Origin of the sequence: Mucilaginibacter sp. L196 (genome assembly GCF_009765905.1) — a bacterium.
In the GTDB taxonomy this organism is placed as follows: Bacteria; Bacteroidota; Bacteroidia; order Sphingobacteriales; family Sphingobacteriaceae; genus Mucilaginibacter.
Genome location: NZ_LMUO01000019.1, coordinates 1 through 53,917, shown reverse-complemented (window position 1 = coordinate 53,917; position 53,917 = coordinate 1). Strand labels below are relative to the sequence as shown.

The 53,917-nt window shown below is 39.4% G+C and carries 63 protein-coding genes and 1 tRNA gene; 10 read left to right on the top strand and 54 right to left on the bottom strand.

The window, feature by feature from the left end; translation table 11 throughout:
• Positions 1-530: 530 nt before the first annotated feature.
• Complete coding sequence (gene dnaK, locus GSQ74_RS16655) at positions 531-2,441, top strand: molecular chaperone DnaK (protein WP_158995362.1); 1,911 nt, start codon at positions 531-533, stop codon at positions 2,439-2,441.
• A gap of 177 nt (positions 2,442-2,618) precedes the next feature.
• Here the strand turns inward: dnaK and GSQ74_RS16650 are convergent, their stop codons facing one another.
• The 16 genes from GSQ74_RS16650 to murB form a co-directional block, all read right to left on the bottom strand.
• On the bottom strand, positions 2,619-5,009 hold the full coding sequence (locus GSQ74_RS16650) for a glycoside hydrolase family 31 protein (RefSeq protein ID WP_158995361.1): 2,391 nt from the start codon (positions 5,007-5,009) through the stop codon (positions 2,619-2,621).
• Between the two features lie 148 nt (positions 5,010-5,157).
• Entirely contained in the window at positions 5,158-6,060 is a 903-nt protein-coding gene (locus GSQ74_RS16645) for a sugar phosphate nucleotidyltransferase (RefSeq protein WP_158995360.1), read from the bottom strand.
• Positions 6,061-6,158: 98 nt separating this feature from the next.
• The gene (locus GSQ74_RS16640) at positions 6,159-7,274 is read right to left on the bottom strand and encodes a M42 family metallopeptidase (RefSeq protein WP_158995359.1); all 1,116 of its coding nucleotides are present in this window, start codon (positions 7,272-7,274) and stop codon (positions 6,159-6,161) included.
• A gap of 201 nt (positions 7,275-7,475) precedes the next feature.
• The gene (locus GSQ74_RS16635) at positions 7,476-7,892 is read right to left on the bottom strand and encodes a GNAT family N-acetyltransferase (protein ID WP_158995358.1); all 417 of its coding nucleotides are present in this window, start codon (positions 7,890-7,892) and stop codon (positions 7,476-7,478) included.
• Positions 7,893-7,959: 67 nt separating this feature from the next.
• Complete coding sequence (locus GSQ74_RS16630) at positions 7,960-9,945, bottom strand: M1 family metallopeptidase (protein WP_158995357.1); 1,986 nt, start codon at positions 9,943-9,945, stop codon at positions 7,960-7,962.
• A gap of 116 nt (positions 9,946-10,061) precedes the next feature.
• Positions 10,062-10,409 (bottom strand): Spx/MgsR family RNA polymerase-binding regulatory protein, encoded by a 348-nt coding sequence (locus GSQ74_RS16625; RefSeq protein ID WP_158995356.1) that lies wholly within the window; start codon positions 10,407-10,409, stop codon positions 10,062-10,064.
• 7 nt (positions 10,410-10,416) lie between these two features.
• Positions 10,417-11,883 carry an outer membrane beta-barrel family protein gene (locus GSQ74_RS16620; RefSeq protein WP_371724539.1) on the bottom strand — a complete coding sequence of 489 codons (1,467 nt, stop codon included), beginning with the start codon at positions 11,881-11,883 and terminating at the stop codon, positions 10,417-10,419.
• Between the two features lie 213 nt (positions 11,884-12,096).
• Entirely contained in the window at positions 12,097-12,843 is a 747-nt protein-coding gene (locus tag GSQ74_RS16615) for a carboxypeptidase-like regulatory domain-containing protein (protein ID WP_158995355.1), read from the bottom strand.
• A 137-nt stretch (positions 12,844-12,980) separates the two neighbouring features.
• Positions 12,981-13,541, bottom strand: a complete 561-nt coding sequence (pth, locus tag GSQ74_RS16610; RefSeq protein ID WP_158995354.1) for an aminoacyl-tRNA hydrolase — start codon at positions 13,539-13,541, stop codon at positions 12,981-12,983.
• A gap of 109 nt (positions 13,542-13,650) precedes the next feature.
• Positions 13,651-14,232: a 50S ribosomal protein L25/general stress protein Ctc gene (locus tag GSQ74_RS16605; RefSeq protein ID WP_158995353.1), complete on the bottom strand. Its 582-nt coding sequence runs from the start codon at positions 14,230-14,232 to the stop codon at positions 13,651-13,653.
• A 154-nt stretch (positions 14,233-14,386) separates the two neighbouring features.
• On the bottom strand, positions 14,387-15,331 hold the full coding sequence (locus tag GSQ74_RS16600; protein WP_158995352.1) for a ribose-phosphate pyrophosphokinase: 945 nt from the start codon (positions 15,329-15,331) through the stop codon (positions 14,387-14,389).
• Between the two features lie 148 nt (positions 15,332-15,479).
• Positions 15,480-15,550: transfer RNA gene (locus GSQ74_RS16595), tRNA-Gln, on the bottom strand.
• Between the two features lie 95 nt (positions 15,551-15,645).
• The gene (locus tag GSQ74_RS16590) at positions 15,646-16,602 is read right to left on the bottom strand and encodes an acetyl-CoA carboxylase carboxyltransferase subunit alpha (RefSeq protein WP_158995351.1); all 957 of its coding nucleotides are present in this window, start codon (positions 16,600-16,602) and stop codon (positions 15,646-15,648) included.
• A gap of 49 nt (positions 16,603-16,651) precedes the next feature.
• Positions 16,652-17,149 (bottom strand): hypothetical protein, encoded by a 498-nt coding sequence (locus GSQ74_RS16585; RefSeq protein WP_158995350.1) that lies wholly within the window; start codon positions 17,147-17,149, stop codon positions 16,652-16,654.
• A 121-nt stretch (positions 17,150-17,270) separates the two neighbouring features.
• Positions 17,271-17,810 carry an RNA polymerase sigma factor gene (locus tag GSQ74_RS16580; protein WP_158995349.1) on the bottom strand — a complete coding sequence of 180 codons (540 nt, stop codon included), beginning with the start codon at positions 17,808-17,810 and terminating at the stop codon, positions 17,271-17,273.
• 254 nt (positions 17,811-18,064) lie between these two features.
• Positions 18,065-19,084, bottom strand: coding sequence for a UDP-N-acetylmuramate dehydrogenase (murB, locus tag GSQ74_RS16575; protein ID WP_158995348.1), 1,020 nt, complete (start codon positions 19,082-19,084; stop codon positions 18,065-18,067).
• Positions 19,085-19,253: 169 nt separating this feature from the next.
• Between murB and GSQ74_RS16570 the strand changes: the two genes are divergently transcribed.
• Positions 19,254-20,549: a sugar MFS transporter gene (locus tag GSQ74_RS16570; protein WP_158995347.1), complete on the top strand. Its 1,296-nt coding sequence runs from the start codon at positions 19,254-19,256 to the stop codon at positions 20,547-20,549.
• A gap of 99 nt (positions 20,550-20,648) precedes the next feature.
• Here GSQ74_RS16570 and GSQ74_RS16565 read toward each other — a convergent pair whose 3' ends face one another.
• From GSQ74_RS16565 to GSQ74_RS16555, 3 genes are all read right to left on the bottom strand, one after another.
• Positions 20,649-21,080 (bottom strand): sterol desaturase family protein, encoded by a 432-nt coding sequence (locus GSQ74_RS16565; RefSeq protein ID WP_158995346.1) that lies wholly within the window; start codon positions 21,078-21,080, stop codon positions 20,649-20,651.
• A gap of 79 nt (positions 21,081-21,159) precedes the next feature.
• Positions 21,160-22,563 (bottom strand): dihydrolipoyl dehydrogenase, encoded by a 1,404-nt coding sequence (gene lpdA / locus GSQ74_RS16560; protein ID WP_158995345.1) that lies wholly within the window; start codon positions 22,561-22,563, stop codon positions 21,160-21,162.
• 95 nt (positions 22,564-22,658) lie between these two features.
• Entirely contained in the window at positions 22,659-23,480 is an 822-nt protein-coding gene (locus GSQ74_RS16555) for a hypothetical protein (protein WP_158995344.1), read from the bottom strand.
• A 121-nt stretch (positions 23,481-23,601) separates the two neighbouring features.
• On the opposite strand from GSQ74_RS16555, the gene GSQ74_RS16550 reads away from it, so the two are divergent.
• Together GSQ74_RS16550 and GSQ74_RS16545 are read left to right on the top strand one after the other, a co-directional pair.
• Positions 23,602-25,272, top strand: a complete 1,671-nt coding sequence (locus GSQ74_RS16550) for a M1 family metallopeptidase (protein ID WP_158995343.1) — start codon at positions 23,602-23,604, stop codon at positions 25,270-25,272.
• 73 nt (positions 25,273-25,345) lie between these two features.
• Positions 25,346-26,086, top strand: a complete 741-nt coding sequence (locus GSQ74_RS16545) for a head GIN domain-containing protein (protein ID WP_158995342.1) — start codon at positions 25,346-25,348, stop codon at positions 26,084-26,086.
• A gap of 233 nt (positions 26,087-26,319) precedes the next feature.
• Here the strand turns inward: GSQ74_RS16545 and rplQ are convergent, their stop codons facing one another.
• From rplQ to rplC, 29 genes are all read right to left on the bottom strand, one after another.
• On the bottom strand, positions 26,320-26,898 hold the full coding sequence (gene rplQ / locus GSQ74_RS16540; RefSeq protein ID WP_158995341.1) for a 50S ribosomal protein L17: 579 nt from the start codon (positions 26,896-26,898) through the stop codon (positions 26,320-26,322).
• A gap of 87 nt (positions 26,899-26,985) precedes the next feature.
• Complete coding sequence (locus tag GSQ74_RS16535; RefSeq protein WP_158995340.1) at positions 26,986-27,978, bottom strand: DNA-directed RNA polymerase subunit alpha; 993 nt, start codon at positions 27,976-27,978, stop codon at positions 26,986-26,988.
• A gap of 94 nt (positions 27,979-28,072) precedes the next feature.
• Positions 28,073-28,681, bottom strand: a complete 609-nt coding sequence (gene rpsD, locus GSQ74_RS16530) for a 30S ribosomal protein S4 (RefSeq protein WP_158995338.1) — start codon at positions 28,679-28,681, stop codon at positions 28,073-28,075.
• 68 nt (positions 28,682-28,749) lie between these two features.
• Positions 28,750-29,139, bottom strand: a complete 390-nt coding sequence (gene rpsK, locus GSQ74_RS16525) for a 30S ribosomal protein S11 (protein WP_158995336.1) — start codon at positions 29,137-29,139, stop codon at positions 28,750-28,752.
• Between the two features lie 130 nt (positions 29,140-29,269).
• The gene (rpsM, locus tag GSQ74_RS16520; protein WP_158995334.1) at positions 29,270-29,647 is read right to left on the bottom strand and encodes a 30S ribosomal protein S13; all 378 of its coding nucleotides are present in this window, start codon (positions 29,645-29,647) and stop codon (positions 29,270-29,272) included.
• A 72-nt stretch (positions 29,648-29,719) separates the two neighbouring features.
• Positions 29,720-29,836: a 50S ribosomal protein L36 gene (rpmJ, locus tag GSQ74_RS16515; protein WP_073405774.1), complete on the bottom strand. Its 117-nt coding sequence runs from the start codon at positions 29,834-29,836 to the stop codon at positions 29,720-29,722.
• Between the two features lie 8 nt (positions 29,837-29,844).
• Entirely contained in the window at positions 29,845-30,063 is a 219-nt protein-coding gene (infA, locus tag GSQ74_RS16510; protein WP_022833270.1) for a translation initiation factor IF-1, read from the bottom strand.
• 63 nt (positions 30,064-30,126) lie between these two features.
• Positions 30,127-30,918 (bottom strand): type I methionyl aminopeptidase, encoded by a 792-nt coding sequence (gene map, locus GSQ74_RS16505; protein ID WP_158995332.1) that lies wholly within the window; start codon positions 30,916-30,918, stop codon positions 30,127-30,129.
• A gap of 11 nt (positions 30,919-30,929) precedes the next feature.
• A complete protein-coding gene (gene secY / locus GSQ74_RS16500) occupies positions 30,930-32,267 on the bottom strand; it encodes a preprotein translocase subunit SecY (RefSeq protein ID WP_158995330.1) in 1,338 nt (445 codons plus the stop codon).
• Positions 32,268-32,274: 7 nt separating this feature from the next.
• Complete coding sequence (gene rplO / locus GSQ74_RS16495) at positions 32,275-32,724, bottom strand: 50S ribosomal protein L15 (RefSeq protein WP_158995328.1); 450 nt, start codon at positions 32,722-32,724, stop codon at positions 32,275-32,277.
• Positions 32,725-32,728: 4 nt separating this feature from the next.
• Positions 32,729-32,908: a 50S ribosomal protein L30 gene (gene rpmD / locus GSQ74_RS16490; protein WP_158995326.1), complete on the bottom strand. Its 180-nt coding sequence runs from the start codon at positions 32,906-32,908 to the stop codon at positions 32,729-32,731.
• Positions 32,909-32,914: 6 nt separating this feature from the next.
• Complete coding sequence (gene rpsE, locus GSQ74_RS16485; protein WP_158995324.1) at positions 32,915-33,433, bottom strand: 30S ribosomal protein S5; 519 nt, start codon at positions 33,431-33,433, stop codon at positions 32,915-32,917.
• A 12-nt stretch (positions 33,434-33,445) separates the two neighbouring features.
• A complete protein-coding gene (gene rplR / locus GSQ74_RS16480) occupies positions 33,446-33,808 on the bottom strand; it encodes a 50S ribosomal protein L18 (protein WP_371724821.1) in 363 nt (120 codons plus the stop codon).
• On the bottom strand, positions 33,805-34,362 hold the full coding sequence (gene rplF / locus GSQ74_RS16475; protein WP_158995320.1) for a 50S ribosomal protein L6: 558 nt from the start codon (positions 34,360-34,362) through the stop codon (positions 33,805-33,807). The genes rplR and rplF overlap by 4 nt, the downstream gene beginning before the upstream one ends.
• Positions 34,363-34,378: 16 nt before the next feature.
• Positions 34,379-34,777, bottom strand: coding sequence for a 30S ribosomal protein S8 (rpsH, locus tag GSQ74_RS16470; protein WP_158995318.1), 399 nt, complete (start codon positions 34,775-34,777; stop codon positions 34,379-34,381).
• A 152-nt stretch (positions 34,778-34,929) separates the two neighbouring features.
• Entirely contained in the window at positions 34,930-35,199 is a 270-nt protein-coding gene (gene rpsN, locus GSQ74_RS16465) for a 30S ribosomal protein S14 (protein ID WP_158995316.1), read from the bottom strand.
• Positions 35,192-35,755, bottom strand: coding sequence for a 50S ribosomal protein L5 (gene rplE / locus GSQ74_RS16460; protein ID WP_158995314.1), 564 nt, complete (start codon positions 35,753-35,755; stop codon positions 35,192-35,194). Before rplE ends, rpsN begins: the two co-directional genes overlap by 8 nt.
• Entirely contained in the window at positions 35,755-36,099 is a 345-nt protein-coding gene (gene rplX, locus GSQ74_RS16455; RefSeq protein WP_158995312.1) for a 50S ribosomal protein L24, read from the bottom strand. The genes rplE and rplX overlap by 1 nt, the downstream gene beginning before the upstream one ends.
• A 2-nt stretch (positions 36,100-36,101) precedes the next feature.
• Positions 36,102-36,470, bottom strand: coding sequence for a 50S ribosomal protein L14 (gene rplN, locus GSQ74_RS16450; protein ID WP_067059744.1), 369 nt, complete (start codon positions 36,468-36,470; stop codon positions 36,102-36,104).
• Position 36,471: 1 nt separating this feature from the next.
• Complete coding sequence (gene rpsQ / locus GSQ74_RS16445; protein ID WP_008506277.1) at positions 36,472-36,726, bottom strand: 30S ribosomal protein S17; 255 nt, start codon at positions 36,724-36,726, stop codon at positions 36,472-36,474.
• A gap of 10 nt (positions 36,727-36,736) precedes the next feature.
• Entirely contained in the window at positions 36,737-36,946 is a 210-nt protein-coding gene (gene rpmC / locus GSQ74_RS16440) for a 50S ribosomal protein L29 (RefSeq protein ID WP_158995310.1), read from the bottom strand.
• Between the two features lie 86 nt (positions 36,947-37,032).
• A complete protein-coding gene (gene rplP, locus GSQ74_RS16435; RefSeq protein ID WP_073405789.1) occupies positions 37,033-37,455 on the bottom strand; it encodes a 50S ribosomal protein L16 in 423 nt (140 codons plus the stop codon).
• A gap of 47 nt (positions 37,456-37,502) precedes the next feature.
• Entirely contained in the window at positions 37,503-38,381 is an 879-nt protein-coding gene (gene rpsC, locus GSQ74_RS16430; protein WP_158995308.1) for a 30S ribosomal protein S3, read from the bottom strand.
• A gap of 2 nt (positions 38,382-38,383) precedes the next feature.
• Positions 38,384-38,812, bottom strand: coding sequence for a 50S ribosomal protein L22 (rplV, locus tag GSQ74_RS16425; RefSeq protein WP_158995306.1), 429 nt, complete (start codon positions 38,810-38,812; stop codon positions 38,384-38,386).
• 3 nt (positions 38,813-38,815) lie between these two features.
• Entirely contained in the window at positions 38,816-39,082 is a 267-nt protein-coding gene (gene rpsS, locus GSQ74_RS16420) for a 30S ribosomal protein S19 (RefSeq protein WP_158995304.1), read from the bottom strand.
• Positions 39,082-39,909: a 50S ribosomal protein L2 gene (gene rplB, locus GSQ74_RS16415; protein ID WP_158995302.1), complete on the bottom strand. Its 828-nt coding sequence runs from the start codon at positions 39,907-39,909 to the stop codon at positions 39,082-39,084. Before rplB ends, rpsS begins: the two co-directional genes overlap by 1 nt.
• 5 nt (positions 39,910-39,914) lie before the next feature.
• Positions 39,915-40,205 carry a 50S ribosomal protein L23 gene (gene rplW / locus GSQ74_RS16410; protein ID WP_158995299.1) on the bottom strand — a complete coding sequence of 97 codons (291 nt, stop codon included), beginning with the start codon at positions 40,203-40,205 and terminating at the stop codon, positions 39,915-39,917.
• A gap of 2 nt (positions 40,206-40,207) precedes the next feature.
• Positions 40,208-40,837, bottom strand: coding sequence for a 50S ribosomal protein L4 (gene rplD, locus GSQ74_RS16405; protein ID WP_158995297.1), 630 nt, complete (start codon positions 40,835-40,837; stop codon positions 40,208-40,210).
• Position 40,838: 1 nt separating this feature from the next.
• On the bottom strand, positions 40,839-41,456 hold the full coding sequence (gene rplC / locus GSQ74_RS16400) for a 50S ribosomal protein L3 (RefSeq protein ID WP_158995295.1): 618 nt from the start codon (positions 41,454-41,456) through the stop codon (positions 40,839-40,841).
• Between the two features lie 269 nt (positions 41,457-41,725).
• Between rplC and GSQ74_RS16395 the strand changes: the two genes are divergently transcribed.
• The gene (locus GSQ74_RS16395; protein WP_158995293.1) at positions 41,726-43,180 is read left to right on the top strand and encodes a C45 family peptidase; all 1,455 of its coding nucleotides are present in this window, start codon (positions 41,726-41,728) and stop codon (positions 43,178-43,180) included.
• 13 nt (positions 43,181-43,193) lie between these two features.
• Here the strand turns inward: GSQ74_RS16395 and GSQ74_RS16390 are convergent, their stop codons facing one another.
• Positions 43,194-44,279 (bottom strand): hypothetical protein, encoded by a 1,086-nt coding sequence (locus GSQ74_RS16390; protein WP_158995291.1) that lies wholly within the window; start codon positions 44,277-44,279, stop codon positions 43,194-43,196.
• A 210-nt stretch (positions 44,280-44,489) separates the two neighbouring features.
• On the opposite strand from GSQ74_RS16390, the gene GSQ74_RS16385 reads away from it, so the two are divergent.
• A complete protein-coding gene (locus GSQ74_RS16385; protein ID WP_158995289.1) occupies positions 44,490-44,885 on the top strand; it encodes an acyl-CoA thioesterase in 396 nt (131 codons plus the stop codon).
• Here GSQ74_RS16385 and GSQ74_RS16380 read toward each other — a convergent pair whose 3' ends face one another.
• Positions 44,886-46,145 carry a prephenate dehydrogenase gene (locus GSQ74_RS16380; RefSeq protein ID WP_158995287.1) on the bottom strand — a complete coding sequence of 420 codons (1,260 nt, stop codon included), beginning with the start codon at positions 46,143-46,145 and terminating at the stop codon, positions 44,886-44,888.
• Between the two features lie 131 nt (positions 46,146-46,276).
• Here GSQ74_RS16380 and GSQ74_RS16375 point away from each other — a divergent pair, with 131 nt between their 5' ends.
• The 4 genes from GSQ74_RS16375 to GSQ74_RS16360 all read left to right on the top strand — a co-directional run bounded on the left by GSQ74_RS16375 (position 46,277) and on the right by GSQ74_RS16360 (position 49,290).
• Positions 46,277-47,002, top strand: a complete 726-nt coding sequence (locus GSQ74_RS16375) for a hypothetical protein (RefSeq protein WP_158995285.1) — start codon at positions 46,277-46,279, stop codon at positions 47,000-47,002.
• A gap of 6 nt (positions 47,003-47,008) precedes the next feature.
• Positions 47,009-47,440, top strand: a complete 432-nt coding sequence (locus tag GSQ74_RS16370) for a hypothetical protein (RefSeq protein WP_158995283.1) — start codon at positions 47,009-47,011, stop codon at positions 47,438-47,440.
• Between the two features lie 344 nt (positions 47,441-47,784).
• Positions 47,785-49,071: a retroviral-like aspartic protease family protein gene (locus GSQ74_RS16365; RefSeq protein ID WP_158995281.1), complete on the top strand. Its 1,287-nt coding sequence runs from the start codon at positions 47,785-47,787 to the stop codon at positions 49,069-49,071.
• A 63-nt stretch (positions 49,072-49,134) separates the two neighbouring features.
• Positions 49,135-49,290, top strand: a complete 156-nt coding sequence (locus GSQ74_RS16360) for a hypothetical protein (RefSeq protein WP_158995279.1) — start codon at positions 49,135-49,137, stop codon at positions 49,288-49,290.
• Between the two features lie 645 nt (positions 49,291-49,935).
• Here the strand turns inward: GSQ74_RS16360 and rpsJ are convergent.
• The 4 genes from rpsJ to rpsL all read right to left on the bottom strand — a co-directional run bounded on the left by rpsJ (position 49,936) and on the right by rpsL (position 53,488).
• Positions 49,936-50,241 carry a 30S ribosomal protein S10 gene (gene rpsJ, locus GSQ74_RS16355; protein ID WP_022830652.1) on the bottom strand — a complete coding sequence of 102 codons (306 nt, stop codon included), beginning with the start codon at positions 50,239-50,241 and terminating at the stop codon, positions 49,936-49,938.
• 122 nt (positions 50,242-50,363) lie between these two features.
• The gene (gene fusA, locus GSQ74_RS16350; RefSeq protein ID WP_158995277.1) at positions 50,364-52,475 is read right to left on the bottom strand and encodes an elongation factor G; all 2,112 of its coding nucleotides are present in this window, start codon (positions 52,473-52,475) and stop codon (positions 50,364-50,366) included.
• A 112-nt stretch (positions 52,476-52,587) separates the two neighbouring features.
• Positions 52,588-53,055, bottom strand: coding sequence for a 30S ribosomal protein S7 (rpsG, locus tag GSQ74_RS16345; protein WP_158995275.1), 468 nt, complete (start codon positions 53,053-53,055; stop codon positions 52,588-52,590).
• Between the two features lie 19 nt (positions 53,056-53,074).
• Entirely contained in the window at positions 53,075-53,488 is a 414-nt protein-coding gene (gene rpsL / locus GSQ74_RS16340; protein WP_073405808.1) for a 30S ribosomal protein S12, read from the bottom strand.
• Positions 53,489-53,917 lie beyond the last annotated feature (429 nt).

Below are 53,917 nucleotides of genomic sequence, written 5' to 3'. Positions count from 1 at the left end.
GCCGCTTAACCTGCCCTCTCTTCCGTAAACGGGAAAGAGGGCAAAAGACTATCGTCCTTACCTCTTTCCGCCGCAGGCGAAGAGAGGTCGACTAGCGCAGCGTAGTCGGGTGAGTCAACGAAGCGCGCAAGATCATTTGGGCATTCCCGCTATCCAGCGGTCGAGCTTTTCACTCACACGCCTATAGGCCTTAAGCGCAAAGGCCGGTATCCGTTTCACTCCCTAACGCAGGCTCGCAAATGCCGCCATCACGCACGTCATTGCGAGGAACGAAGCAATCTCTATACTATACAGAGAAAACAAACAAATCCGCTCTGCTTATGTAGAGATTGCTTCGTTCCTCGCAATGACGCTTGAAGATAAACCCTGTCCAATTTTCTGCCATCCTGTCACCGTTATTTTGACTTTTTCTGACGGGATAAAGTTTCATTCTCATTCATTTCACGAATATTAGCTGCCAAACGAATATTGGCACAAGCATTGATAAATAGCTATAGTATATAAAATATCAATCAAGAAAAAACAATATAATGGCTAAAATTATTGGAATCGACTTAGGGACAACAAATTCATGCGTAGCTGTAATGGAGGGTAACGAACCTGTAGTTATACCTAACAGTGAGGGTAAGCGTACTACACCATCAGTAGTTGCATTTGTTGACAACGGCGAACGTAAAGTGGGTGACCCGGCGAAGCGCCAGGCTATAACCAATCCTACAAAAACTATTTACTCTATAAAACGCTTTATGGGTAACAACTTTAACGAAGTTACTAAAGAAGCATCTCGTGTACCATACAAAGTGGTTAAAGGCGACAACAACACCCCACGTGTTGAAATTGGCGACCGTAACTATACTCCACAAGAAATTTCAGCAATGATCCTTCAGAAAATGAAGAAAACTGCTGAAGACTTTTTAGGTACCGAAGTTACTGAAGCGGTTATTACCGTTCCGGCTTATTTTAACGATGCACAGCGTCAGGCTACTAAAGAAGCCGGTGAAATTGCTGGTTTAAAAGTACGCCGTATTATAAACGAACCTACTGCTGCTGCCTTAGCTTATGGCTTAGACAAAGCACACAAGGATATGAAAATTGCTGTATTTGATTGCGGTGGTGGTACACATGATGTGTCTATCCTGGAATTAGGTGATGGCGTTTTCGAAGTAAAATCAACCGATGGTGATACTCACTTAGGTGGTGATGACTTTGACCAGGTTATTATCGACTGGATGGCTGACGATTTTAAAAACGACGAAGGTATTGATCTGCGTAAAGATCCAATGGCTTTACAACGTTTAAAAGAATCAGCTGAGAAAGCTAAAATTGAATTATCAAGCACTGCTCAAACAGAAATTAACTTACCATATATCACTGCTGTTGATGGTATGCCTAAACACTTGGTTAAAACTTTAACCCGTGCTAAATTTGAACAATTAGCTGATAGCTTAATCAAACGTACTATTGATCCTTGCCGTTCAGCATTGAAAAATGCAGGCTTAAAAACTTCTGATATTGATGAAGTGATCTTAGTAGGTGGTTCAACCCGTATCCCTGCTATACAGGAAGCGGTTGAAAAATTCTTCGGTAAAGCGCCTTCAAAAGGTGTAAACCCTGATGAAGTTGTAGCAATTGGTGCTGCTATTCAAGGTGGTGTATTAACCGGCGAAGTTAAGGATGTGTTATTGTTAGATGTTACCCCGCTTTCATTAGGTATTGAAACTATGGGTGGTGTAATGACCAAATTAATCGAGGCTAACACAACTATCCCCACTAAAAAATCTGAAACATTCTCAACCGCGTCTGATAGCCAGCCGTCAGTAGAGATCCACATATTACAGGGTGAGCGCCCAATGGCTGCGGGTAACCGTACTATAGGCCGTTTCCACTTAGATGGTTTACCACCAGCACCTCGTGGTGTGCCTCAGATCGAAGTAACATTTGATATTGATGCTAACGGTATATTACATGTGGCTGCTAAAGACAAAGCAACAGGTAAAGAACAAAACATCCGTATCGAAGCTTCTTCAGGTTTAACTGATGCTGAGATCAAACGTATGAAAGATGAAGCTGAAGCTAACGCTGATGCCGATAAAGCTGCAAAAGAAGAAGTTGAAAAACTTAACGCTGCTGATGCCCTGATCTTCTCAACTGAAAAACAATTGAAAGAATATGGTGATAAAATACCTGCAGATAAAAAAGCGCCTATCGAAGAAGGTTTGAAAAAACTGAAAGATGCTTTTGCTTCTAAAAACTTAGCCGACATTGAAGCTGCTCAAAATGAGTTAAACACTTCATGGACTGCTGCATCTGAAGATATGTACAAAGCTGCTGCTGACGCAGGCCAGGCACAACCAGGCGCTGACGGACAAGGTGGCCCGGAAGCTCATGCTGAAGGCAATGCCGACAACGTAACAGATGTTGACTTCGAAGAAGTAAAATAATTCTCCCTATCTCCTAATAGATAGAAAAACTAAAAATCCCGGTTGGAAATTTCAACCGGGATTTTTTTTGTTTAATACTTCTAAAAAAAGGGTGTCATGCTGAGCGTAGTCGAAGCATGTGCGTAAAGGCCTGCCCACATGCTTCGACTACGCTCAGCATGACACCCAATTATTGAATTAATATTGAACCTTTATCTCTTTACTATTATTAACAAACGTGCTGTAATCTGTACCATCTTTAACATTCGGGTAAAGTTTAACAGATTCACCATTCACTTTAAATGTTTTCACGTTGCCTTTAAAGCCATGCAGTACTAGTTCAATCTTATTGTATTTCGATGGGAAAGAACCTTCAGTCGCACCCAATGTTATCTCTGATTTTTTAGGATCAAAGCTGATGGTACGTTTGTAGAAAGTGCCTTGCTGATAATCATACGATGAACCGTCATCTTCATAATAAACATAGCTATTAGCTTTTGAGCCGTACCATATGTTTATCTTTAAAATACCATCTCCTTTTTCGTTTGTACTTTGTACCAGGCTTTGCATTGGGATGATGGCGCTTCCTTTAATAAACACCGGCAGATCAGTTAAAGGTGCTGGTGCTTTAATTATTTTGCCGCCCTTAAATTTCTCGCCTGTAGTTAAACGGTACCATTCGCCTTTTGGCAGATAAACATCTTCTATCAATTTAGTGCTTTCAACCGGTGCCACCATAATAGCATCGCCAAACATAAATTGATTTTGGAAATGCTCTGAATAAATGCTGTCTTCCTGCGTATAGTTAATGGCTAATGTGCGGCTTATTGGTAAACCCGTTAAGTGCGATTGATAAAAGCTTGAATAGATGTATGGCAATAATTTATAACGCTGCTCAATATCTTTCCTGATGATTGCCTCGTTTGCTTTGCCCCAGCGCCAAGGCTCACGGTATTTGGTACCCTTTGCAGCGTGGTTACGGAACATCGGCGTATAAACACCCAATGAATTCCAGCGGACCATCAGCTCTGGTGTAGGGTTGCCTGTAAAGCCCCCAATGTCAACCCCTACTAATGACATGCCGGTAATACCCAAACTGTTTACCATACGCTGCCCTAACAGCATGTGCGCGTCATAAGCCGAGTTATCACCTGTCCAAACCGCCGAATAGCGTTGTGTGCCTGAATACGCAGCACGGGTTAACACAAATGGGCGTTTATTACCTAATATCTTTTTAGTACCTAAATAAGTGCCCTCCGCCATTTGCATGCCATATACATTACGTATTTCGGGCATATAAAACTTGCCGAACTTTACCATCCATGGTATATTTTGCCCCCATGCCGCGGGCTCATTCATGTCGTTCCAAAAACCCTCTACGCCGGGCTCAGTAAGCGCTGTAAATGATGCTCCCCACCAGTCGCGTACCGCTTTATCAGTAAAATTCGGAAAATAGCAACGGCCTGGCCAAACACTGCCTATGTATTTTTCACCATTAGGATAAGTAGCGAAGTAGTTATTGGCAACGCCTTCATCGTGTTGTTTATATCCATCCTCAACCTTTATTCCCGGATCAACAATGGTAACCAGATGAAAATCCATGGCTTTCAATTTATCTATCATCCCCTTCGGATCAGGAAAAGTGGTTTTGTTCCAGGTAAATATTTTGTAATGATCCATGTAATCAATATCACAGTACATTACATCGGCAGGTATTTTATCTTTTCTAAGTCGGTCAGCAATACTTAAAACTTCGGCAGCGCTGGTATAACTCCAGCGGCATTGCTGGTAACCCAAGCTCCAAAGTGGTGGCATTTCCATGCGACCGGTTAGCCAGGTATAGTCCTCAATAATCTGCGCTACGCTTTGCGCACCGAAGAAATAATAATTCATATCACCTGCATCCGCGCCATACCAACTGGTTTGTTCATCGGTTGATGCACCGAAATCAAAATAGCTTTTATGGGTATTATCAAAAAACAACCCATAAGTTAACCCGCTATGCATCCCCACAAAAAACGGGAAAGTTTCATATAAAGGATCGGTTGTTGGGCCGTGGTTAGGCGCATCGGTATTCCAGTTTACATATGAACTGCCTCTGCGGTCAAGGTTTCCGGTTTTCTCTCCTAAACCAATAAAGCGTTCGTCTTTGTATAACTTACGATAGTTAACCACCCTTGTGCCCTGCCAGTTTGTACCAAATCGCGGATCATCCTGACTTAACGCTTTTCCATCGGCAGTATAAAAATTAAATCTTAACGGCGATTTGTTAATAACCAGTTTTAAAGCTGATGTGGTCAATTCAACATCTTTGCCGTTCTCTTTATATTGCAAATCTCCTTGTGGCTGTTGTACCACGGCAAATGAAGTATCAATGCTATGCTCCTTACTAATACTTACCCTGATGATAGTAGGGCTATATATCCAAACCCTTGCTTCCGCTTCTTTTGTTTTGATGACTAAAACATTGTTCTCTTTATTGATGCTCTCCGCATTTCCTAAAATTTGTACATCCATATGTTGTTGAGCAGATAGATTTGATGAATAAACTGCTAACAGAATAACGAGCGACAAGCAATAACGTTTCATTTTTTAATAATTGGTATTTTCAAAAGTAGCAATTATCCGGGAACGTTGCCGGAAACATTTAGTAATATTCTTTAAACAAAAAATCCCGCCGAAGCGGGATTGTAAATATCCTGTAAATCTAAAAAATCCGTTAAATCCTGGTTCAGACTTATGCCCAAAGATTCTCCGGATAAACACCACTGTTTACCAAGTCAGAGATACATTTTTGGACGATAGGCTTATCTTCTTTATAAGTAACACCAAACCATTTTGATGCAGTTGGAATAACTTTGAATGATGCTAAGTTACTTTTTATAAGCTGATCGGCAACCAAAGGAATAAAAAATTCCGATTTTGGTTTATCCTCATTAGCCGCAACAAAATCACGGAACATTTGCTCGCTTTGTTTAAATACAGCCGGAGTAAATCCCCAGAAATTCATGGATACACGGGTATCTGTTGATAAAGGAGTTTCAACACCACCTTCTTCATACACCACGCCACCATCTTTTGCAAAATAAACCTGGGTACGCTCGTTAATCTCAACCATATTGCCATTGTCATCAACCTTACAAACACCACGAGATACTGATCCGTAATCAGACAAGGTTTTATCTATCTGGTAACCTATTAATGAATATTTATCATCAGCAACTTCAGTGGTTAAAAATTTAGCCATCTTTTCGAACGAATCATATCCGTAAAAATCATCGGCGTTAATTACACAAAAAGGTTCGTTTATCTGGTTGCGGGCAGCTAATACTGCATGGGCAGTGCCCCATGGTTTAGCGCGTTCAATCTCTTTATCGATACCAAAAGGCTTTAAATCGTAGCTTTGGTAAACATAATCAGTTTCAATACGTCCAGCTAACTTAGGTTCAAAAATAGCCTTAAAGGGTTCAGCAAATTCTTCGCGAATAATAAAGCTCACTTTTCCAAATCCTGCTTTAATGGCATCATAAATTGAATAATCAATAATGGTTTCGCCATTAGGGCCAAAGCCATCAACTTGTTTCATGCTGCCATAGCGGCTGGCCATACCTGCAGCCAGTATTAATAATGTAGGTTTCATAGTATTTTTAGAGGTGATAATTTATAAATGTAAATATGACATTTTAAAACGACTTTTACTATAGTGAAGACTTATTTTGGTAAAAATTGTTTTAAAATCTATTTAATATATCTAAAATCCTGCCCTGCTTTAATGTTTAGCAGCGATTCATATATCAAGCGTATAACGTTATCCACATCTTCTTTGTGTATCATTTCTACGGTAGTATGCATATAACGTAAAGGCAATGATATTAATGCTGAGGGCACGCCTCCGTTTGAATAAGCAAATGCATCAGTATCAGTACCGGTAGATCTTGATGATGCCTGGCGCTGGAATGGAATTTCGGCTTTTTGCGCAGTTTCAATCAATAGCTTGTTCAGATTATTTTGCACTGCAGGCGCATATGACACTACGGGTCCCTTACCGCAAGCCAGATCGCCCTGGGTAATTTTGCTGATCATCGGGGTTTGGGTGTCATGCGTAACATCAGTTACAATAGCCACATTTGGTTTAATATGATGGGCAATCATTTCCGCCCCACGCAGGCCTATTTCTTCCTGAACAGCGTTTACTATATATAAGCCAAAAGGCAATTTCTTTTTGTTCTCTTTAAGCAGACGTGCAACTTCAGCTATCATAAAGCCACCTGCACGATTATCCAATGCACGGCCAACGTAATAACGGTCGTTAAGGATCATAAATTCATCCTCGTAAGTAATTACACAACCTACGTGGATACCTTTTTTCTCTACTTCTTCCTTTGATATGCAACCGCAATCCAGGAATATGTTTTTCAGCGATGGCGCTTCTTCTTTCTCACCTGCTCCACGGGTGTGGATAGCTGGCCAGCCGAAAACTGCTTTTACGATGCCATTATCGGTATGAATATTTACACGCTTTGAAGGTGCTATCTGGTGATCTGATCCACCATTACGGATAACATAGATCAAACCATCACTGGTGATGTAATTTACAAACCATGAGATCTCATCAGCATGAGCTTCGATAACAACTTTATATTCGGCTTTTGGGTTGATGATGCCTACCGCTGTACCATAATTATCTACATAATGTTCATCAATATAAGGGGCGATATAATCAAGCCATAATTTTTGACCGGTAGATTCAAAGCCTGTAGGCGATGGATTATTTATATAGTTCTCAAAAAAAGCAAGAGAAGTTTCGGTTACAACAGGAGAGTGCTTCGCTGTATCTGATTTTTTTTTAGCCATGTGTGATTGGCAGCCATTTGCGTTTAGCCACACGCAAATATAATAAAGCTGAGGATAATGCTATATATTAAATAAACCTATTCGAATTTATTGATGCCTTAACATTTACTTTATATGCTTACTGTTACTTTGCATTAAGTAATTTTTTTTCAGAAAATTAGTTTAGTTTGGTTAGAAGCCGGTTGTAGTTAGCCGGCTTTTTTATGCGATATATTTCTCCATAGTCTCGTAGTCCACACACCCCTTTTCAAAAGTTTTTCCAGTTTGTACAAAACCATGTTTTAAATAAAATGGGATTGCGGTAAACCTTGCATTACACCATAAACGCTTACCACCTTCGCTTAAAGCAAAATCAGTAATATAATTCAGCATCACACTACCAATACCCATATTCTGCGCGGATGGATCAACTGCTACCTTTCTGAATTGAAAATCATCACCATTTTGGAACAAAGAAATAACACCCACCAGCCGATTACCTTTAAAGGCGCCAAAATGTATTCCGCTTAAGTCTTCTTCCAGGCCCATATCATACATATCACGTTCAGGATATAAAACCTTTTGCCTTAATATCCAGGTAAGTTCGTGGCGTATTTGTTCTATTGATACTTCTTCCATTTGTGCTATTTTATGCCAAGATATAAAAACCTGTTAAACAAAAAACCCGGCTAGGCCGGGTTTTAAATTATTTTGCTGTCCAAACATTGTTGTCCGGGTTATAATCCGGGAATACATTGTCAGGGTCGTATGTAACAGATTGTATTTCTTCTGTTGATGGATATTTGAATGTCCAGCTGCTAAAGCGCTCCCATATTTCAACAGGGAACTTTACGCGATCCATTTTACCACTCTTCAGTTTTATTTCAAGTACAACCGGCATTGCCATTTTATCAAGGTTATCAATGGTGATCAATGCACCTTTAGCAGGGTCATTATCTACATATTTAACATCGCTAACAGCAACGTCTAAGCGCCAGTTGTTCACGAACCATGCTCTCCAAAACCATTGCAAGCTTTCGCCTGATACATTTTCCATTGTGCGGAAAAAGTCATCCGGTGTTGGGTGTTTATAAGCCCATCTATCTATATAAGTTTGAAATGCACGATCAAAACGCTCAGGGCCTAAAACTTGCTCACGCAATAAAGTTAAAGCCATACTTGGTTTGTAATAAAGTAATATCCCTGTGTTTTTTTCTTTTAAGTCTGCGGGCTCTGTCATTACCGGCTCAAGATCAGGCGAAGTTATTACCGGGCCAATATGATGCATATCCATTGGTTTTGCCGGTTTATATTCACCATTATTAAAATTAGCCGTTGACAGTGTATTGATAAAAGTATTAAATCCTTCATCCATCCAGCCATATAAACGCTCATTTGAACCAACTATCATTGGGAACCAGGTGTGGCCAAACTCATGATCGTTTACCCCCCATAAGCTTTTGCCCTTAGCGGTATATCCACAAAAAACTATACCCGGATATTCCATACCGCCTACAATACCCGCAACAACCGTAGCATTTGGGTATGGATATTCAAACCATTTAGATGAATTAAATTCAAGTGATTTTTTCACATACTCTGTTGAACGGCCGTAAGCATCGTTACCATCGCTTTCAACCGGATAAGCTGATATAGCCATTGCTTTTCTTCCGCTTGGCAGATCCAGTTTTGCCGCATCCAGAATAAACGCTGCTGATGAGCCCCACGAAGCATCACGTGCATTTTTAATTTTAAAGTGCCAGGTTAATGTGCTTTTGCCTGATGGGCGGGATGCAGCGTCGGTAACTTCTTTAGCACTGCGAATAATAACAGTTTTTTCGCTTTCTGACGCATCATTCCAACGTTTTAGTTGCTCTGCAGTATAAACCTCTGATGGGTTTTGCAATTCGCCTGATGCCACTACGATGTGATTAGCCGGTGCGGTAATGCTTAAATCAAAATCACCATATTCTAAATAAAACTCACCCGGGCCTGTGTAAGGTAAGGTGTTCCATCCCATTATATCGTCATACACACACATGCGCGGGTACCATTGTGCTATCTGGAATATCTTCCCGTTTTTGGTTGATAATACGCCCATGCGGTCTGATCCATAATCAGGCGCAATAAATGACCATTCTATCTCTATTTTTGCTTTAGCCCCATTAGCTTCCAATTCTTTTGGTAAAAAAACCTGCATACGGGTATCAGTAATCAGGTATTTCACATCAACACCATCAACTTTAACTGATTTTATTTTGTCGCCTGCATCAAATTGTTGGCCACGCCCCCAGTTACGGCTACCGGTTAAAGGCACTATAGCTGTACCTCTTGAATCAGATTTAAATAAATTTTGTTCAACCTGCATCCATAAAAAGCCAAGCTTTTGCGGGCTGTTATTGGTATAGGTTACCGTTTCCGAACCGGTAATTTCATTAGTTTGATCATTAAGTGAAGCAGCTATTTGGTAGTCCGCATGGTTTTGCCAGTATTTTGGGCCCGGTTGGCCATCAGCAGCGCGGTATTCATTACCATTCTTGCTATAAAAGAAAGGCGCGAAAGCGTCACGATAATTGTATTTGGTTTCGGGTGTGGACTGCGTAGTTGTCGCCGTGGGTTGTTGCTGCGCAAATGAGAAATTCACAGCAATTAATAAAGCTGGCAGAAAACCAGCTATTAGTTTTAATTTCATTATTAGTCAGTTAAAAATTCTGTGACTAATATAGTATAAAATAAATTAAAGGAGCATGGGTAAAGTATTTGTTACCCTACCACTAACTCCTATCGTATTAAAAACCAAACAATTGGTTACTTTTTGAAATGTGCTTTATAAGCGGGTTCATCAAAACCAAAGAACAAAAAACCACCATCTTCAATAACCGGCCTTTTTATCATGCTGGTTTTTTGTTGCATTAATGGTAATGCTTCAGCAACTCCTTTTACGCTTTCTTTTATCGCAGGGTCGAGTTGTTTCCAGGTCAGGCCTTGTTTGTTCATGAACTTTTCATAACCTGCTTTTTCATTCCACTCATTAAGCTTTTGTTCGCTTATACCCAATTTTTTAAAATCATGAAACTCATAATCTACGTTGTTAGCTTTAAGCCAGTCGAGTGCTTTTTTTACTGTATTGCAATTTGTTATTCCGTAAACCTTCATCTATATATTAGTTATTGCTGCTTGATTTTCCTTTGGTATCATCATTATTAATACCATGCTGATTTTTCTTAATATCACTATTCAGCTTGCCAAATTTATAACTTAATCTTATAGCAAATGTGCGGTAAGTATTATAATTGTTATTCTCCTGGTAGAAATCAGTGGTGCGTGTGTATGAATTGCCAATCCAGAATTTACTCCATGGGTTGTTAGCTACAAATGATATGGTGGCGTTCTTTTTTAGCAGATCCTTGCTGAAAACATAAGAGTTAAAAATAAAATAGCTTGTTGTCCCCTGCAAATTAACATTACCACTAAAATAACCAGAATTGGTGCCTATGCGGTAGCCATCGTCGAATTTATACGATATATTGGTAAACATATTACCTACATAACCGGTGTTTTTATCTAAACTACCATCATAAACCCCTTTTAACCATACGCGGTTAATCTGGCCGTTTATACTAAGCGATAACTTTGTGGTGATAGGATAATTGGTATTTACATTTAAACCTAAGCTGCTATTACTCCCCAGGTTTTCGTACGTTGAGTAGGTAACGTTGTCGCCTGTTAAGTTGCTGACATTTTGTATTGAGTTGTTTGAGAAAGAATAACTAAGCCCAAGGTTTATTGATCCCTTTGAAAACTGGCTGTAATTAAGTTCAAAAACATGGTTTAATTCCGGCTTAAGATCAGGATTCCCCTGAGTGATAAATTGCGGGTTTGATCGGTTCACGAACGGATTTAATTGATAAATATCCGGTCGTTGGATACGTTCAGTAAACCCGAAATTGATGCTACTGGTACTTGTTAATGATCGTTGTATGGAGATTGACGGGATAAGATTGGTATAACTAGTTTTTAACGTAGTATCAACAGAACTAAAATCAGCGCCAACCGTGGTTTCTTCTAATCGAAGTCCCGCCTTAGCTGTCCATTTGGTTAATTTTAGTTGGTACGAGTTATATACGCTGTAAATATTTTGATGATAGGTGAAGTCATTGCTTTGTGTTGGATCAAGCTCAAACTCATTGCTTTTGTTATTAAGCGTATCTGACTGAAAATCACTGAAATCATTTCGCAAGATAGCCTTTGCTCCCGCTTCTATGCTGAACTTCTTGCTCAATGGTTGGGCATAATCCAACTGTATGGTATGCTCGCGGGTACCTGCATTGTTGTATTGGTTATAATTTGATTGAGGATAGTTAATGGTATCGCTAAATCTGTTATTGGTTATTTGCGTGTTTGGCGAATAACTGTACTTATAGGAAAGCGTCAATAATTGATCTTTACTCTTTTTAAATCCTAATTGATAATTAAGACTTGCATCAAATCCCTGATAATGTGAGTTGGCTAAATCATTTTGATAGTATTGTTGCGTGATGGCATTATTCAACCTTGTTTGAGTAAGCTCGTTTGAGATTTGGCCATTTTTATCCGTTTCATAATCAACAGAAGCGGTAAGCAAATTCAAACTATCAATTTCATAACTAAAATCACCATTAGCATATTTATAATTGCCATTATAACTATTTACGCCCGATTGGGATAAAACCGAATTATCGCTAAAAAATGTTTCCGTACCATTATAAGGGGTTACCGTTGTATTTTGACGACCTGCACCGGCATAACCGGAGAAGCCAAACTTACCTTGTTTAACGGTTCCGTTTAAATTTACACCGGGCCCTCAGGCTGTATTGTACCGGGTATTAATGCCTATATTATAGCCTTCATCTATATTCTTTGTGGTGATTATATTGATGATACCTGCCAAACCCTCTGCATCATACTTTGCGGGTGGGGTTGTTATAACCTCTATCTTTACAATATTAGTTCCGGGCATTGAACGCAGCACATCTGATGGATTCTTAGCCAACAAAGCCGATTCCTTACCATTGATTAATATTTTATAATTACCGCTACCTTTTAACTGGATATTATCGTTAGCATCAACCGTTAACAAAGGTACTTTGCGCATCATATCAAGCGCGGTTACAGATTTACTTTCCGGGTCGGCGGCTACATTGTAGCTAATTCTGTCAACTTCCTGGGTCATTAATGGTTTAACTGCTGTAATAACAACATCTTTTAATTGACTTGTTGATGCCTGCATAATTATCTTGCCAACATCAATGGTATTATTAGCTCCGGTTATCGGCAATATTTTGCTTTGATAACCAACAAAAGCTAATACCAATGTATATGATTTACCGGCAGGTGCTTTTAACTCAAAACTGCCATTATCTTTAGTTAAATTGCTTTTAACAGGCGTATTAGTTTTGGCATCCTGTAAAGCAACAGTAACATAACCGAGTGGTTGTTTACTTACTGAATCGATAGCGATACCCTTAACTGTTAAATTTATTGGTGCATTTTGCGCGGCAGACAAAAAAGAAATAGAAATAAAAAGTAGAAGAAATAGAAATGCTTTCATTAGTGATATTAAAGTTATTTAGGTAGACACATAAATTTCGTGTCCGTTACAAAAAACAGCAAAGAATTCTACTTTTTTCCTGGAAGAAAAACGATTTAACAAACTTTAACCAGGCGGTTAAATATTCTTAACACTTGCTACTTATTGTAGCGCGTCATGGTAAGTTCGGTACCTGCGGTGGCAAAACTTTTGATCATTTCGATAGAACGATCAATTAATGCAGGGAGCTCAGGTTGCTCATCCTTATCAAATCCGCTTAAAACATAATCAACCTGATGACCTTTGGGATAGTTATCGCCCACACCAAAACGCAAGCGCGCATATTCATTATTGCCAAGGGTTGTTTCAATATGTTTCAATCCGTTGTGACCCGCAGCGCTCCCTTTAGGTTTTAAGCGCAGGGTGCCTAAAGGTAAGGCGATATCATCAACCAATACCAGCACATTTTCAATAGGGATCTTTAATTCCTTCATCCAATAGTTTAGCGCTTTCCCGCTTAGGTTCATGTAAGTGGTGGGTTTTATCAGGCAAAGTGTACGGCTTTTATACGGCACTTCGGCGTAATAGGCAAGGCGCATATTGTAAAACTTATTGTTTTCCTGCTTTACCAACTCATCCAATATCATAAAGCCAATGTTATGCCGGGTATCAGCATATTCGGGCCCTATATTTCCTAAACCAACTATCAGATATTTCATTTGTTATGCGAAGATATATATTTAAACAAAAACAGCGATAAGTTTCCTTATCGCTGTTAATCTTAAAGTCAAAATTAATCAGTTTAATCTGATCAATCCAGAAATCGTGTTATTTTTTACCTGCTGCTTCTTGTTCAGCCTGACGTAATGCACGTGAAGTAGTTACCGAAACGATAGTATCTTCTTTAGCATTAGTAATTGTTAAGTTAGGAAGGTTGATTTCAGATACTTTTACTGATTTACCAACTTCTAAACCTTCAATACTTACTTCAATAGCATCTAAGTGATCTTTAGGTAAAGCATTGATGCGTAGTTTTCTTAGTTTTTGAACTAATTTACCACCAGCTTTAACACCTGAAGAGCTTCCTGTTAATTTGATCGGAATTTCGATAGTTACAGGCTTTTTCTCATCTAATAACAGAAAATCCACGTGGATAATTTGCTCTGTTAATGGGTGAAACTGAAGATCTTTAATGATAGCCTGTGAAGTTACACCAGCAATTTGTAAATCGATGAAATGAACAACCGGTGTATAAACTACGGCTTTCAAATCAGCTGCGGACACTGCAAAGTGGGTTTGGGTTGGCCCACCGTAAAGTACTGCCGGTACCAAGGCTTGGTAACGTAGTTCTTTAGCGTCTCGTTTCCCTACGTTCTCTCTTAGAGAACCGCTAATAGCAATTGATTTCATTTGTTTGTTTTAAGCCTCACCCCAACCCCTCTCCGGTAGAGAGGGGCTTTAATGAAAAGCTGTTATCTATTCTTATATATACTCCTTTCCTACCGGGAAAGATATCGTTTGCCTTATAAGTCCTCCCTACCGGGGAGGATTTAGGTGGGGCGGATTAGTCTACTACAAAAAGCTGGCTTATTGAACCATGCTCATTCACATTTTCGATAGCACTTGCAAACAACTTAGCGGTTGATAATACTCTTATCTTTTCGCTTTGATGTTTTAACGGTATAGTATCGGTAACAATTAATTCTGCCAGTACAGAGTTTTCAATTGTTTCGTATGCCTTACCTGATAGTACGGGATGCGTACAAACAGCTCTTACACTACGTGCGCCACGTTCCATTATCAAACCTGCTGCTTTAGCTAATGTACCTGCAGTATCGCAAATATCATCTATCAGCACAATGTCCTGGTCGGTTACATCACCTATCAAGGTCATTGATTCAATTTCGTTGGCACGTTTACGGCGTTTATCGCAAATTACAACCTCAGCATTAAAAAACTTGGCGAAGCTGCGTGCCCTGTATGATCCGCCCATATCCGGCGAGGCAATGGTTAAATTACCTAAACCCAGGCTTTTTATATAAGGTACAAATATGATAGATGCATCCAGGTGATCAACCGGGATGTCAAAAAATCCTTGTATCTGTGCCGCATGCAAATCCATGGTCATGATGCGGTTAATACCCGCAGCAACCAATAAATTGGCTACCAGTTTTGAACCAATGGCTACACGTGGTTTATCTTTCCTGTCCTGCCTTGCTAACCCAAAATATGGGATAACTGCAGTTACATAATGCGCCGATGCTCTGCGTGCCGCGTCAATCATCATCAGCAACTCAATTAAATTATCAGTTGGTGGGTTGGTTGATTGTATTAAAAACACATCACATCCACGTACCGACTCATTAAAATGTGGCTGAAATTCGCCATCGCTAAACCTTGAAAGAACGACTTCACCTAACTCCTTTCCATAAGCATCAGCAATGTTTTGCGCCAATACTGTTGTACCGGAACCTGCAAATAACTTAATGGGGTTAAATTGTAAAGGCATTTTTTATTTTGGATTTTAGATTTACGATTTCGGATTTGACACCTCGTCTCACATCTTATTACAAATGCTATATAAAAACAATTTCGGATCCCGATCTACGTATTAGATAAAATCTAAAATCGTAAATCTAAAATCCGAAATTAAACTGTTGCCCGACCAGGATTCGAACCTAGACAAACGGTACCAAAAACCGTTGTACTACCATTATACTATCAGGCAATCTCCTTTGGTTTGTTATCCATCCCGAAAAGGAATGCAAATATAAGGCGTTTTTTCAAATTTTAAAAACAATTTGAAAAAAGTATTTTAAGGCCTTAATCCTCCACTACAACGCCCATTGAGCAGAATTTCTCAATACGCTCATTCACAACTTCATCTATACTTTTTTCTTTCAGCACTTTTAGGTCTTTTAACAGTTGCTTTTTTAGCGTTGATGCCATAGCAACCGGGTCCTGATGCGCGCCGCCAAGTGGTTCTTTGATAATGCCGTCTATCAATTTATTCTTAAGCATCTCGGTCGAAGTCAGTTTTAATACCTCTGCCGCGCGTTCTTTATTTTCCCAGGTCTTCCATAAAATAGTTGAACAATTCTCCGGCGAAATCACCGAATACCATGAATTCTCCAACATCATTACTTTATCACCTATACCAATACCCAATGCTCCGCCTGATGCACCCTCACCAATAATTACGCAGATGATAGGCACTTTAAGCACCGCCATTTCTAACAAGTTACGGGCGATAGCCTCACCTTGTCCACGTTCTTCAGCTTCTAAGCCAGGGAATGCTCCGGGGGTATCAATTAAAGTAATAACCGGCTTGTTGAATTTTTCGGCCATTTTCATCAACCTTAATGCTTTGCGATAACCTTCAGGGTTGGGCATACCAAAGTTGCGGTATTGGCGCTCTTTGGTATTTTTTCCTTTTTGATGACCGATAATCATCACGGTTTGTCCATTTATAGTACCAAAACCGCCAACAATAGCTTTATCATCACCAACGGTGCGGTCGCCATGCAGCTCAATAAAATCATCGCACATTAGCTCAATATACTGTAAAGTATAAGGCCTTTCAGGGTGGCGGGATATTTGAACTTTTTGCCAACCGGTTAGGTTAGCATATATTTCTTTTTGTGTAGTATCGAATTTTTCCTGCAATTCTGCAATCGTTGCAGACATGTCAAGGTTATTTTTTTCTTCAACCTGCTTAACTTTTTCTATCTGCTGTTGCAGTTCGGCAAGCGGTTTTTCAAAATCAAATGTAATCTTCATACAGTTAAAATAGGGATGCAAATTTACACAAAATTAAACGTGATGTAGTTTATTTATGATTTTCCAGTGTTTCTAATTGTTTCAGCTGGCCTTCGCTCAATAATTCCTCTGTTTTATAGCAAGCCTGTAATATCGCATTTCTTATCTCTCCCTGGTACAAACCATAGCGATTGGTATAAAAAATAATTATACCGTCATCTACTTGCCGGGCTTTGAACAGGTCATCCAGCTTTTTTTCATTGGTGATGATGTTGCCACCCATCTCTACCCGCTTACGATGCAGCTCGGTATTTATAGCGGTTATTTTACTTAATTGGGTGGGGCTTAAATCAAGTTGTTTTTTGTGCTTAAGCACTTTATCGGGCATTGGGTAACGGTTTAGTTCTGCAACTGCGGCCATATTATCTAAATCAGCTCCTTTTATCAAGGCATCATAGCGTTCATCAGTAATACTTTTAACTGTGGAACGATTAAGGGTCGTATCCGTTTGCGCATAGGTAAAGCTGCACCCAAAAAGCAATAATAACGTGGCTATTTTTTTAATCATGCTGTATAATTAATAAACTAAGGTATAAATTTTAGCGCTTATCGATCCCGAAAAAGCGTATAAACAGAAAAACCTGCTTTTTTGTAAAACAGGTTTTCATTATATATATTGAGTTTTAATATTAATATTCTTCGGCGTATACCGGTTTTTTAACACCATTATCATAAGCTTTCAAGCCTTTTTTCAATAATTTACGTGCTACGTGAATACGGGTTTTAACGGTTCCGATAGGGATAGTTAAATGATCAGCTATCTCATGATATTTGTGGCCTTCAAAGTACATCGTGAATGGCACATAATAGTCGCTTGGTAAACGATCCATTGCTCTTTTAATATCGTCCATAATGAATTTTGATTCACCTTGGTTTTTTGTTGAGCTGAATACTAAGTTGGGAGATGAAATCTCGTCAGACTTGGTAACAAATGTGCTCATTTTAACAAAACGGCGATAATTATTAATGAAGGTATTTTTCATGATGGTATATAACCAACCTTTTAAATTTGTGCCTTCTTTAAACTTATTATAATAAGTTATAGCTTTCAACATTGTATCCTGAACAAGGTCGTTTGCATCGTCTGCGTCGTGAGTGAAGTGTAAGGCATAAGACCTTAATGAACTTGCCTGACGTAATACTAGGGTGTTAAACTCAATCTTTGTCATTCTGTTAATGTTTTGTATTGATAGTTAGGCAAACATGATACCATGTACCAAAAACATTACACCTACAAACAGAAGTATCCAGAATTTCACCAGAAAACCGCAACACAGCGCATAAATTTTGTTTTATTAAAACAATCAAATTAATATACTGTAAAACAACCGTTTACACACAGATGACAATTGATTTTCAAAGATTATAGCCAATGAAAAAGCATGGAAATGCCGATAAATTAAAATTGTTTTAAAAAAATATTTTAGCCAACGACATTTACTTCGCGCTCCAGTGTAACGCCAAATTTAGTGTACACACTGTCTATGATTTGCGACGATAACCTATACACTTCTTGGCCCGTGGCACCTCCGTGGTTCACTAATACCAATGCCTGATTATGCCAGGTACCTGTATGGCCTACTACTTTTCCCTTCCAGCCGCACTGTTCAATTAACCAGCCTGCGGCTAATTTTACAAAGCCATCACCTGCGGGATAGTTAACAACCTGCGGAAAGTGTTCCTGTACTATATTAAATTCATCCACAGGTATAACCGGGTTCTTGAAAAAGCTACCCGCATTACCTATGGTTGATGGATCGGGTAGTTTGGACACCCGTATATGTGATACTACCTCTGATACATCTTTAATAGTAGGTGCGGTAATTCCGCGATTAATTAATTCCTCTTGAATAGCACCATAATGCAATTTAACATCAGCCACTAATGATAATTCGAATTTTACGGAGACAATTATATAGTGCCCCTTCATATCATTTTTAAATATGCTATCGCGGTAATCAAACTGGCAATCGGCTTTGCTGAATGTTTTAAAGGTTCCGGTAGCAATTTCAAAAGCGTTGCAGCTGGCGAATATATCTTTTAACTCCACACCATAAGCCCCGATGTTTTGTACGGGGGACGCCCCTACCGATCCCGGTATCAGGCTTAGGTTTTCCATCCCGGCAAACCCGTTGCTTACACAGTAGTTCACCAGGTCACTCCAAACCTCGCCGGCACCGGCTACAATTAATACTTGTTGATTGTTGATTCGATAGTCGATCCCATGAATATTCATGTGGATCACCAGCCCATCAAAGTCCTTCCTGAATAGCATATTGCTGCCGCCGCCTAAAACCAACCGTTTCATCTCCATTCGTTTTGGATCAGAGAAAAGCTCTATCAATTGCTCGGCGCGATTTATCTCGACAAAGTATTTAGCAGAAACATCAATACCAAAGGTGTTAAAGTTTTTAAGCGAGATATTTTGTTGAATTTGCAGCATTTTATATAAATATTGACTACAAACTTCGTAAAATTTATCGGAATGTTTAATTTAACCCAGCAATTGCAGATAAAATTATAATAAGAAGGCAAAAACATGACAATGTTTAAACTTTTTTAATTATTTTAGAAACTCAAAACTACTTATTAAAAAAAATAAAGAAGTAAACATGTCAGATACTACAAAAAAATCGGCTATCAACCCTATTATTATCATCGGTGCATTATTCTTTGTATTCGGGTTTGTAACCTGGTTGAATGGTACGCTAATACCTTATTTAAAAATAGCCTGCCAGTTAAATAATTTCGAATCGTACCTGGTTGCTTCAGCATTTTATATAGCTTATTTATTAATGGCTAAACCATCAGCATGGCTATTAAAAGTGTTTGGCTTTAAAAATGGCATGGCTGTAGGCTTGATAATTATTGCCGCAGGCGCACTTATTTTTGTACCAGCTGCGTTAACACGCATTTATCCCATCTTTTTGTTGGGGTTATTTATTCAGGGTTCCGGCTTGGCTGTATTACAATCTGCATCAAATCCATACATCACTATTTTAGGCCCGCCTGAAAGCGCCGCAAAGCGTATTAGCATTATGGGCATATTCAACAAGTTTGCGGGTGTACTTGCCCCTATCGCTTTAGGCTCAGTTGTATTGAGCAACATCGATTCCTTTAACGCCAAATTGGCTACGCTGAATGGCGCAGAAAAAGTAGCCCAATTAAATGAGCTGGCCTCAAGGGTAATTGTTCCCTATGTATTGATCGTTGTTGTGCTGGTTGTCTTAGGCATCCTGATCTATTTTTCAGGTTTACCTGAGATTGACACAGATCATGAAGATGAAACTTTAGCGGCAGCAAACTCAAGCAAAACCAGCATATTTAATTTTCCGCACCTAATAATAGGTGTCATAGCGTTGTTTTTCTACGTTGGTGCCGAAGTAATAGCCGGCGATTCCATTATCAGCTATGGCGTCGCGCATCATCTCCCGCTTTCCGAAGCACGTTACCTGGCATCGTGCACATTAGCCTTTATGGTTATTGGTTATATCGCGGGAATAATTTTTATTCCAAAATACATCACACAACAAAAAGCATTGGTTTATTCGGCTGTACTGGGTGTAATATTAACGGTACTTGCCATATTCGCTCCCAAATACGTTTCGATAGCTTGTATAGCGCTTTTAGGTTTGGCTAACTCCTTAATGTGGCCTGCGATCTGGCCATTAGCATTATCAGGCCTAGGCAGATTTACCAAAATAGGTTCCTCATTACTGGTAATGGGTATTGCAGGTGCGGCAGTTTTCCCGCCATTGTATGGCTTATTGGTTGACGCGAGCAAAGCATCTCAAGGCCCCGAAATGGCGGCGCAAATCTCTTATTGGATATTGATACCGATTTATTTGTTCATCCTTTATTTTGCTACTGTTGGATATAAAAAAGGGAAACATGTTATAGCGGTGTAATTCACCTTGTCATTCTGAGCGCAGCGAAGAATCTATCGATAGGCTTTGCGCTATATATAACGGATAGATTCTTCGCCGCGCTCAGAATGACAAAAATGTTTAATATTTCTTCTCCGTCAACAACAAACCAAACTCCTCCGCATTATCTTTCTCCACCGATTTATGATGAATCTTATGCGCCCGGCGGATGTTTAACAAATACTTATTATTGGTTTTAAATGATTTGAAACGGTTGTGAATAAACCAATCGTGGAAGATAAAATAGATGATACCATAACTACTGATGCCCGTTCCTATCCAAAAGCGATAATCCAAGTTTATATGTCCGCGCCACATTAACCAGAGGGCAATCGATGCAAATAGAATACTGAATAGGTCGTTCCACTCAAACCAGCCGTGCTTTTGTTGGTGATGCGTTTTGTGGATAAACCACAACGGCCCATGGAATAAATACTTATGCATCGCCCAGGAAAATAGTTCCATTAAGGCAATGGTTAATATTACAATTCCAATGTTTATCAGAACCTGCATAAATTAAAAAAGCAGAAACAACATGAATTGTTTCTGCTTTAGTACGGTTATTCAAATCCGAAATCGAAATTCCGAAATCCTAAATGTGTATTGGTCTGTTATCAGTTGCCGCTAAACAAGCCTCACGCATGGCTTCGGTATAAGTTGGGTGGGCATGGCTGGCACGAGATACGTCTTCGGCAGATGCACGGAACTCCATAGCTATAACCGCCTCAGCAATCATATCAGCAGCACGTGGACCGATGATGTGTACGCCTAGAATCTCGTCGGTGGTAGCATCAGCCAAAACTTTAACAAAACCATCCAGATCACCGCTGGCTACTGCCCTGCCTGCTGCACGGAAAGGGAATGAACCTGCTTTGTATTTCACACCTTGCTCTTTTAACTGCTCTTCTGTTTGACCAACAGCCGCAACTTCAGGCCAGGTATAAACTACACCAGGTATCAGGTTGTAGTTAATGTGTGGTTTTTGTCCGGCGATTATCTCAGCAACTAATGTTCCTTCATCTTCCGCTTTGTGAGCAAGCATTGCACCGCGGATCACATCGCCAATGGCATAAACACCTTTAACGCTGGTTTCTAAATGCTCATCAACAGTAATTTTTCTGCCGCGTTCTTCAACGGTGATTCCAATCTTATCTAAACCTAAATTATCAGTATAAGCTATACGGCCAACTGCAACCAGGCAGTAATCGCCTTTTAACTCTTTCTTATCACCGTTTGGCGCATCAAATGTTACGGTAACTTCCTTGCCCTTTGTAGTGGCACCGGTTACTTTGTGGCCTGTGTAAAATTCTAAACCTTGTTTTGATAACACACGTTGTAATTCTTTACCTAAGCCTTTATCCATAGTTGGGATAATGCCATCCATAAATTCGATAACGGAAACTTTAGCGCCTAAACGTGAGTAAACCGAACCCAGCTCCAAACCAATAACACCGCCACCAATTAATATCAGGTGTTTAGGTACTTCAGTAAGGGTTAATGCTTCGGTTGAAGTGATGATGCGTTTTTTATCAACCTTTAAAAACGGAAGGCTTGATGGTTTTGAACCTGTAGCTATAATAACATTAGTACCAGTAATTTCTTGTTCTGTACCATCTTCTTTTTTAATGATGATAGTATTTTTGTCTTTAAAAGAGCCAACGCCCTGGTATGAGTCTATTTTATTCTTTTTGAAAAGAAAAGTAATACCCCCAGTATTTTTTGCAACCACCTCGGTTTTACGTTTCATCATCTGCGCCATATCAACAGATAAATTATCCAGGTTGATACCGTGTGTTTTGAAAGAGTGCGATGCATTATAATAATGTTCGCTCGAATCGAGCAGTGCTTTTGAAGGGATACAGCCTACATTTAGGCAGGTGCCTCCAAAAGTTGAATATTTTTCGATACAGGCTGTTTTCAAACCTAATTGGGCACAACGAATAGCAGCTACGTAGCCACCTGGGCCCGAACCGATTACGATAACATCATATTGCATAGTAGTGTATTTTGGGACGCAAAGTTAAGCATTATCAGTTGCTAACAAAGTGAATTAATGTTATAACAGGGTCAATTAATCCGCTATCAAAATACTTATATATTATCTATATCGTCACCGGCACCCTCTGGTCTTTCAGATAACATAGTTTGGTCTTCAAATTCATCCTCATACCTTGTAGTTTTTAATTTATATAAAACTATTAACCCTCCCAATGGAAACCCAAATGCCAAATAAGAATTTATATAGCCAGCAGATAAAAAACTAACCCCTAACAAAAATTGGAAACTTAATAAATTAAAATGAAACCCACTGATGGGGAAATAACTTAATGTCGGCACGTTCAACAATATTATTAATAAATAACCGATCCACTTTTTAGGCGCTTTGCTCCTTTTTAACTGCACTATCATATAAATATTAAAAGCCAAAACACCCAATACTAAAATGCCAAACAGCCAATAATATAACATGGTACCCATTTGTTCATAAACGTCCATTATATAAAAGCTGGTTATTTTTAATGTTTTATCATCAAACATTAATTTCACTTCGCCTACATAATTTGAATTATCAATTTGTACAAAAACTAATGTTTGCCCCGGCGGGGTACTCTCTGATTTATCCGTTGAGAAAGTTTTTTTCGAACTAATGAGTGAGTAATTAAGTTTACCTGCAAAATTTTGTGAAAGTATAGCGCTTAATTTATCAAGCGCAGCTTTTACTGTATCCGGATTTGTGGGTAAGTTTGATTGCTGATCCATCATAGAAATACATTTATTATATTTCTTCTGCACTATTGCATTAACAAACTCCTCGGTTTTATCCTTATAATTAAAAGTATTTGAAATAAAACTACAACGCGCAAATAATATAGAGATAAGAGCAATTGCTGATACTTGTATCGTTTTTTTCATTTTGTGATAAGTACGGTTTAATTATTTAGCAACTAACATATTAAAATTTAAAGATATTATGAAGCTTTCGCTATTTTTATAACTTTAACTACACATACCTCATTACTGTAATAAAAAACAAATGAAATTAAACCGTTTATTGTTGGTTGTTTTAGGATTTGCATCCTTAACAGCTAAAGCCCAATTAGGCACTCCCAAAGAAACTTTCACTAAAGCCGATACCTTACGAGGCGACTATAACTCGCCATTACGGGCTTGTTACGATATTAGCTACTACCACTTAGATGTTAAGTTTGATATTGATAACAAATTCATCAGCGGCAGCACACTTTTTAAATTTACCGCTACGCAGGATTTCACCAAACTGCAATTCGATTTATTCGCTAACCTCAAAGTAGAGAAGGTAGTTTACAAAGGCCAGGAACTTCCTTATACCCGTGAATTTAATGCTGTATTTGTGACTTTCCCAAATACAATAACCAAAGGCAGTTTAGACGAGTTTACTGTATACTATTCGGGCAATCCGGTAATTGCTAAAAATGCTCCTTGGGATGGCGGTGTAGTTTATACTGTAGATTCATTGAAAAGACCATGGGTAGCTACAGCATGCCAGGGATTAGGTGCAAGTGTTTGGTGGCCTAATAAAGACCAGCAAGCAGATGAAGTTGATAGTGCCTTGATCAGTATCAGCGTACCTAACGGATTGAAAGATGTTTCAAACGGCCGCTTACGTAAGGTAACCAAATTAAAAGATGGCTATACTCGTTTTGATTGGTTTGTTGATAATCCGATCAATAACTATGATATAGAAGCAAATATTGGCGACTACACCCATTTTAATGATACCTACAATGGCGAAAAAGGTAAGCTTACACTTGATTACTGGGTATTACCATACCACCTTGAGCAAGCTAAAAAGCAGTTTGGTTTAAATGTAGTGCCAATGATTAAAGCATTTGAACATTGGTTTGGCCCATATCCTTTTTATGAGGACGGGTACAAGCTAATTGAAACACCACATTTAGGTATGGAGCATCAAAGTGGCACTGCTTATGGCAACCATTTTGTTAATGGTTACTATTCACATGGCAAGGGCCGCGATCTCTCCGGCACAGGTTGGGGTTTAAAATGGGATTACATTATCATTCACGAAAGTGGCCACGAATGGTTTGGTAATAGCATCACCTCAAAAGATTTGGGTGATATGTGGATCCATGAATCATTTACTGATTATTCGGAGTCGTTATTTGTAGAAAGTTATTATGGCAAACAGGCGGGCCAGGAATATGTACATGGTTTGCGTAATACTATTGCTAATGACAGGCCAATTGTAGGCCCATATGGTGTAAATAAAGAGGGATCTGAGGATATGTACAATAAAGGATCTGTTTTCCTGAATATGATCCGTACTATCATTAATGATGATGAAAAATGGCGTAGCATCCTTAGAGGATTGAATAAGACATTCTACCATAAAACTGTTACTTATGAAGATATAACAGGTTATATCAACAAAGAATCTGGAATAGATTTCAGTTCGTTTTTTGATCAGTACTTACATCATAGCACCCTGCCTATATTGGTATTTACTACTTATAATGGCACTTTATATTGCCATTGGACAAGTTGCGCTCCCGGCCTAACCATGCCGGTTAAGATACGCGTAAAAGGCGGCGATTATAAATTTATCAACGTTAGCCAAAGCCCAACCCAAGTTGATATTGACGGTGTTACTGAAGACAATGTTGAGGTTGATATCTTCAACTATTATATAGGTATCTTAAAAAATTAATAATAAAACTTCAACCCAGTGCAACACATGTGTCTATATCTGTGTCATATAAAAAACAACACAGATATAGATCATGAAGTCACTAACCAAAATTTTATTAGCTGCAGCACTTATAACAAGCGCTGGCTATACTTATGCTAAGCCTGTTAAAACTATAAAAACCAAGGCTTATTATGATACCCAGGACCGTCATCTTTCAGGCTTTAGCGCAGTAGATGTTGAGGGATCGTTTGATGTTTATATAACACAAGGTTCTACTGAATCAGTTACAGTTGATGCCCCGGCAGATGTAATGGATCATGTAGTTACCGAAGTTAACGGTGGCACATTAAGGATAAAAGACAAGCGCAACAATGGATGGGGCGGCAGTTGGAACAACAATCATAAAAAAGTAATAGTGCATGTTACCGTACGTGATATAAATGCTATTGGCATCACCGGATCGGGCGATGTTTATTTTAAAGATGGACTGAGGGCTGAAAGGTTAAAGATCAGGGTTAGTGGTTCAGGCGATGCGGCAGGTAAAATTGAAGTGAAAACTTTGGATTGCAGCGTATCCGGATCAGGCAATATAAAAATCAGCGGCCATGCTGATGATTCAAATGTAAGCGTATCGGGTTCGGGCGATTATAGTGGTCGTGGATTGCCTACCACCAGTACCAGCGTGCAGGTTTCCGGTTCAGGAAACGCTAGTATTAATGCTAGCAGCAGTATTACAGCTGCCGTTTCAGGTTCAGGTGACGTGAGTTATACAGGCGGTGCGCAGCATGTTATTAAATCAAAATCAGGTAGCGGCGATATTAGCGGGAATTAAGAATAGTTTATAACTTTAGAAAAGGCTTCGTTCAATAAGATCGAAGCCTTTTTTGTTACACATGCCTTGTCATTTCCTAAGGGAGAAATCTTTTGCGACTTGGATATTCGAATTGCATGGTTTAGAAGATTTCTCCCTCCGGTCGAAATGACAAATCGTAGAAAATATGATTAAAACAAAAACGCCCTGCTCAAATGAGCAGGGCGTTTTCTGTATCCTAAAAAGAGATTTAATTATTCTCCTTTTTCAACATTTTCTTCGTTGTCAGCAGCTGGTGCTTCTTCAACAGCCGGAGTTTCAGCAACTGGTGCCTCATCTACAACTGGAGCTTCGGTAACTTCTGCAGCCGGAGCAGCAGAGTCCTGAGCAACAGGAGCAGTTTTAGCTTTAGCAGAACCACCACGACGACGTGTTGTCTTTTTAGCAGTTTGAGCATTATCAGCACCGTAAACAGTGTTGTAATCAACTAATTCAATAATTGCCATTTCAGCGTTATCACCTAAACGGTTTTCCAATTTGATGATACGTGTGTAACCACCTGGGCGGCTAGCAATTTTTTCAGCTATATCGCGGAACAGGATGCTTACAGCATCTTTATCCTGCAAGTAGCTAAATACGGTACGACGTGAGTGTGTAGTATCGTTTTTTGATTTAGTTAAAATTGGCTCAACATAACCGCGTAAAGCTTTCGCTTTAGCTAATGTTGTAGTAATACGCTTGTGTAAAATAAGCGAAGTTGCCATATTACTCATCATCGCCTTACGGTGACTATTAGTACGGCCTAAGTGATTTAATTTTTTTCCGTGTCTCATTGTTATTTAATTTTAGCACGTGCATACCGTTGGGCGACGAAATTAGGTCAAGCCCGCGGAATTATGCCTTCGCTGTTTTATTATTAATTATTCTTCGTCTAATTTAAATTTAGACAGGTTCATGCCGAAAGATAAACCTTTTGATTTAACCAAATCCTGAATCTCAGTCAGTGATTTTTTACCGAAGTTTCTGAATTTTAACATATCAGCAACATCATAAGAAACCAAATCAGCAAGGCTACGGATGTCAGCAGCTTTCAAGCAATTTAATGCACGAACTGAAAGGTCAAGATCAACTAATTCAGTTTTAAGGATTTTACGCATGTGTAAGATCTCTTCGTCAACTTCTTTAGTTTCTTCTTTAGCCTGAGCCTCAAGCATCATGTTCTCATCGCTGAACAACATAAAGTGCTGGATAAGGATCTTAGCAGCTTCTTTAAGTGCATCTTCAGGATGTATTGAACCATCAGTAGTAATATCCAGAACTAATTTTTCGTAGTCCGTTTTTTGTTCTACACGATAGTTTTCAATAGTGAATTTTACGTTCTTGATCGGAGTGAAGATAGAATCGATAGCGATAACACCTACATTCGCATCAGGATTTTTATTCTCGTCACTTGGAATGTAACCACGACCCTTGTTAATAGTAAGCTCAATTTCAAGCGTTACTGAAGAGTCCATGTTACAAATAACCAAATCAGGGTTTAAAATTGTAAAGTTGTTAGAGAACTTAGTGATGTCTCCGGCTTTAAAAGCATCCTGACCATTAATGATCACAAATATTTTTTCGCTGTCGCCAGATTCACCTGTTTTCTTAAACCTTACTTGTTTCAGGTTTAATATGATTTCGGTTACATCTTCAACAACACCTTTGATTGTAGAAAACTCATGCATCACGCCTGAAAAACGTACAGATGTGATCGCAAAACCTTCCAGTGATGAAAGTAAGATACGACGCAGAGCATTACCAATGGTTATACCGAAACCTGGTTCTAACGGACGAAACTCAAACGTGCCATCAAAATCAGTTGATTTCTGCATGATAACCTTGTCAGGTTTTTGAAATGCTAAAATTGCCATTTATATCCTTTATTTATTGTTTACTAATTTGAATTGATTAAACCACAAAAATGATTGGCATAATATGCCAACCACTTTGCGTATAAATATCTTATTATTTTGAGTATAACTCGACGATCAGGTTTTCCTTGATGTTTTCAGGAATCTCATCACGATTTGGATAGTTTAGGAACTTGCCAGTTAATTCATTGGCATCCCATTCTAACCAGCTATATTTATTAATCTTTCTGCCAGCTACTGAATGAGAGATAGCTTCTAAAGATTTTGATTTTTCGCGTACTGATATAACATCACCTGCTTTTAACTGGTAAGAAGCAATATTTACTACTGAACCATTAACATTGATGTGTTTGTGACCAACTAGTTGGCGTGCGCCTGAACGTGTTGGAGCAATACCTAAACGGTAAACCGCATTATCAAGGCGTGCCTCTAAGAACTTTAATAAGTTTTCGCCGGTGATACCTTCTTTAGCAGATGCACGGTGAAACAAGTTTTCGAATTGTTTTTCTAATACACCATAAGTGTATTTAACTTTTTGTTTCTCCATCAACTGAGTTGAATACTCAGATTGTTTTCCTCTTCTTTTTGAGGCGCCATGCATTCCTGGCGGATAGTTTTTTCTTTCTAACGCTTTATCCGGACCGAAGATCGGCTCACGGAAACGACGTGCAATTTTGGATTTTGGACCTGTATATCTAGCCATTTGTTTGTTGTTTTAAAGTATCGTGCAACCTGTAGCTGCCGAATCTTAGCTTTAAAAATATGTATTAATTAAACTCTTCTTCTTTTTGACGGACGGCAACCATTGTGTGGAAGCGGTGTAATGTCCTTTATAGTAGTTACCTCGATACCTGCAGTTTGCAAAGTACGGATAGCTGATTCGCGACCAGCACCCGGGCCTTTTACAAATACTTCTACTTTACGTAAGCCTAAATCATAAGCTACTTTACCGCAATCAGAAGCAGCCTGACCGGCAGCGTATGGGGTATTCTTTTTTGAACCTTTGAAACCCATTTTACCAGCAGATGACCATGATATAGCCTGGCCTGTTTTGTTGGTAAGGGTGATGATGATATTATTGAATGTTGCGTTGATGTGTGCTTCGCCTACTGATTCAACAATAACAATACGCTTTTTGGTAACTTTTTTAGTTTTAGCCATTTTCTTAATTATTGAGTTTACGAATTATTGAGTTGCTATAACAACCCGGACCCGTAACCATATTATTTTAAATTTATTCCTAATGACTATAGAGCGATATATACTATCACTCTTAATCATTAATCACTTACTATTTAGTAGCTTTCTTTTTGTTAGCAACTGTCTTACGTTTTCCTTTACGGGTACGTGAGTTGTTTTTAGTGCGTTGGCCACGTAATGGTAAACCTTTACGATGACGTGTACCGCGGTAACAACCTATATCCATTAAACGTTTGATGTTAAGCTGAACTTCAGAACGTAGTGAACCTTCAACTTTGATCTGGTCATTAATAATACCACGAATAGCAGCTAACTGATCATCATTCCAATCCTGAACTTTAGTATTGAAATCAATACCTGCCTGGGTTAAAATTTGCTGAGCGGTTGAACGGCCGATTCCGTAGATATAGGTTAAGCCTATCTCTCCTCTTTTATTGTTTGGTAAATCAATACCTGATATCCTTGCCATATTTCTTATTTGTGCTTTTACGTAATAACCGAACGGCGGGCCACCGTTGTACGGATTATTACAATTTTTTAATTATCCCTGACGTTGTTTGTACTTCGGGTTCTTTTTGTTAATAACATAAAGTTTACCGTTGCGGCGGATGATTTTACAATCAACACTACGCTTTTTAATGGATGCTCTAACTTTCATCTCTTTGTTTATTTATATCTATAGGTTATTCTACCCTTTGTTAAATCGTATGGACTCATTTCCAATTTCACTCTGTCACCAGGTAAAATTTTAATATAGTGCATTCGCATTTTGCCGGAAATATGCGCAATAATTTCATGACCATTCTCCAATTCAACCCTGAACATAGCATTAGATAATGCCTCCCTGATAGTTCCGTCTTGTTCAATCGAAGATTGTTTAGCCATATTTTACTGATTATTACTCAATTATCCACCCTAAAAGCGGGATGCAAAATTAATAAAAATTTTTTAATTATTATTTTTTTCTTTTAAAACATTATCAACGTATGAAAACGTTGACAGAATATCTACTTTTCCTTTGGTTACAGCTACGGTATGCTCGTAATGTGCTGATGGTTTTTTATCAACTGTTGATACTGTCCATCCATCATCCCAAAACTTAACACCGGCACGGCCTGCATTTATCATTGGTTCAATGGCAATTACCATTCCTTCTTCCAATTTAATGCCCGATCCGCGTTTACCATAATTAGGTACTTCTGGCTTTTCATGCAGATGTAATCCTACGCCATGGCCAACCAATTCTTTAACTACGCCAAAACCATGCTTTTCAGCATGCTCCTGTACTGCATAACCTATATCGCCTATACGCATCCCTACTACAGCCTTTTCAACACCAAAGTCAAGACATTCACGGGTAACACGCATAAGTGTCTTAACGGTGTCGCTAACCTCGCCTATGGCAAAAGTAAAAGCCGAATCGCCGTAGTATTTATTTAATACAACGCCACAATCAACTGATACCAGATCACCTTCAACCAATACATGGTTACCAGGAAAACCGTGTACTACCTGATCGTTAAGAGAAATACATAACGAGTAAGGGAAACCATGATAATTCAAGAAGGCAGGAACGCCACCGTTATCACGTATAAAGGCTTCAGCAAGTTTGTTTAATTCAATAGTTTTAACACCCGGAGCAATAACCTTAGCTATCTCTCCGAGTGTTTTAGATACAAGTAAAGAACTTTCTCTTATTAGTTCTATCTCTTCGACAGACTTATAATTGATCTTTGACATTGCTTATCTTTTTAAATAACCGGGGTAGTTCCTGTAACAGCAGGTGCTGAACTACGGGCTTTTATCCTACCGGTTTTCATTAATCCGTCGTAATGGCGCATTAATAAATGACTTTCAATTTGTTGTAAGGTATCTAAAATTACACCTACTAAGATGATAAGCGATGTTCCTCCAAAGAATCTTGAGAAGAGGCTGCTTACACCCATCATGCTAACAACAGCAGGTATAATAGCAATTATTGCTAATGCTAATGCACCTGGTAAGGTAATTTTAGAAATAATATCATCAAGAAAATTAGCTGTTGCTCTACCTGGTTGAACACCCGGAATAAAGCCGCCATTCTTTTTCATATCCTCAGCCATTTGATTCGGGTTAACCGTAATAGCCGTATAAAAGAAAGTAAATAGTATAATTAATATCGCAAATAATAGGTTATGCTCCCATGAATTATAGTTAGCCAAGCCCATTACCACAGAGTTTGCAGCAACACTTGGAAACATTGTAGGGATATATGCCGGGATAAACATTAATGCTTGAGCAAAAATGATCGGCATTACGTTTGCCGCATTCACTTTTAAAGGAATGTATTGGCGTACACCACCGTATTGTTTATTACCAATAATACGTTTTGCATATTGCACAGCAACCTTTCGGGTACCTTGCACAATCAAAATGGTAAACATTACAACTGCAATATAAGCTACAATCTCAACCACAAAGGTAATTAAACCACCCTGGCCGCTTCTGCGTGCATTAAATTCAGTTACAACCGCGCCAGGTAATGAAGCGATGATACCAATCATGATGATCAATGATATACCGTTACCAATACCTTTATCAGTTATACGCTCGCCTAACCACATTACAAATAAGGTACCTGATGTTAATACAAATACGTTTAATATAGTAAAGAATGGATCTCCAATTAACCTTGCATCAGGGCCGATCTGAGATTTCAAATAGCCTATTGCTTGTAAAGCCGTAATACCTATTGTTAGGTAACGGGTCCACTGGTTAATTTTGTTTTGACCGCTTTCGCCTTCTTTTTGCAGTTTAGCAAAGTATGGCACTGCTATACCAAGCAATTGCACCACAATTGAAGCCGAGATATAAGGCATTACTCCTAATGCAAAAATCGATGCACGCGAAAACGCGCCACCGGCAAACATGTTTAATAATCCTAATAAACCTTCTTTAGCGCTAGTGTTTAATGATGCAGGATCTACACCAGGTAAAACAATAACGCAACCTATACGGTATATTAAAAGAAATAAGAGTGTGTTGGTTATACGCACTCTTAAATCCTCGATTTTCCAAATATTGGATAATGTGGTGAAAAAATTCTTCATTGAAAAATTATAGCTTAACTATGGTACCACCAGCCGCTTCAATTGCTTTTTGCGCTGTGGCAGTAAATGCATGTGCTTTAACTTCTAAAGTGGCTTTCAGTTCGCCACGACCTAAAATCTTAACAAGGTCGCTTTTTTTCGATACTAAACCATATTCCTTTAGTGTTGCAAAATCAATTGATGTAACTGAATGTTGCTCAACTAAGCCTTGTAATACATCAAGGTTAACACCAACGTATTCTACGCGGTTGTTATTCTTGAAGCCTACTTTAGGCACACGGCGTTGTAATGGCATCTGTCCACCTTCGAAACCAATTTTGGCTGAAGTACCTGAACGTGAACCCGCACCTTTATGGCCACGGGTTGATGTTCCACCACGGCCTGAACCAGTACCACGGCCTATTCTTTTTCTATTTTTAGTAGAACCTTCTGCAGGTTTTAAATTACTTAAATTCATGATATTAAATATTTTCTACCGCTACCAAATGGTTAACTTTCTTCACCATACCGATGATAGCCGGATTAGCTTCAACTTCCACGCTGTGGTTAATTTTACGAAGACCTAAGGCTTCGATGGTTCTTTTCTGGCGTTCACTTCTATCGATCACGCTTTTAATCTGAGTTATTTTGATTTTTGCCATGACTAATTATCCGTTAAATACTTTACCTAAACTAACGCCGCGGTGTTGTGCTACAGTATAAGCATCACGTAATTGTGATAATGCTGATACTGTTGCTTTAACCACGTTGTGCGGGTTTGATGAACCTTTTGATTTTGCCAATACGTTGTGAACACCTGCAGACTCTAATACTGCACGCATCGCACCACCAGCAATTACACCGGTACCATTTGCAGCTGGTTTAATGAAAACAAAACCACCTGAAAATTTACCAATTTGCTCATGAGGTACAGTACCGTTAATGATAGGCACTTTTACCAAGTTCTTTTTAGCATCATCAATGCCTTTAGCAATAGCTTCAGTTACTTCTTTAGCTTTACCTAAGCCATAACCTACAACACCGTTCTCGTCGCCTACTACTACGATAGCAGAAAAGCTGAATGTACGGCCACCTTTGGTTACTTTGGCTACACGTTGTATGCTCACCAAGCGGTCTTTTAATTCGATCTCGCTTGTTTTTACTCTTTTTATGTTGATTGTTGACATTTCCTGTTTCGATTAAAAGTTTAAACCGCCTTCACGTGCACCTTCAGCCAGTGATTTAACACGGCCATGGTACAAATAACCGTTTCTATCGAAAACAACATCTTTAATGCCAGCAGCTAAGGCCTTCTCAGCTACCAGTTTGCCTACGGCTACTGATTGATCTGATTTGGTACCTGGTGTTGCTACAAAATCTTTTGATAAAGATGATGCTGATACAATAGTTTTTCCGGATACATCGTCAATTATCTGGGCATAAATACCTTTATTGCTTCTGTATACAGACAAGCGCGGACGCGCTGTTGAACCTGAAAGGCGTTTTCTGATGCCTTTCTTTATTCTGTCTCTTCTTGATAGTTTAGCTCCCATGACGATTATTTTTTAGATGCTGATTTACCTGCTTTTCTTCTCAATACTTCGCCAACAAACTTGATACCTTTACCTTTGTAAGGCTCTGGTGTACGTAACGAGCGTATTTTTGCAGCTACCTGACCGATCAATTGTTTATCAATTGATTCAAGAATGATAGTTGGGTTTTTTCCCTTTTCAGCAGTTGTTGAAACTTTAATTTCTTGTGGCAATTCAAATACCCAGTGGTGAGAATAACCCAACACTAAATCTAATGTATTACCTGTATTGGTTGCGCGGTAACCTACACCCACTAATTCCTGCTCAATTTTGTAACCAGTGGTTACACCTACAACCATATTATTTAAAAGCGAACGGTATAACCCGTGTAATGCTTTGTGGCGTTTTTGCTCTGAAGGGCGCTTAACAAGCAAATTTCCTTCTTCCTGCTCAACAATGATGTCACTGTCTACAGCTTGATGCAACTCACCTTTAGGGCCTTTAACAGTAACCAGGTTCTCTGGTGATACAGTTATAGTTACTCCCTGCGGTAGTGCTATTGGTGCTTTTCCTATTCTTGACATTGCTTAATTTCTCCTATTAATAAACGTAGCATAAAACTTCACCACCAACATTTTGCTGACGAGCTTCTTTATCGGTCATTACACCGTGAGAAGTTGACAGGATGGCGATACCTAAACCATTTAATACTCTTGGCATATTATCCATGCCTGCGTATTTCCTCAAACCTGGTTTACTTATACGTGCGATGCTGCGGATAGCAGAAATTTTAGTTATCGGATGGTATTTTAATGCCACTTTAATAGTTCCTTGCGGGCCATTTTCCTCAAACTTGTAGTTCGCGATGTAACCTTTGTCGAAAAGCACCTTAGTGATTTCCTTTTTCAGATTTGATGCAGGAATTTCAACAACCCTATGGTTGGCTTTAATAGCATTCCTTACTCTTGTAAGATAATCTGCGATTGGATCTGTATTCATTTTTGTATGTTATGACAGTGGTTTCCTTCCCGTAACGTCCGGGACGACCTTCTATCGGTTAATTCTTCATTTTAGTATCTAGTCGCTAATATCAAGCAACCAGTATTGATTTTCATCTTGATACTTGCTACTATATACTTGCTACTGAAATATTACCAGCTAGCTTTTCTTACTCCCGGTATTTTACCAGCAAGGGCCATTTCACGGAATGTAACACGTGAAATACCGAATTGGCGCATATAACCACGAGGGCGGCCAGTTAATTTGCAACGGTTGTGCAATTTCACCGGTGATGCAGCTTTAGGTAATTTATCTAAACCTGCGTAATCGCCTGCTGCTTTAAGAGTTTCTCTTTTTTCAGCATATTTAGCTACTAACTTAGCACGTTTAAGTTCACGTGCTTTTATACCTTCTTTAGCCATTGATATTTTGATTTTTAAATGGTAATCCAAATTGTTTAAGCAACTCAAGTGCTTCAACATCGTTTGTTGCCGAGGTTACAAAGGTAATATCCATACCTTGAATTTTATTGATTTTATCAATATTAATCTCAGGGAATATAATTTGCTCTGTAATACCTAAAGTATAGTTACCTCTTCCGTCAAAACCTTTATCATTGATGCCTTTAAAATCACGTATACGTGGTAAAGCAACCGCGATCAAACGATCTAAAAACTCATACATTGTGTTGTCACGCAAGGTAACACGTACGCCAATTGGCATATTTTTACGCAATTTAAAGTTTGATATATCTTTTTTAGATTTTGAAGATACTGCTTGCTGGCCGGTAATGGTAGTTAACTCAGTAATGGTGTTCTCGATAAGTTTTTTATCGGTAGTTGCACCACCTACACCCTGGTTAATTGCAATTTTTTGCAATTTAGGAACCTGCATAACGCTTTTGTACTGAAATTTATCTTTCAGCGCGGTACGAATTTCGTCCTTGTATTTTGTTTTTAATCTTGGTGTGTAAGTCATTACTTAATTTCCTCCCCTGATTTTTTCGATACCCTTACTAATTTGCCGGCATCATTTAATTTCCTTCCAACACGTGTTGGTTTACCAGTTTTGGCATCAACCAACGCTAAGTTAGATACGTGTATAGCAGCTTCCTGTTTAACAATTCCGCCGTTAGGATTAGCAGCATTAGGTTTTGTATGTTTTGATACTAAGTTAGCACCTTCAACAATTGCTCTGCCTGTAGCTAATATTACTTCAGTTATTTTACCTTGCGTACCTTTTGAGTCGCCAGCTATCACCTGCACTAAATCACCCTTACGGATTTTTAATTTAGCTGGTTGTGCGTGTTTTTTCTTATCCATTGTTACAATACCTCCGGTGCTAATGATACAATTTTCATAAATTGTTTCTCACGCAGTTCCCTTGCAACAGGGCCGAAGATACGTGTACCACGTGGCTCGTCCTGGTTGTTTAACAATACTGCTGCGTTATCGTCAAAACGTATATATGAACCGTCTTTTCTACGGATTTCTTTTTTGGTACGTACTACTACCGCTTTAGATACAGTACCTTTTTTCACGTTACCTGATGGTATCGCGCTTTTTACGGTAACTACTATCTTATCGCCAATAGAAGCATATCTTTTGCCGGTACCGCCCAATACGCGGATAACTAAAACTTCTTTAGCGCCGCTGTTATCAGCTACATTTAATCTTGATTCCTGTTGTACCATGTTATTTAGCCCTTTCTAAAATTTGAACTAATCTCCAGTTTTTGCTTTTGCTCAACGGGCGTGTTTCCATTATCAAAACGGTATCACCAATACCACAGGTATTAGTCTCGTCATGAGCCATAAATTTGGTAGTTTTCTTAACGAACTTACCATAAATCGGGTGCTTCACCTTCCGCTCAACAGCTACAACGATAGATTTTTCCATCTTGTTGCTAACTACCAGGCCGGTACGTGTTTTTCTTAAATTTCTTTCCATTTCTAAAAAATTAATTCTTTTCAGAAGCCGGCGCAGCTTTGCGCTTAGTTAATTCAGTAGTTAAACGAGCAACTTCCTTGCGTACTTTTGTGATACGTGTTGGGTTCTCAATAGCTGAAACTGCATGTGCAAATTTCAGTTTGGTGAGATTCGCTCTCTCTTCGCCGATTCTTGCAACCAATTCTTCAGTTGATAGCTCTAAAATTTCTGAGTTCTTCATTTTCTCTTGTTAGTTATTTGAGTTTTTAGTTCTAAGCCCGCTTATCAAACTGATAACTGCAAACTCAAAACCGCTAACTTTTTTATTTATGCTTCTACGTAATCTCTACGTACTATAAATCTTGTTTGTACCGGCAGTTTCTGCGCTGCAAGGCGTAAAGCCTCTTTAGCAACGTCCAATGGCACACCTTCTGCTTCAAAGATGATCCTTCCGGGGCGTACTACCGCTACCCAGTATTCAGGGGCACCTTTACCTTTACCCATACGTACTTCCGCTGGTTTTTTGGTTACAGGTTTGTCAGGGAATATTCTGATCCACACCTGGCCTTCACGTTTCATAAAACGTGTTACAGCAATACGGGCAGCCTCGATCTGACGGCTGGTAATCCAGGCCGGCTCGAGTGATTTTATACCGAAAGATCCGAATGAAAGTTCAGCGCCACGACTGGCGTTTCCCTTCATCTTGCCTTTTTGCATCTTTCTGAACTTAGTTCTTTTTGGCTGTAGCATTTTCTTAAGCTTTTATATCAAAATGATATATTAATCTACTATTGTTATTATCTCTTTGCTGGACCACCCGGGCGATTGCCACCTGGACGGCTGTTTCCTGGACCACCTGGGCGATTTCCACCACCACCACGGTTGTTAGGGTTACCACCTGGTTTCCTGTCACCACCGCCTCTGCGATCGTTACGGTCACCACCTCTTTCGTTGCCACCACGGCCACCGAAACCGGCTGCGTTACCTTCTGGGCGTCCACCTTTACCGCTGTTGCTGCTTGTACCACCAATGTTTGGAGACAAGTCGCGTTTGCCGTAAACTTCACCTTTACAGATCCAAACCTTAACACCTATTTTACCATAAGTAGTTAATGCTTCTGCTAAAGCGTAGTCAATATCAGCACGGAAAGTGTGCAAAGGAATTCTTCCTTCTTTATATTGTTCGCTACGTGCCATTTCCGCACCGCCTAAACGGCCTGATGTCATCACTTTAATTCCTTCAGCACCCATTCTCATGGTTGAAGCAATTGTGGTTTTCATCGCACGACGGAAAGAGATACGTGCTTCTAATTGTTTTGCTATGCCTTCTGCAACTAATTGTGCATCAAGCTCTGGGCGTTTGATTTCGAAGATATTGATCTGAACTTCCTTTTTAGTAAGTTTTTTCAACTCCTCTTTGATCTTATCAACCTCAGCGCCACCTTTACCTATTACAATACCCGGGCGTGCAGTGTGGATAGTTACCGTGATGCGTTTTAAAGTACGCTCAATAACTATTTTAGATACACCACCTTTGTTTATACGTGCTGAAAGGTATTTGCGGATCTTTTCGTCTTCAACTAATTTATCGGCATAGTGATTTCCACCGAACCAATTAGAATCCCAACCTTTGATGATTCCTAACCTGTTACCTATTGGATTTGCTTTCTGTCCCATAATTAGTTGTTATCGTTTTTACTGTCCACAATAAGTGTTACATGGTTTGAGCGTTTGCGGATACGGTATCCTCTTCCTTGCGGAGCAGGGCGTAATCTTTTTAACTGGCGGCCACCACCTACCGAGATCTCTTTAACATATAGAGCGCTATCTTCAACACGTTTGTCTTCATTTTTTGCTTCCCAGTTTTTAATAGCTGATAACAATAATTTCTCAACGCGTATCGCGGCTTCTTTATTAGTAAATTTTAAGATGTATAACGCTTTCTCAACGTTTTCACCACGTATCAGATCAACCACCAAACGCATTTTGCGAGGTGAAGTTGGGCAGTTCTGTAATTTAGCAACTGAAGATCCACCCACAAGGGCTTTTGCTGCTTCTTTTTGTTGCCTGATTAGTACAGACTTTTTGATTTTAGTTGTTGCTTCCATGCCTTATTTTTTCTTTTCTGCGTGACCGCGGAATGTACGGGTTGGGGCAAATTCACCCAACTTATGACCAACCATATTTTCTGTTACATACACAGGGATAAATTTGTTACCGTTGTGTACTGCGAATGTATGACCAACAAAATCAGGAGAGATCATGGAACGTCTCGACCATGTTTTTACAACTGATTTCTTGTTTGAATCATTTAGCGTCGTAACCTTTTTGTCAAGGTTATGATCGATGTAAGGTCCTTTTTTAATTGAACGAGCCATTATTTTTTCCTTCTTTCAATGATATAACGATCCGATGATTTCTTTTTGTCACGAGTTTTGTAGCCTTTAGCTAATAAACCTTTGCGTGAACGTGGGTGACCACCTGAGGCTCTTCCCTCACCACCACCCATAGGGTGATCTACCGGGTTCATGGCTACACCACGAACTCTTGGGCGACGACCTAACCAGCGTTTGCGACCAGCCTTACCTAACACCGCGTTTGCTTTTTCGCCATTTGAAACGGTACCGATAGTTGCCAAACAAGTTGACAAGATCATACGTGTTTCGCCTGAAGGCAATTTGATGATAGCGTATTTGCCGTCACGTGCTGATAGCTGAGCATAAGCACCTGCACTACGTGCGATGATACCACCCTGGCCTGGATTTAATTCAATGTTATGAATAATAGAACCCAATGGGATATTTTTCAATGGCATTGTATTTCCAACTTCAGGAGCTGCTGTTTCGCCTGATACAACAGTTTGTCCAACTGTTAATCCTGCCGGAGCGATCATATATCTTTTTTCACCATCTACAAAGTGAAGTAGCGCTATACGGGCTGAACGGTTAGGATCATACTCAATAGTTGCAACCTTTGCAGGGATGTCAAATTTATTACGTTTGAAATCTATTAACCTATATGCTTGCTTATGACCACCACCCATGTAGCGCATAGTCATTTTACCGCTGTTGTTACGACCGCCCGATCTTGTATTAGCTGATACAACTAACGATTTTTCAGGAACGTTAGTAGTGATGTCAGAATTAATAACATCAACTCTGAAACGGGTGCCCGGTGTAACCGGTTTAAATCTTTTAACTGCCATCTCTATTATATATTGCTGTAAAAGTCTATAACTTCACCGTCTTTCAGCGTGATGATCGCTTTTTTATACGAAGCAGCACGACCGCTAACGGCGCCTGCTTTAGTATTGCGGCTTTTTAATTTACCAACGTACCTCATGGTATTTACATCTGTAATGTTAACACCGTACATTTTTTCAATAGCTGCTTTTATTTGGATTTTGTTGGCATGTGGGTCAACTATAAAAGCATAACGATTAAGCTTCTCAGTTAATTGAGCTACTTTTTCGGTAAGTAAGGGTTTTCTTAAAATTTCCATAATTACTTAGCTAATGCTTCCTCCAAAGTTTTAACAGCACCAGCGGTTAGTAAAAGTTTGCCAGCGTTTAACACATCATAAGTGTTTAACTGATCGGCAGTAATAACTTTCGCTTTCTTCAAGTTTCTGCTTGATAAATACACATTGTTATCTGCAGTTGCCAATACTAATAATGTTCTTACGTTAGTAACATTAAGATCGGCTACCATTTGTATGTAGTTTTTAGTTTTGATAGAATCAAAATTGAAATCTTCCAAAACAACTACATTGTTATCTTTTGCTTTATATGATAAGGCTGATTTACGTGCCAGCGCTTTAAGTTTCTTATTTAATTTGAAACTGTAATCGCGTGGTTGCGGACCGAATACACGGCCACCACCGTTAAACAATGGTGATTTTACGCTACCTGCACGGGCACCGCCGGTACCTTTTTGCTTATATAATTTGCGGGTTGAACCTGCAATCTCATTACGCTGTTTTGATTTGTGCGTACCTTGACGTTGATTAGCTAAAAACTGCTTAACATCAAGATAGATAGCGTGATCGTTAGGTTCGATACCGAATACGGACTCAGGAAGTTGCACTTTGGCACCTGTTTCTTTACCTGATACATTTAATACTTTAACTTCCATCTTATTTATCCACTATTACGAATGAACCCTTAGCTCCAGGTATGGAACCTTTAACTACTAATAGGTTTTGCTCAGGATAAACCTTCAAAACTTCTAAGTTTTGAACCTTAACGCGCTCATTACCCATTTGACCAGCCATACGCATACCTTTGAATACACGAGAAGGCCATGATGACGCTCCTAATGAACCCGGTGCACGTAGACGATTGTGCTGACCGTGAGTTTGCATACCCACACCACCAAAACCGTGACGCTTTACAACACCCTGAAATCCTTTACCTTTTGAAGTACCTACCACGTCAACAAAATCTCCGCTAGCGAAAATATCTACAGTGACAGTATCACCTAAGTTTTTTTCGTCTTCGAAAGTTTTGAATTCAACAAGCTTACGCTTTGGAGCAGTACCGGCTTTTTGGAAGTGGCCTTTTAAAGGGCCTGAGGTGTTTTTTTCTTTCTTGTCGCCATATGCTAACTGAACAGCAGCATATCCGTCTGTATCCACAGATCTAACTTGTGTTACAACGCAAGGGCCAGCTTCGATTACTGTACAAGGAATGTTTTTCCCTGTTTCATCGAAAATGCTGGTCATTCCTACCTTTTTACCAATAATTCCTGACATTTTCTTTTAATTTATTTGTGCCCATCGAAGCAGTAGGGCTTCGTTCAAGGCAATTCTTCCCCGTTAAGGGACGGCAAAGATAGGAACTTTCCATTAAATATCAAATAGTTACTACGTTATTTTTTCATAAATATTTGGTAAAGCCTTTTTGGGGATAAGGAACTCATTAAAAGCAATATCCTGTTGATTTGACGGATCTGTTTTTTTGATTAATCAATACTTATTTCTTAAATTCAGCTCGACTATTAACTGATCTTATTATTGACTCAATGAAGAATCTCACCCAAACCAGTTTTGTGCTGATTGTTGCCGTTTTATTTTTAGGTTGTAAGCAACCTGCAACAAGTACTAATACAACCACTACCACTACTGTTTTAACCACAGTTACAAGCACACATGATCGCTTAGGAAAAGCAACCCGCGAGGATAAAAATGGTTGGATCTATGTCCATTTAGCTGGTTCGCCATCGGATATTGGTTTTCAGCATGGTTACCTATTAGCGAAAGAAATAGATACCTTGATTAAAGTGATGCAGTTTTATTTGCCGCATACCAGTAAAAGGGATTGGACCTTTTATCGCGCAGCTTCAAAAAGATTCATGTGGAATAAGATAGATCCTGAATATCAGGCCGAATTAAAAGGTATTGCCGAGGGCTTAAACGCTAAAGGCTATAAATATGACAGCCTTGACCTTGTAGCGTTGAATGCCAATATTGAGCTTTCGCAATATTATGTGCCGGGATTGGATAATAAAATTAAGCCGGGCAGTGGTAATAATAAAGCACCCGGCAATTGCAGCGCTTTTATCGCCACTGGCAAATACACTAAAGACGGCAAGATTGTAATCGGCCATAATAACTGGACAGATTACATTGAAGGTGAACGCTGGAATGTTATTGCAGATATCACCCCACAAAAGGGCAACCATATATTAATGGACTGCGCCCCGGGTTTTATCCACAGCGGTGATGATTTTGTGGTAACCAATAGCGGCATATTAATTACCGAAACTACCATAACCGGTTTCTTAGGTTTTGATACTACGCGTACACCTGAATTTGTTCGCGCCCGCAAAGCCGCACAATACAGTAAAAGTATTGATGACGTAATTCGTATTATGACTACGGATAATAATGGCGGTTATGCCAATGATTGGCTGATTGGTGATATTAAAACCAACGAGGTTGCCAAGCTGGAACTTGGCTTGAAAGATTATAAAGTTTGGCGATCAAAAGATACCGCTATGATAGGCTCTAATTTCCCAAGTGATCCTAAGCTGATAAAAGAAGAAACTACATTTAACGTAAATGATCCTACCAACTCTCCTAATGCCCGCAAATTAAGGATGCAGCAATTAGTAGCTGTTGATTATAAAGGCAAATTGAATGATGCAACCGGTAAAGTTATTGAAGGTGACACCTACGATGCTCTAAACAAAAAACATGCTCTTGATCGTTGTGTAATCGATGGCCACGTAGATCAAGACCCTAAAGGTGTACCAGAATGGAACGAAGGACCATACTACCCAATGGGCGCTGTGCAAGGAAAAGTTACCACCAGCGCCCTAGCCAGCAACATGCAGCTTTGGGCGCATATGGGCCATCCCGGCGGTACCGATTTTTTAGCGGGGCCATTCTTTAAAAAACACCCGGAATATGGTTACCAAAGCAAATACCTCCGCGATATGAAGGCTTATCCCTGGACTTTGTTTACGGCTAAATAATATCGACGATATGTTATTGACTTGATGATTGCCCTTCGACCGGTGTAGTTGCGCTCGACGAATTATTGTTAAACAAACTAATACCAAAGCCTATACCTAACCAGGGTTTGCCGTTATATATCCAACCGGCTTCGGGATTTGTTGGGGTGGGGATATTGGTCGTTTTGCTGATAAAGTCAAACCCACCGCCGACCAGAAAGCTGATATTTTTATACGTTATTAAATAATGTAAAGAAGGTGTAAACGCGGGCCTTGTTGTACTGGTTAACAAAGGCGAAGTACTGCTTGTTGATTTGGTGGCATCAGTAGTACCATCGGGATAAACATTAGTTGAAGATGCATCAAGAGAAACTGACGATAATGAAAGGCCAACTACAAAACCCCAGGTGAATGCACTGTTAGCATTAAATTTCTTTTGAAAATATACCGCGCCGCCAACACTTAGGTTATTGGTAAATGAAAATTTATCAAACCGAAGTTTAAAGGGTGTACTCAATATGCCAAAAGAGATGTCCCAACTAGGTACACTTACATAGGGTGAACAATATTTGTCAAAATCACTTTTTGTGAGGACAAAGAATAACCTATTATCATTTAAGGCATGAATACTTGATGGCGCGTATGGTTGATCGGCATCCTTTTTAAAATTAAATGTCTTACGCTCCATTATCCGATCCTGTTGTTCGTAGTATTTCTTATTTTCTTCATATGAAGAGCCCGAAACCTTTGAAGTGAGTTCTTCTGTTTGCTGGCCGCTTTTAATACTCCATATCCAAAACGAGATTACCAGGTCGCCACCGGATGTTACAGACATTACCGTAAACCTGGATCCCTTTAACACAATTGGGCCAGTACTTGACACGCTGTCTCCTACTGAGTTTGCACATGATTTAACACGCAAACTCTGATTAAAAATAAAAGTTTTACCGCCGTAAGGGTTATTGGTTGTAGTATCGACAGGCTTAACTGCAGTCGGTGAATCAGCTTTTACACTAATTTCGGCTGGCAAGTATTTGAATGTTTTGGTTTTACCAAATGCGCTTGACAGTATTATACAAAAAGATAATACCAAGCCAGTTTTAAAGGCTATTTTTTTCATGATAAGGATAGGTTAAGGCATAAAGATTATCTTACTGCCTGATTTACAGCTAATTTAAAAACAAAAAATTAATTTATCAAGAGATAATATTCTTTTTTCAAGACTTTCTTTATCCAGAATAGTTTATATTCTTGCTGGGTGATTGATAGATTACAGTTTAAAGATATGTAGTGTATAACATTAACTATATTTTTGCATTTTATTAATGCTATGAACTTTTATACACGTAAATGGGTAAAACCCGAAGACCTTAATGCACATGGTACATTATTCGGTGGCAGGTTATTAAGCTGGATAGATGAAGAAGCCGCGATATATACTATTGTACAGTTAGAAACTAATGGCTGTGTTACTAAATACATGTCGGAGATCAACTTTATCAACTCTGCACGTCAGGGTGATATTATTGAGTTGGGTATTAAAGCAACGCACTTCGGTAACACTTCTATCACCTTAACCTGCGAAGTGCGCAACAAAATCACCCACAAAACTATCCTGACAATAGATAAGATCGTATTTGTTAGTCTTGATGATAATGGCAAACCCGTAAAACACGGTAAAACAGAGATTACTTATACTGATGAACGATTGAGGGAGGAAGATTAATTATTCCATCATCAATCTTCTGATCAATTCGCCACTTTGCGCTTTACCCTCATCCAAACGGTGACTAAAGAAGTTTTGTACTTCGTTGAAGTGTTTTTTGTAGCCTTCCATATCGCCATAACCAATAATAGCCGACCATTCGCGCACTGCGGAGTGAAATTCCAAATCGTCACCACGGATGGTTTTATCGTATAGGGCGGTTTCTATGGATTCTTCCAGTAACGCTTCGTTTTTAAATAGATACTCAGCAATACCTAAGCGCAAGCGGAAAGGCGGCGTTTGGCAGATGAGGTTGTCATAAGGATTTACGCCCAGGTGATACCAGGCATCAACCATACTTAATATGCTTAGGTGCGAGTTGGGTTTTTGAAGTTCAGGTTGGGATGATAGGGAAAATTCCTTCATAACCGTATCGCTTAACATTATCGGCTTGCGGCTTTCATGGAAAACAAAATCCCGTGCACGGTACAGGCGAGTTCTGAAAGCGTCTTCCTCCTCTTTAATCATCAACTTAAATAATTCCGACTCCGATTCAGCATAAGCTTTAACCTGCTGTCTTGCGTATGGGTTTAATATAGCCAAACCAGCGTACACGTGTGCTTTGTAGCTGAATATACGCAGGGTGGTTAATATCTTCACATTATCAATACCACCAACATAGGATCCGTTTTCCCAAGGAAAAAACCCGGCAGATTTCCAGGCGGTACCCATGCTTTCAAATCCTACGTGGGTTACGGCTTGGGTATCGGCTACAATTTTATCGTGCTCGTGGTAGTCGGCCATTTCTACTATATCAGTTTCGATAGCGGTAAACAGATCGAGCATTCGTTTGTAAGCCTCCTTATCCGTGCGATGCGGGATCAGGATCAGCTTCTGCCCTTTCGGTTCAAAACCTGGGCCGTGCATAGCATGAAAAGTGATTATCTTGGCATCAGCGGGTAGATATTTTTCAAAGATATTTACCTCCGGAGTTTTAACTGAAGTTTGCCCGGCCACTATCGCACCGAACTTAGTTACCGGGCCACATTCGGCGGCCACCTGCTCTAGCTTTTCAGCTTCTACCGAATAAATAATCAGGTCGTTAGTTCGGGCAACATCTTTGCCGCTATCTAATATTTTTATACCAAAAGGTGAGAGTTCCTGCTTAAGCGAATTTATATTTTCGGGCAAATCGCAACCGCATACGGTGTAACCTGCTTTTGCAAAGGCCTTTGCGTAAAGCTTGCCCATGTCGCCCAAACCAATCATGCCAATATTCATTCTGCTAATATAACTATGAGCGGCAAATTTCCGTATGAAAGGAGAAAAACAACACCTTAAATCATCGCTTAACAAACAATAAAACAAAATTATGCTTGTTTTATTAGCATTGTTATATGTAATTTCACAATATGAAGAAGCCGCTTACCCTTCAATTCCTTATTGTATTAACTTGTTTTAGTGTAGCATCCCTTTATGCGCAGGATTCTGTGAAAAAGGTTCCGGTTACAAAACCGGCCGTTACCAATCCGTATGCGAAGTACAAAACGTACAAACCTGCCACCGGAACCTACGCATCAAGAGTAACCGACAGCACAAAAGCAGGTATTGCAACTGCAAAATCCGCAGAACCAGTAGATAACAGCCTTAAGGGCCAATACCAATATTTACTAACCAAGGTTTACGCTTATCAGCAACCGTTATTGAATGCTTTTCACAAGAGTATTACCGATACCCTTACTCAGGAGCGCAAGAGCTTAAAGGCTTCACAAAGCGAGCTGGCTGTTGTTAATAAAACTATCGATAGTTTACAGGCCAGCATCAAAGCAAATACACAATCACTAAACGAATCCAACGAAAAAGTGAATCAAGTAAGCCTGATCGGTGTACCGCTCACCAAGGCAACCTATAACCTGATTATGTGGGGACTGGTAATCATATTTGGTGCTGTTGCTGCAATTGTTATAGCAAGATCAGGAGCAAGTATGCGTGAAGCTAAATACCGCACCCAACTATATAGCGAACTGGAAGAAGAATACCGCGTATACAAAGCCAAAGCCGTTGAAAAAGAAAAGAAAATGGCCCGCGAACTGCAAACCGAGCGCAACAAGCTCGACGAGCTTTTAGGCAGGGGATAATTATCTATGAAGGCTTACTTATTCGGATGGAACCCTATTAAGTTTAAGTGGGATGATTTGGATGATGATATTGCCAAACTACAGGCAGGCCATAGACTTGAGGAAGACTGGAGCGTAGCTAGCCACAAAACCATCCGCCCCGGCGACAGGGCCTATTTTGTTCATGTTGGCATAGAGCCTAAAGGCATATTCGCCTCGGGTATTATATCATCCGAGCCATTCCTCGCTTTACGTAAGGGCAGAACATACCACCGTATCGTTATCGAATTTGATGTACTGCTCAACCCCGACAAGCACCCCATACTCACTTTAGATATTTTAAAAACCGGCAACCTCACCGCCCAAACCTGGACACCGCAAGCATCCGGCATCTCTATCCGGCCGGAATTGGTTGATGAGCTGGAAGGTGTCTGGCAGGATTTCCTGAATCCGGAATAGCTGTACTGTACCGCGGCACAAGTGGAACAGGTGGTACATTTGGTACACTTTTAGGCTAAAAAAATGCCGTTTGAGTACTAAAAAACGCCTTTTTACCACTTAAAAATCCCTTAAAAATAGCATTTTGAAGCTTATTTTCGCCCTAAAACACCTGAAAAATGACGGTTTTGATCAAAAAAAGACTGTAAAATTACTGCTTTTTACCTTTTTAAACTTTAAATTGTACCGCTATGGTACTCATATTTATTCTTTATCTTCGGAAACCTTCGCTCTAAATAATAGCATAAATTGTAACATTTACTATACCAGGCAATCCAATATTTTAAAATTCATAAATTGGATCTATGAAAGTTACCTTATCAATTTTATTGGCGCTGGCAACATTGGCTGCCTGTAACAATAAACCTCCATTGAGTGCTGCCGCCGCGAATAAACTTCAGGCTCTGTTAGATAACAAAGAGTATTTTAAATTGGAAACCCTGGTAAAATTATATAATGATAGTTTGGGTGATGAAAAGAAGCTGTACTATACATCTTTTATTGATAATGTATTCAACCGCAATGTTGATTGTATAAATGATGTAGACCTACTTTTAAAAAACTTCCCCAATCAGCTACCCGATTCTGTTAAGGCTAATATGAGGCGTTTGCAAAGTGATAGCTATTTCAAAATATATCAATACGCCAAAGCGGCACAAGCGGATAGCAGCATATTAAAACTGTACTCAAAGGCATTGTCTAAAGATTATATCGACGATATTAAAAATGATATTTTACTTCGCAGCGCTTTAAAAAATACCGCGCCTCAGCAAACCATTACAAAAAACAACACCTCAATACCCTGGTCGCACAATAAACTTGGATTGATCGAAATTCCTGTAAAATGCAACGCTACTGTTTACAATGGAGTGTTCGATACCCGGGCCAATATATCAACCATAACAAAAACCTATGCTACAAAATTAGGTCTGCATATTTTAAATGTTTCTTACAATGAAAGCAGTGGTGCAACTGGCGTTACTTTTAAAACTGGTATGGGCATTGCCGACAGCCTCTATATTGGCGACATACTGGTAAAAAACGTAGTATTCCAGGTAATGCCCGACGCTATATTGTACATTGCCCCCGTTAAGTTTCAACTTAACATGATCATCGGCTTCCCGGTTATTGAACAATTGGGCGAAGTGCATATTTTCAAGAATGGTAAAATGACCATTCCGCTAATTCCCGCCAAAAGCGACCTGCATAATTTTGCGCTTGATGGCCTCGACCCGGTTATTGCCTTAAAAGCAGGTAAAGACACGCTGGACTTTCATTTCGATTCCGGTGCAAGCTCGTCAATGTTTTATGTGTCCTATCTCAACAAATATAAAGCCGACGTTATAAAAACCGCCAAAAAGAAGATGGTCGGTTTCGGCGGAGCAGGCGGCTCACAAAAGAAGGAAGTGTATGTGCTCCCTAAAATCAACCTCACCCTGGGCAACAAAACCGTAACCGTGGACAGTGTTGATGTACTCCAGCAAAAAATAGTCCCCGATGAAAAATTCTACGGCAACATCGGCCAGGACTTCACCAAAAACTTCAACGAGATTATTTACAATTTTAAGTATATGTACATAAAAGGGAATTGATCCAAATTTTAAAGCGTTTTTGCTGCTAAATAATTTATATATTACAATCTTAAATACATCAATATGCAATTCAAAAAAAGATCCCTAATTATTGCAGGTGCTATATTTTTAACTGTGCCATGCTACGATATTGTAAAAACCATTTACAAAGAAGGTGTAAAGGATGGAAAAGCCAATGTGGTGAATACCGTAATCATAAAGAAACAAGTTACTAAGTGATACGGTCATAAGAGTTAAAAAACTCTACGCCAGTTCAAGCGTCCACGCTTACTCTATTATAGGCCAACAATTATTGTAATCGTAGATACTTACACCGTTCTACATTCAAGCGAAAGATGCTTAAACGGTCAAAGATAATATTATTGTAAGCGTGGACGCTTACATCGTTCTGCATTCAAGCGAAAGACGCTTGAACGGGCAAAAAGTTGATTTGCATACCATAGAGATTGCTTCGTTCCTTGCAATGACGCATATATATAGAAAAATGTAAAAAACACTGACCTAAGTTAACCGCAAAATTCTGCATCGTCTGGTTCGGCAACCACACCATAAGTTCAAGCACAACCCTTCAAAGAAGCAGGCGCAGCCGGAAGTTTTCTTTTGGTTACTTTTCTTTTTGACGGCCAAAAAGAAAGTGACGTTTAGCGCAGCGATACCAAAGAAAAGAAAACGCCAATGCAATGCTGTAGAAGTGCACACCGCAGAAGATTCTTCACTACGTTCAGAATGACAAAGGGGTATGAATAATGCTTCGCTCTTCCAATGACAATCCAACGAAAAAGCCATCCGAAAATCGAATGGCTTTTTATATCTTGAATCTTGATTCTTATATCCTGACTCTAGCTTTCGTACCTTCCGGTACTATCACACTTTGATTTCAACTTCAACTCCACTTGGCAATTCAAGTTTCATTAAAGCGTCTACAGTTTTTGAGTTAGAGCTGTAGATATCCAATAACCTCTTGTAAGAGCATAATTGGAATTGCTCACGTGCTTTTTTGTTTACGTGCGGTGAACGCAATACTGTAAAGATTTTCTTTTCAGTTGGTAAAGGTAGCGGTCCGCTTACTACAGCGCCGGTAGGCTTTACAGTCTTAACGATCTTCTCAGCTGATTTATCAACCAAGTTGTAATCGTAAGATTTTAGTTTGATTCTGATTCTTTGGCTCATTTTGTTTTTGCTTTATACCAACCCTAAGAGCTATTTATTAGGGTTGATGGATTTATTGTATTTAATAAGTTGATTGGAAAATAAAAGAACTAATCTCTACTCACCAATCAACTAATTACTAATTACGCGTTTTGTGCTGCTTTTTTACCTTTTACTTTAGCAACTACTTCTTCCTGTACGTTACGTGGTGCTTCAGCATAGTGATCAAACTCCATGGTTGAAGTAGCACGGCCTGAAGTAATGGTACGTAACTGAGTTACATAACCAAACATTTCCGACAATGGTACAGTTGCTTTAATTACCTGTGCACCTGCACGTGAATCCATACCTAACAGCTGGCCACGACGACGGTTCATGTCACCGATAACATCACCCATGTTTTCTTCAGGGGTTAATATTTCGATTTTCATGATCGGCTCTAACAACATTGGTTTACATTTTGGCAATGCCTCACGGTAAGCCATCTTAGCTGCTAACTCGAAAGATAGCGCGTCTGAATCGACCGCGTGGAATGAACCATCAATTAACCTTACTTTTAAGTTAGTTAAAGGGAAACCTGCTAACACACCATTTGCCATTGAAGCCGCGAAGCCTTTTTCAACAGATGGGATAAACTCACGAGGGATTGAACCACCGCTAATTTCGTTAACAAATTGTAATCCTTCTTTACCTTCGTCGTTTGGTGATAATATAACTTGTATATCAGCAAATTTACCACGACCACCGGTTTGTTTCTTATAAGTTTCACGGTGCTGGATAGAACCAGTGATTGACTCTTTGTAAGCAACTTGTGGCGCGCCTTGGTTAACCTCTACTTTAAACTCACGTTTCAAACGATCCATGATGATATCTAAGTGAAGCTCGCCCATACCTGAAATTACAGTTTGGCCGGTTTCTTCGTCAGTATTCACACGGAAGGTTGGATCTTCTTCAGATAATTTACCTAAAGCCATACCTAATTTATCAACGTCAGCCTGAGTTTTAGGCTCAATAGCCAAACCGATAACCGGCTCAGGGAAGTTCATTGATTCCAGGATGATCTGGTGTTTCTCGTCGCAAAGGGTATCACCTGTTTTAATATCTTTAAAGCCTACTACCGCAGCAATATCACCTGCACCTACGTTAGGTATAGGGTTTTGCTTGTTAGCATGCATTTGGAATATACGTGAGATACGCTCTTTATTGCTTGAACGCATGTTATATACATACGAGCCTGCCTCTAAGTTACCAGAGTATACGCGGATAAAGCACAAACGGCCTACGAAAGGATCCGTCGCGATTTTAAACGCTAATGCAGCAAATGGTTCTTTTTCTGATGGCTGGCGTACAATTTCTTCGCCTGTATCAGGGTTAGTACCAACAATACCATCAACATCAAGTGGCGAAGGCAATAGCTCCATCACGTAATCAAGCATGGTTTGTACACCTTTGTTTTTGAAAGATGAACCACAAACCATAGGAACGATCTTAGCATCTAAAACTGCTTTACGTAAAGCGTCAAGCACTTCGCGTTCAGTGATAGTTTCAGGAGCGTCAAAGAATTTCTCCATCAGGCTCTCATCGTAATCAGCAACTGATTCCAATAATTTCTCTCTCCACTCAGTAGCCTCTTCGATCATATCCTCAGGGATAGGCACTTCAGTAAAGGTCATACCTTTATCATGCTCATTCCAAACAATACCTCTCCAGTTAATTAAGTCAATAACACCTTTAAAGTTCTCTTCTGCACCAATTGGCAACTGAAGTGGAACAGCGTTACTGCCTAACATACTTTTCACTTGTTTTACAACATTTAAAAAGTCGGCACCTGAACGGTCCATTTTATTAACGAAACCTATACGGGCAACGTTGTAGTTGTTAGCAAGTCTCCAGTTAGTTTCTGATTGAGGCTCAACACCATCAACAGCACTAAATAAGAACACTAAACCATCTAATACACGTAACGAGCGGTTTACTTCTACAGTAAAATCCACGTGTCCCGGAGTATCGATAATGTTAATGTGGTAGTTATGGCCACGGTATTTCCAGCCAACAGTAGTAGCCGCAGAGGTAATGGTAATACCACGTTCCTGCTCCTGCGCCATCCAGTCCATTGTAGCTGCACCTTCGTGTACTTCACCAATCTTGTGGCTAACGCCCGAGTAGTAAAGGATACGCTCTGTTGTAGTGGTTTTACCGGCATCAATGTGAGCGGCAATACCTATGTTTCTTGTATATTTAAGATCTCTTGACATCTATTTTTTTGATTTTGATTTTCCTGATTCTATTTAACAACTACACCGATTATAACGTGTAAACATAAATAATCGGTGTAATCGTACTATTAAATCGGTGTAATCTAATTTATTAGAAACGGAAATGTGAGAACGCTTTGTTAGCCTCAGCCATTTTGTGCGTATCTTCTTTCTTCTTCACTGCTGCACCTTCACCTTTAGCTGCTGACATGATCTCGCCTGCTAATTTCTCCATCATGGTTTTTTCACCACGACGACGTGCATAGCTGATCAGCCATTTCATACCCAAAGCAATTTTACGCTCCGGACGAACCTCTGTAGGTACCTGGAAGTTAGCACCACCAACACGGCGGCTTTTTACTTCAACAGCAGGCATTACGTTATTTAAAGCTTTTTTCCAGGTTTCTAACCCGTTTTCGCTTGTTTTCTTTTCAACTATTTCAACTGCATTGTAAAATATGGTGTAAGCGGTAGATTTTTTACCATCATACATCATGTTATTTACAAACCTGGTTACCAAAATATCATTGAATTTTGGATCAGGAAGAAGGATTCTCTTTTTCGGTTTTGACTTTCTCATTTTTACTATCCTCCTTTAATTATTTCTTTTTACCTTTTGTTGGAGCCGCAGCTACTTGACCTGGTTTAGGGCGTTTAGTACCGTATTTTGAACGGCGCTGATTACGACCCGCAACACCTGATGTATCTAACGCGCCACGGATGATGTGGTAACGTACACCTGGTAAATCTTTAACACGACCACCACGGATTAATACAATTGAGTGTTCCTGCAAGTTGTGTCCTTCACCTGGGATATAAGCGTTAACTTCTTTTCCATTGGTTAAGCGCACACGGGCAACTTTACGCATTGCTGAGTTTGGTTTTTTAGGGGTAGTGGTATACACACGGGTGCATACTCCTCTTCGCTGTGGACAGCTGTCCAACGCTGGTGACTTACTCTTGTCAACCAGAGCTACTCTACCTTTTCTAACTAATTGCTGAATAGTAGGCATTTTTTCCTTTTTGTATTTACAGTTTTATCCTTATTTTAAGGACTGCAAAGGTAGGGACAATATTTCTGATTTTCAATAGGGTACGCTAATTATTTTTCACAATAGCCTTAACTACCATGTCATTGCGAGCGCAGCGTGGCAATGACATGCTGTACAGAGTAACCGTATATAGTCTTGAACCATGATTTTCATGACTTAAAGATGGATTGAAAAAAGCAAATCAAAATCATGAAATCCTTTAATCCTATGAATCAAGGTTCAGACATTTTGAAAACCACTGCCTCTGCTCCTATCAAAGTCAGCCCCGCTTTCCGCTCATACGCGCACAGGCATTAAGCCAATGTCATTAAGTTAAGCCCCACCTAAATCCTCCCCGGTAGGGAGGACTTAAAAAAACAAACGCGGGCGAAGCTAAAGTCTCCCCTTCCG

Bases quoted from the DNA above. Each gene is read 5' to 3' on its own strand.
- dnaK (WP_158995362.1), top strand. From the start codon at position 531: ATGGCTAAAATTATTGGAATCGACTTAGGGACAACAAATTCATGCGTA.
- GSQ74_RS16650 (WP_158995361.1), bottom strand. From the start codon at position 5,009: ATGAAACGTTATTGCTTGTCGCTCGTTATTCTGTTAGCAGTTTATTCA.
- GSQ74_RS16645 (WP_158995360.1), bottom strand. From the start codon at position 6,060: ATGAAACCTACATTATTAATACTGGCTGCAGGTATGGCCAGCCGCTAT.
- GSQ74_RS16640 (WP_158995359.1), bottom strand. From the start codon at position 7,274: ATGGCTAAAAAAAAATCAGATACAGCGAAGCACTCTCCTGTTGTAACC.
- GSQ74_RS16635 (WP_158995358.1), bottom strand. From the start codon at position 7,892: ATGGAAGAAGTATCAATAGAACAAATACGCCACGAACTTACCTGGATA.
- GSQ74_RS16630 (WP_158995357.1), bottom strand. From the start codon at position 9,945: ATGAAATTAAAACTAATAGCTGGTTTTCTGCCAGCTTTATTAATTGCT.
- GSQ74_RS16625 (WP_158995356.1), bottom strand. From the start codon at position 10,409: ATGAAGGTTTACGGAATAACAAATTGCAATACAGTAAAAAAAGCACTC.
- GSQ74_RS16615 (WP_158995355.1), bottom strand. From the start codon at position 12,843: ATGAAAGCATTTCTATTTCTTCTACTTTTTATTTCTATTTCTTTTTTG.
- pth (WP_158995354.1), bottom strand. From the start codon at position 13,541: ATGAAATATCTGATAGTTGGTTTAGGAAATATAGGGCCCGAATATGCT.
- GSQ74_RS16605 (WP_158995353.1), bottom strand. From the start codon at position 14,232: ATGAAATCAATTGCTATTAGCGGTTCTCTAAGAGAGAACGTAGGGAAA.
- GSQ74_RS16600 (WP_158995352.1), bottom strand. From the start codon at position 15,331: ATGCCTTTACAATTTAACCCCATTAAGTTATTTGCAGGTTCCGGTACA.
- GSQ74_RS16590 (WP_158995351.1), bottom strand. From the start codon at position 16,602: ATGAAGATTACATTTGATTTTGAAAAACCGCTTGCCGAACTGCAACAG.
- GSQ74_RS16585 (WP_158995350.1), bottom strand. From the start codon at position 17,149: ATGATTAAAAAAATAGCCACGTTATTATTGCTTTTTGGGTGCAGCTTT.
- GSQ74_RS16580 (WP_158995349.1), bottom strand. From the start codon at position 17,810: ATGACAAAGATTGAGTTTAACACCCTAGTATTACGTCAGGCAAGTTCA.
- murB (WP_158995348.1), bottom strand. From the start codon at position 19,084: ATGCTGCAAATTCAACAAAATATCTCGCTTAAAAACTTTAACACCTTT.
- GSQ74_RS16570 (WP_158995347.1), top strand. From the start codon at position 19,254: ATGTCAGATACTACAAAAAAATCGGCTATCAACCCTATTATTATCATC.
- GSQ74_RS16565 (WP_158995346.1), bottom strand. From the start codon at position 21,080: ATGCAGGTTCTGATAAACATTGGAATTGTAATATTAACCATTGCCTTA.
- lpdA (WP_158995345.1), bottom strand. From the start codon at position 22,563: ATGCAATATGATGTTATCGTAATCGGTTCGGGCCCAGGTGGCTACGTA.
- GSQ74_RS16555 (WP_158995344.1), bottom strand. From the start codon at position 23,480: ATGAAAAAAACGATACAAGTATCAGCAATTGCTCTTATCTCTATATTA.
- GSQ74_RS16550 (WP_158995343.1), top strand. From the start codon at position 23,602: ATGAAATTAAACCGTTTATTGTTGGTTGTTTTAGGATTTGCATCCTTA.
- GSQ74_RS16545 (WP_158995342.1), top strand. From the start codon at position 25,346: ATGAAGTCACTAACCAAAATTTTATTAGCTGCAGCACTTATAACAAGC.
- rplQ (WP_158995341.1), bottom strand. From the start codon at position 26,898: ATGAGACACGGAAAAAAATTAAATCACTTAGGCCGTACTAATAGTCAC.
- GSQ74_RS16535 (WP_158995340.1), bottom strand. From the start codon at position 27,978: ATGGCAATTTTAGCATTTCAAAAACCTGACAAGGTTATCATGCAGAAA.
- rpsD (WP_158995338.1), bottom strand. From the start codon at position 28,681: ATGGCTAGATATACAGGTCCAAAATCCAAAATTGCACGTCGTTTCCGT.
- rpsK (WP_158995336.1), bottom strand. From the start codon at position 29,139: ATGGCTAAAACTAAAAAAGTTACCAAAAAGCGTATTGTTATTGTTGAA.
- rpsM (WP_158995334.1), bottom strand. From the start codon at position 29,647: ATGGCAAGGATATCAGGTATTGATTTACCAAACAATAAAAGAGGAGAG.
- rpmJ (WP_073405774.1), bottom strand. From the start codon at position 29,836: ATGAAAGTTAGAGCATCCATTAAAAAGCGTAGTGTTGATTGTAAAATC.
- infA (WP_022833270.1), bottom strand. From the start codon at position 30,063: ATGGCTAAACAATCTTCGATTGAACAAGACGGAACTATCAGGGAGGCA.
- map (WP_158995332.1), bottom strand. From the start codon at position 30,918: ATGTCAAAGATCAATTATAAGTCTGTCGAAGAGATAGAACTAATAAGA.
- secY (WP_158995330.1), bottom strand. From the start codon at position 32,267: ATGAAGAATTTTTTCACCACATTATCCAATATTTGGAAAATCGAGGAT.
- rplO (WP_158995328.1), bottom strand. From the start codon at position 32,724: ATGAATTTAAGTAATTTAAAACCTGCAGAAGGTTCTACTAAAAATAGA.
- rpmD (WP_158995326.1), bottom strand. From the start codon at position 32,908: ATGGCAAAAATCAAAATAACTCAGATTAAAAGCGTGATCGATAGAAGT.
- rpsE (WP_158995324.1), bottom strand. From the start codon at position 33,433: ATGTCAACAATCAACATAAAAAGAGTAAAAACAAGCGAGATCGAATTA.
- rplF (WP_158995320.1), bottom strand. From the start codon at position 34,362: ATGTCAAGAATAGGAAAAGCACCAATAGCACTACCGCAGGGAGTAACT.
- rpsH (WP_158995318.1), bottom strand. From the start codon at position 34,777: ATGAATACAGATCCAATCGCAGATTATCTTACAAGAGTAAGGAATGCT.
- rpsN (WP_158995316.1), bottom strand. From the start codon at position 35,199: ATGGCTAAAGAAGGTATAAAAGCACGTGAACTTAAACGTGCTAAGTTA.
- rplE (WP_158995314.1), bottom strand. From the start codon at position 35,755: ATGACTTACACACCAAGATTAAAAACAAAATACAAGGACGAAATTCGT.
- rplX (WP_158995312.1), bottom strand. From the start codon at position 36,099: ATGGATAAGAAAAAACACGCACAACCAGCTAAATTAAAAATCCGTAAG.
- rplN (WP_067059744.1), bottom strand. From the start codon at position 36,470: ATGGTACAACAGGAATCAAGATTAAATGTAGCTGATAACAGCGGCGCT.
- rpsQ (WP_008506277.1), bottom strand. From the start codon at position 36,726: ATGGAAAGAAATTTAAGAAAAACACGTACCGGCCTGGTAGTTAGCAAC.
- rpmC (WP_158995310.1), bottom strand. From the start codon at position 36,946: ATGAAGAACTCAGAAATTTTAGAGCTATCAACTGAAGAATTGGTTGCA.
- rplP (WP_073405789.1), bottom strand. From the start codon at position 37,455: ATGCTACAGCCAAAAAGAACTAAGTTCAGAAAGATGCAAAAAGGCAAG.
- rpsC (WP_158995308.1), bottom strand. From the start codon at position 38,381: ATGGGACAGAAAGCAAATCCAATAGGTAACAGGTTAGGAATCATCAAA.
- rplV (WP_158995306.1), bottom strand. From the start codon at position 38,812: ATGGAAGCAACAACTAAAATCAAAAAGTCTGTACTAATCAGGCAACAA.
- rpsS (WP_158995304.1), bottom strand. From the start codon at position 39,082: ATGGCTCGTTCAATTAAAAAAGGACCTTACATCGATCATAACCTTGAC.
- rplB (WP_158995302.1), bottom strand. From the start codon at position 39,909: ATGGCAGTTAAAAGATTTAAACCGGTTACACCGGGCACCCGTTTCAGA.
- rplW (WP_158995299.1), bottom strand. From the start codon at position 40,205: ATGGAAATTTTAAGAAAACCCTTACTTACCGAAAAAGTAGCTCAATTA.
- rplD (WP_158995297.1), bottom strand. From the start codon at position 40,837: ATGGAAGTTAAAGTATTAAATGTATCAGGTAAAGAAACAGGTGCCAAA.
- rplC (WP_158995295.1), bottom strand. From the start codon at position 41,456: ATGTCAGGAATTATTGGTAAAAAGGTAGGAATGACCAGCATTTTCGAT.
- GSQ74_RS16395 (WP_158995293.1), top strand. From the start codon at position 41,726: ATGAAGAATCTCACCCAAACCAGTTTTGTGCTGATTGTTGCCGTTTTA.
- GSQ74_RS16390 (WP_158995291.1), bottom strand. From the start codon at position 44,279: ATGAAAAAAATAGCCTTTAAAACTGGCTTGGTATTATCTTTTTGTATA.
- GSQ74_RS16385 (WP_158995289.1), top strand. From the start codon at position 44,490: ATGAACTTTTATACACGTAAATGGGTAAAACCCGAAGACCTTAATGCA.
- GSQ74_RS16380 (WP_158995287.1), bottom strand. From the start codon at position 46,145: ATGAATATTGGCATGATTGGTTTGGGCGACATGGGCAAGCTTTACGCA.
- GSQ74_RS16375 (WP_158995285.1), top strand. From the start codon at position 46,277: ATGAAGAAGCCGCTTACCCTTCAATTCCTTATTGTATTAACTTGTTTT.
- GSQ74_RS16370 (WP_158995283.1), top strand. From the start codon at position 47,009: ATGAAGGCTTACTTATTCGGATGGAACCCTATTAAGTTTAAGTGGGAT.
- GSQ74_RS16365 (WP_158995281.1), top strand. From the start codon at position 47,785: ATGAAAGTTACCTTATCAATTTTATTGGCGCTGGCAACATTGGCTGCC.
- GSQ74_RS16360 (WP_158995279.1), top strand. From the start codon at position 49,135: ATGCAATTCAAAAAAAGATCCCTAATTATTGCAGGTGCTATATTTTTA.
- rpsJ (WP_022830652.1), bottom strand. From the start codon at position 50,241: ATGAGCCAAAGAATCAGAATCAAACTAAAATCTTACGATTACAACTTG.
- fusA (WP_158995277.1), bottom strand. From the start codon at position 52,475: ATGTCAAGAGATCTTAAATATACAAGAAACATAGGTATTGCCGCTCAC.
- rpsG (WP_158995275.1), bottom strand. From the start codon at position 53,055: ATGAGAAAGTCAAAACCGAAAAAGAGAATCCTTCTTCCTGATCCAAAA.
- rpsL (WP_073405808.1), bottom strand. From the start codon at position 53,488: ATGCCTACTATTCAGCAATTAGTTAGAAAAGGTAGAGTAGCTCTGGTT.